The organism is Kribbella sp. NPDC026611 (assembly GCF_040638345.1).
Lineage (GTDB): Bacteria > Actinomycetota > Actinomycetes > Propionibacteriales > Kribbellaceae > Kribbella.
The window spans coordinates 678,206-734,689 of the sequence record NZ_JBEZYC010000004.1 but is presented as its reverse complement, the minus strand read 5'-3'; the positions used below and the strand labels follow the sequence as shown (position 1 = coordinate 734,689).

Below are 56,484 nucleotides of genomic sequence, written 5' to 3'. Positions count from 1 at the left end.
TACACCGTCGATCGCGACACCCGGGCCGTGGCGGCGACCCGCTCGACGCTCACGGGCATGGCCGGTTCGTCGCGCAGTAACTGGTACAGCGCGTCCAGGATGTCGCGCCGGGTCTGCTCGGCAGCGTCCGCACGCAGCCGCTGGTCGTACTTGCGGGTCGCCATGGCCGCCGATCCTACATTTCACTTGACATGTTGTTCTTTCAAACTACAGCATGTCCACTGAAAGACACCGTGTCCGATGAAATAATCACGAGCAAGTGAGGCACCCACCATGGAGCTGCAGCTGGACGGAAAGCGTGCCCTGGTCACCGGCAGCACGAACGGCATCGGTCAGGCGATCGCGATTGCGCTGGCCGGCGAGGGCGCAGCCGTGATCGTGCACGGACGCGACGCCGAACGGGCCCGGTCGACGGCGGGTGCCATCAGCGCGGCGGGCGGTACCGCCGCCGCCGTACTGGGTGAACTGACCGACCAAGCGGGTGTGCGATCGCTCGCCGACGCTGCCGCCGCGGCGTTCGGCGGCGTCGACATCCTGGTCAACAACGCCGCCTCGACCAGCGACTCGGAGGACTGGATGGCGGGCGGGCCGCAGGCCTGGCTCGACCTCTACAACGCCAATGTGGTGTCCGCGGTCCGCCTGATCGGTCTGCTGACCCCGGCGATGCGGACAGCCGGCTGGGGCCGGGTCATCCAGATCGGCAGTGCGGCACAGCCTTACCCACTCCCGAGGCAGGCGGCCTACAGCGCGACCAAGGCCGCGCTGTCCAATCTCACTGTCAGTCTCTCCAAGGAGCTGGCCGGCACCGGCGTCACGGCCAACACGATCAGCCCCGGCCCGACGTCGACTGCGGCGTTCCGCGAGCTCGCGCTGGTCTTCGCCCATGCACACGGCCTGGGCGACGATGTGGACGCCGCCACGCACGCATTGATCACCGGCCCGCTCGCCAATCCCTCCGCCCGGCTCACCGAGCCGCACGAGATCGGCGCGCTGGTTGCGCTGATCGCCAGTCCGCTCGGCGCCTCGATCAACGGTGCCAATCTGCGGATCGACGGCGGATTCACCCCGACCGTCAACTGATGATGCGCGAGGATGGTGGGGTGCCGCTTCGAGCTCCGGCCGCTGCTCGAGCTCTAACCGAAGCCGCGGACGCGGAACTGCTGGACGTGGTATGGCCAGCCGGCGTCGGTGTTCCACTGGCTGACGGACAGGTGCAGGTCGGCGAGCGTCGAGCCGGGGATGATGTAGCCGCCGTACAGCTGGGCGACGTGGTTGTCGTTCTCCTGGCCCCACGCGCCGCCCCAGATCAGCGTTTGGCGGTACGCCGTGTAGAGGTTGGACGTCGGCGTGTCCATGATGATGCCGTCGATCCGGTAGTCACCGGCGTTGAACCAGGTCAGGATCCACTTGCCACCGAGCGGCCGCAGGCACAGTTCGCCGAAGCTGCCGCTGAGGATCGGGGTGGCCGGGTTGCCCCAGGCCCACACGCCGTCCCGGTACCCCCACGGCTCGTACGCCGCCGGGTTCGCGATCTGGTCGCTGCGGACACGCTTCAGGATGATTGGCTTGTTGCGCTGGAAGCCGGTCGAGTACACGTAGACGTAGCCGTCGTTGCCCTCGCCCCACGACAGGAGCTGGAAGAGCCCGCCGTCGAGGTTGGGGTCGAACTTCGCGCCGGTGTGGTACCAGCTCGCGCCGGAGTTGTCCGAGCGCCAGATCTCGGTCCAGACGACGTTGCCGAGACCTTTGTTGACCATGGCATGCAGGTACATCGACCCGCCGATGGTGATCACGTCGGACGGCAGCACGGTCGAGAAGGTCGGGTTGTCGTGCGGGTAGTCCCACAGCTGCTGCGCGGCCGCGCCACCGACGGCCCCGGACCACTGCACTCCCCCGGCGAGGTTGGTCGTCGTCGACCAGAGCGCGACCGGCGAACGCCACCAGCCGCCGCCCACCCGCGCCTCCTCGAAGGTGTCGCCGAACATGAAGAGCAGCCGCCCGTCGGGCGTGCGCGCCGGGATCCCGAGGTCGGTGGCCGCCATCCGGAACCGGTCGGTGAGACCTGGACCGGTCAGGTCGGCGACCTTGGTGGTGAGGATCGCTTGCTGGTTGGCGAGCGCTCGGCCGGGTACGGCGGCGGCCACGACGCCGGCGCCGAGCGCTGCCTTCAGGAACGTGGATCGCTTCATCATGCGGACTCCCAGGGGCGGTTGGAAATCGATTTCTCCCACCCTCCAGGAGCTTCGCCGTTGTGTCAAGAGTCGTGCTTGGTGGCTCAGTCCTTGCCGGTGGCGACCGGGCGAGTCGGGTCGGTGATCCATTCGGACCACGAGCCGATGTAGACCTTCGGCGTGAAGCCGGCGACCTCGAGGGCCAGAGCTTCGTGGGCGGCGGTGACGCCGGAGCCGCAGTAGACCGCGGTGTCCTTGGACTCGGTCACGCCCAGGGTGGAGAACCGGTCGCGGAGGTCGGCGGCGGGGACGAACTGGCCGGTGGGCGTCACGTTGGCCGTGGTGGGCGCGTTCGTGGCGCCGGGGATGTGGCCTGCTACCGGGTCCATGGGTTCGACCTCGCCGGCGAAGCGTTCGGGTGCGCGGGCGTCGAGGAGGATGCCTTTGGCGGCGATCTCGGCGGCGCCCTCGGCGTCCAGGACCGGGATGTGGCCGGGAGTCGCGGTGTAGGTGCCCTGGGCATCGGCCGGGACATCGGTGCTGACCTCTCCCCCGGCCGACCGCCAGGCGGCCAGACCGCCGTCGAGGACGCGGACGTCAGTGAGACCGAAGTACCGGAAGACCCACCAGGCCCGCGCGGCGGCCATCGAGTTCGCCGCGTCGTAGACGACGACCGGGGTGTCCGCGGACGAGATGCCCGCGCGGCGCAGGACCGTGGTCACGACAGTTGCGTCGGGCAACGGATGGCGGCCGGGGCCGGGCGGGCCGGCCAGCTCGGTGTCGAGGTCGACGAAGTACGCGCCGGGCAGGTGGCCGGCGTCGTACGCCTCGCGTCCGGGCGGCCCGGCCAGGTTCCAGGTGACGTCGAACAGCACCGGCGAGCTCGCGCGCAGCTCCTCGACGGTGATCAGGGGGCTCATGACGCGGTTCCTCCGAACGGCAGGACTTCGGGTGACAGGGTGGCGCGGGCTCGGGCCTGGGTCAGGCGGCGGCGGTGATGACGGCGGCAGAGGACTTCGTACGCCGGCTCGTGGTCGCGGGTCTCCATGTCGCCCACCACCAGCTGCTCGCCCTCGGTCACCATCTCCCCACCGATCGTACGGGCGTTGTGGGTGGCCCGTTCACCGCACCAGCACAACGCCTCGACCTGCAGCAGCTCCATCCGGTCCGCGAGCTCGACCAGCCGCGCCGACCCTGGGAACAAGGTGGCCCGGAAGTCCGTCAGGATCCCGAAGCAGAACACGTCGATCTGCAGCTCGTCGACCAGCCGCGCCAGCTGCTCGATCTGCAACGGGCTGTAGAACTGCGCCTCGTCGCACACCACGTAGTCGATCCGCCCGCCCTGGGTCAGCTCGTGCACCACGTAGTCCCAGAAGTCGAACTCCGCGCGGACCTCGACCGCCTCCGCCGCGAGCCCCAACCGCGACGAAAGTACCGACTCCCCCGCCCGGTCGTGACTGGTGAAGATCCGGCCCACGCGCCCCCGCGCCTTGTGGTTGTGATCCATCTGCAGCGCCAGCGTCGACTTGCCGCAGTCCATCGTCCCGGTGAAGTAGAGCAGGTCAGCCACGGGCGCACATCCTGCCAAGTCAACGGGCTGCGCCGCACTCCGGGGTGTGTCGTGGAGCGGTGGCTTGGGTTCTGGGCCCTTGGGCAGCTTGAATGGACCGTGCGCAAAGTCCTGGTCCTCCTTCTCGCGGCCTGCCTGACGGTCGTCACCAACACCGTCCCGGCACAAGCAGGTGTTGCCGCCGGCCTGCGCGCGTACTTCGTGATCACCGAACCGAACCAGACCGGAAAGGTCACCGGCGCCGTCGCCCAGAACGGTGGCACGGTCTACGCGACGTACGACGCGATCGGCGTGATCGTCGCGCACTCGTCGGCGACCGACTTCGCCACCAAGATGCGTGGCGTCGACGGCGTGCAGAAGGCCGGCGCGACCCGGACCAGCGATCTGCCCGCCGATGTCGACAGCCCGAAGCTCCCGGCTCCCGTCGCCGAGTCCCCCACGACCGCACCGGAGACCGAGCGCGGGGACATGACCCTGATCGGGGCCGACCGCGCCTGGCAGCGCAACCAGGGCTCCAAGAGCATCACCGTCGGCGTCCTCGACACCGGTGTCGACGACCAGCACCCGGACCTCAAGGCGAACTTCGACGCGAGCAAGTCGGCGTCCTGCGTCTACGGCAAGGTCGACACCCGCCCCGGTGCCTGGCGTCCGGTAGCCGAGCACGGCACGCACGTGGCCGGCACGATCGCCGCGGCCAAGAACGGCGTCGGCATGATCGGCGTCGCGCCGGGCGTGAAGGTGTCGTCGATCCGCGTCGCCGAGGCCGGCGGCAACAACCTGTTCTTCCCGGAGAGCACCGTCTGCGCGTTCATGTTCGCCGCCGACAAGGGCGTCTCGATCACCAACAACAGCTACTACGTCGACCCGTGGCTGTTCAACTGCCCGGGCGACCAGGACCAGGACGCCATCGCCGAGGCGATCCGGCGCGCTGTGGCGTACTCGGACAGCAAGGGGGTCGTGAACGTCGCCGCGGCCGGCAACGACGACTACAACCTGGCCGAGAAGTCCACCGACATCTCCAGCCCGGACGATTCGACCGCCGAGCCCCGCACCGTGACCACCGACTGCATCAGCCTTCCGACCGAGCTGCCGAGTGTGGTCGTCGTGGCCTCGGTCGACCCCGCGGGCACCAAGTCGCAGTTCTCCAACTTCGGCGAGAACAAGATCAACCTCGCCGCACCCGGCGAGGCCGTCTACTCGACCGTCCCCGGCGGTGGCTACAAGCTGCTCGAGGGTACGTCGATGGCCTCGCCACACGTGGCCGGTGTCGCGGCCCTGCTCCGCAGCGTCGACCCCAAGCTCACCCCGGCACAGGTCCGCGCCAAGCTGGCCCAGCAGGCCAACGACCTGGCGTGCCCGGCCGGCGCGACCGGTGAGTGCATCGGCTCGGCCGGCAACAATTCGTTCTACGGCGAGGGCATTGTCGACGCTGCCGAGGCCGTCGGTGCCGCGTCCGCGCAGCCGCAAGGCGCCATCTCGATCACCCAGCCGACCGAGCAGCTCGGCTTCGGCGGTTCACCGGCCGTCCCGCTGCTGCTCAAGGGCACCGGCGGTACCGGCGACATCAGCTACACCGCGACCGGTCTGCCGCCCGGACTTACCATCGACCGGCAACGCGGCTGGATCACCGGCGTCCTCACGCCCGGCTCGGATCGCTACAAGGTGACTGTCATTGCCCGCGACGGCGAGGCGAAGACGGCCAAGGCCAGCTTCTACTGGGACGTCTGGAGCTTCTAGCGCCCCGGGTCAATGAGCAGCGGGATCGCCATCTCGTCAGTGGTGAGCGAACCGTGCAGGCCGATCAGCCCGGCCTCCTGCGGGTACCGCCGGCTCGCCACCAGCGCCACCGGCCCGAGCGACGCGACGATCACGTCACCCAGCCGCGGCGTCACCCGATCCTCGACGGCTCCGAACCACCCGCGTCCGATCGCATCCGCGCGACTCACGACCAGCGCCTTGTCCCCCAGCCGAGCCTGGTACGCCGCCATCACGTCCGCGGCGGCACCGTCGACGCAGTACAGGTGCCGGAAGCGGGACTCGCCGCCGATGAGCCGCAGGCCGTCCGTCAGCTCAGGCTCGTTGTCCAGGTCGACCCGGTGCTCGGGCGCCACGTCGACCATCCCGTGGTCGGCGACCACCAGCAGTACGGCGTCCCGCGGCAACGCGGACCGCACCTGCTGGGCGAAGGCGTCCGCGGCACCCAACTCCTTCTGCCACTGCCACGAGTCGCAGCCCTGCTGGTGACCGATGTAGTCCAGCTGCGAGTCGTACACGTAGACCAGCGACGACGACCCCTCCCGGCTCGCGAAGCGCGTCGCGTCCAGCCGGTCCTCGACCGTGTCCGCCCCGCGGTGCTTGCTCCCGCGGAACGCGGCGGCCGTCAGCCCGGACGAGTCGAACCGGGCCTTGCTCACGTTGCGCGTGGCAACCCCAGCTGCCGCCATCCGGTCGAAGACGGTCCCGTGCGGCTGCCAGCTGCGCGGGTCGACCGGGGCGTCCCACTGCAGCGCGTTCAGCAGCGCGCCGGTCTCCGGCACGATCGACGTGTAGCCGACAATGCCGTGCGCTCCCGGCGGCAGTCCCGTACCCAGGCTGGTCAGGCTGACTGCGGTCGTCGACGGGACGCCGGCAGTCAGACTCCGCCCGGTCGGGACGAGCGACGACAGGTACGGCGCGGCTTCGGCGTACCGCAGCAGCAGGTTCCACCCCAGGCCGTCGAGCAGCAGCACGGCGTACCGAGAGGCGGGTGGCAGGCCGAGGGTGTTCGACTCCCCCGGCACCGACAAGGCCCCGGCCACCGAGGGCAGCACGTCGGCCAACGACCCACCGCCGTACTGCGGGGCGACCGGCGCGATCACGGCGCTGCCTACTTGTCGCTGCTGGTCGCGAACGACAGCGCCCGGGCGAAGTCAAGCACCTGCTGAATCCCGGCCGGACCGTCCGCGGCGGCGCTGATCCGGAGCGAGATGTCGTCGGCCGCGACCGACCCGGTGTACCCGTGGTCGGCCTCGCAGTTCGGGTCGGCGCAGACCGCGGGCTCGAGGTCGATCCGGTTCACCATGCCCCAGCCGATCGTCAGCACGACCTCGCCGCCGCCGGCGACCGCCGGGTCGGACTTGCCGGAGGCGTAGCCGGCCGGATTGGGAACCACTCGGTTCACCACGACGGCGTTCACCCGGTGCAGCGGGATCGCCTCGGTCGACGTCGACGCGTACGGCGCGCGGATCAGCTCGTCGGCGGCGTGCTCGTCGGTGTGCCCGACGATCAGCCGGGACGGGGTCAGCGCCAGGATCGTGATGTGCCGCCGGACCTCGTCCCGGTCGAAGGTCGGTTCGTGCTGCAGGACGAACGCGCGGATGGGTTCGCTCGCGATCGCCACCTCGAGCGAGTCCGTCACCACGTCGGGGTAGTAGCCGCACCGGTCGATCGCGTCGCGCAGGTCCGCCGAGACGTCCGCGAGCTCCGGAGCATTCAGGTCACGCATGCCCTCATCCTTGCACGATCCGCCGGGTGGCCGTTTCACCCTGTGGACAACCGCGGTCAGTTCGCACTGGCCTTCCGCAGTACCGGCGCGCCCGCGGTGCCCGCGACCGCGACGAGGACGAGTCCGACGACGACCTGGCCGATCAGGAGGAACAGGCCGGAGCTCCCCTCGGTCATGACCTTGCCGCCGCTCAGCGCGAGCCCGCAGAGGGCACCGAAGCCGACCACCGGCAGACCGACCCCGAGGACCGGTACGACGGCCGCTAGCCGGGCAGACCGCTCGATCACCTGCAGCGGTACGCCGGACCGCCGCAGTGCCCGGGCCGGTGCCGCTTGGTCGAGCGCCGTACCCACTGCTCCGGCAGCTGTCGACGCAGCGACGGTCAGGAACACCAGGGACAGCAGGAGCGCGACGCCGATCCGCATGTCGTGGAAGGTCGGGTCGTCCTCTCCTGGCGGCAGGAAGACCGAGATGAAGCCGGTGACGAACCCGCTCAGCACCAGTGCGGCCACTGGCCGGAAGGCGCCCTTCGGGTCGTCGATCAACCGTCGGCCGGCCAGGAGCGCGACTGGTCCGTTCGCTGCGTTGGCCATCATGCGGCCGATCACCTGGACGGCGAACGGTCCGATGATGCGTACGGCAAGGGCTGCGAAGCCGACACCGATGATGAGCGGGATCACGGCCGCCTGCATGCCGTAGTAGCCCAGGACGAGCGGGCCGATGGCCAGGAGTGCGAGCCGGATGACGCTGACGCGCTTGCGGGTCTGGCCGCGGACCACGCCGAGCGGAGTGATGCTGACGCGACCCAATCCGATCATGGCGCTCAGGACGGAGAGCACTGGTACTGCGGCCAGCACGATGAGGACGGTCCACCAGTTGACGGTGATGTCCTGGACGTACCAGCGGCCTCCGCCGAGCGGGATGCGGGCGATGAGCGGGCTCAGGAGCGTGTAGCCGATCAGCCCGGCGACTGCGCCGGCCAGGCCGAGTACTGCTTGTTCTACTGCGCTCAGCCAGAGCACCTGAGATCTGGTGGCGCCTGCTAGTCGTAGTGCGGCAAGGCGGTGTTCGCGGCGCTTGGCGGCGACGCCTGCGGCTTGGCCGACGAGGCTGAGGATCGGGAACAGGACCAGGGTGATGCCGAAGGCCACGGCGATGAGCAGGCCGAGCATGCGAGTGTCCCAGACGTGCTCGTTCCAGCTGTTCACGTACTGCGGCTCGTTGGTGCTGAAGGTGGAGACGCCGCGGATGACGACGAACTCCTCGGGTGAGGACAGGCCCTTGGCGCTGATCACGCCGGTCGGCTTCTCGAGCCCGTACTGCTTGCTCAGGCTGGACCAGTGGTCGGCCACTGCGGGCGAGACGAAGACCTCACCTGGTTTCGGGGTGTGGTCCAGGCCGGGTGGCGGCGGGAGCTGGTTGGGACGCAGCGTCTTGAGATCCAGCTGTGTCATCAGGTGGCCGTCGACCCGCTGGTGGTCATCCATCCGAATCGCACCGATCGCGGTGGCGGGGTCAGCCCGGTCCGCACCGCGCCAGCCGATCCGCTCAGACCGGTGGGACAGTCCGAGCGAACCCGCGATCAGAAAGGTGACCAGCAGCGCGACGATAGCGGTGGCTCCGAATGCCGCGGAGTTGGCAGCACGCCCGCCTGGCCCAGGACGGCGCACGAACCGCAGCCCGAGGTCCGTCATCGGATTCACCGCGCCACCCCCGGCCCAAACACCGGCTGAGGCTGCGAGTTGCTGACTCGGCCGTCGACTATCTGCAGTACGCGATGGCAGCGGGCGGCTACTGCGTTGTCGTGGGTGACGACTACTACGGCGGCGCCTCGGTAGGTGGCGGCGCCTACCAGGAGGTCGATCTGGGAGCCGGTGGTGGCGTCCAGGGCTCCGGTGGGTTCGTCGGCGAAGACGACCTGGGGCTCACCGACCAGTGCGCGGGCGATGGCGACGCGCTGGGCCTGGCCGCCGGACAGTTCACCAGGGCGGCGACCCACCTCCGCGGCCAGCCCGACCTGAGCGAGGGTGTTGCGGGCGCGGCCGATCGCCTCGCGACGGCTGATGCCGTCGACCATCAGCGGTAGCGCCACGTTCTCGTCGGCGGGTAGCTCGGCGAGCAGCTGGTTGTCCTGGAAGACGAAGCCGAGGCGGCGCCGGCGCAGTACCGTGCGGCCGGCGTCGTTCAGCTGGTCGACCCGTTCGCCGCCCAGCCACACCTCGCCCTGGTCGGGGGTGAGGATGCCGGCCAGGACGTGCAGCAGCGTGGTCTTGCCGTTGCCGCTCGGGCCCATCACCGCGAGCGCCTCGCCGGACCTGACCTCGACGTCGACACCGGCCAGGCCGACCACCGGACCGTAGTACTTGACCAGGCCATGACCGCTCAAAACAACCTGTGACTGGGGACTCTGGAAGCTCATACCGCAGAGCCTTCCGCCAAAGCAGCGCGCGATCGTCGGCCCGCGGACCAGTCTTGCCGTCGCCTTACGGCCTCGTTCGGACCTGGTCCGTACGACTCCAGTCGTACGTCAGTCGGTCCGGAACGCCGACGGATAGGCGTCGCGGTAGCTCGGAATCGCGCCGGCGGGCGTGTCCACCGAGGTCGCGTTCAGCATCGCGTGCACGATCGCGCGGGTCAGCGTCCGCGCGCCGGCCGCGTACACCGCCTCGAGCCGGGCGAGCGCGGTTGGGTCGTTGACGCTCAGCCGGTCGCCGTCGCTGCGCGTGGACAGCGCGAAGATGCTGTCGCCGTCGACGAGCGTGTGGATCGGGTCGATCGCGCGGGCCAGCCCGTCGTGCGCGATCATCGCCATCCGCGTGGCCGCTGCCTTGTCCAGCCCGGCGTCCGTCGCCACGACCGCGATCACGGTGTTCATCGACGGCCCGGGAATGAGGTTGCGCCCGGGCGCGCTCGGTGGCGGTGGCTCGACCGGGGTCCGGAGGTGGGTGAACTCGTCACCGAGGCCGAGGCGAGCGCCGTACAGGTTCCCGTCGGCGTCGACCGTCGAGCCGGCCGCGTTCACGATCACCAGCGCGCCGACCGTCGTACCGTCGTCCAGCCGCACGCTCGCCGTCCCGACGCCGCCCTTGAGCGACCGGGCCCGCGCCCCGGCGCCCGCACCATGGTTGCCCATGGCAACAGGTCCGTCGGCGGCGATCGCGATCGCGTCCGCACCCCAGGCCGGCTCCGGCCGGGCTTTGAAGTCACCGCCGCGGGCCAGGTCGAACAGCACCGCGGTCGGCACGATCGGCACGACGTCGTACTCACCCTGGCCGACCCGGACGCCCTCGCCGCGCGCCTCGAGCCAGTGCATCACGCTGCCCGCGGTGTCCAGCCCGAAGGCGCTGCCGCCGGTCAGGACGACCGCGTTCACGCCACCGTTGGAGTTCACCGGCGACAGCAGGTCGGTCTCGCGGGTCCCAGGCGCGCCACCACGCGCATCGACCCCAGCGACGGCGGTGTCCGGCAGGTAGACGACCGTCGTCCCGGTCAGGTACGGGGCGTCCACCCGCTCCACCTGCCCAACGAGGACTCCGGGAACATCGGTGATCGCGTTGAGCGGCCCAGGCTTCATATCCCGATCCTTTCACGCCGAAATCGGGTTGCGGCGACGGTTAGCGTGAAATGCATGAACGTCGATCAGCTCTGTGGTCTGCTGGCCGAACCGTCGAGGCTGCGGACGTACTCCGCCGTCGTCCTCGGCGCCACCACGCCCGAGCAGGTTGCCGGGAGCACCGGACTGCCCGCCGCGGTCGTGGCGAAGGCGCTGCAGCGGCTGACCAAGGGCGGGCTGATCGAAGCGAGCCACCAGGGCTTCACCGCGGACGAGGCGGCGTTCAAGAACGCAGTACGGGAGAGCCGGCCGGAGCGGGTACCGCTGGATCCGGACCCGGCGCGCGACAACGTCCTGCGATCCTTCATCCGGGACGGCCGCCTCACCCACTTCCCGACGTACCCGGACAAGTATCAGGTCGTGCTGGAGCACCTCGTGCAGAGCTTCGAGCCGGGCCGCAGCTACCCGGAGCGCGAGGTCACCGAGATCCTCAACCGCTGGCACCCCGACCACGCAGCGCTGCGCCGCGGCCTCGTCGACGCCCGGCTGCTGGACCGCGAGAACAGCGTCTACGTGAGGCGGCGGGCGGGGGCGTCCTGACGGGGTTTCTCGTTGGGGGCGATTCGGATGCGGGTGTCTAGGACGGTTGCGCCCTGGACGGCGACCAGGACCGAGCGTAGGTCGAGGCGGACGACCTCCTCGAGGTCCAGCGTCAGCCGGGACACGCGGTGCAGCAGGTCCTCGATCGCGGAGATGTCGACCGGGTCCGAGCCGCGGTACCCGTACAGCAGCGGCGCGGCCTTCACCTCGCGGACCATCTCCGCGGCGTCGCGGGTGGACAGCGGCGGCATCCGGTACGACCGGTCGCCGAGCAGGTCCGTCGCGACCCCGGACAGCCCGAACGTCACCACCGGACCGAACGACACGTCCTCGATCGTCGAGATCACCACCGGCACGCCCGGCGGAGCCATCTTCTGCACGACGAACTGCGCCTTCGCCGGATCGGACGCAACCCCGAAGGTCTGCGTCATCTCCGCCCAGGCCGCCCGCATGTCCTCCTCGTCGTGGATGTGCCGCCAGATGTCGGCCAGGTCCGGCCGCATCCGCCACTGGTCGGCCGTTGCCTTCAGGATCACCTCGAAGCCGAGCTCGGCCGCCCGCGCGACCGCCTCGTCCGCGCTCAGCACCGGGAACGCCGGCAACACCTTGATCCCGTAGAAGCTCAGCAGCCGCTGCTTGTCCGCGGCCTCCAGGTCGGCGCCCTGCGGGTGCCGCTGGAGGAACTCCGCGACGAAGTCCTCTCCCGCACCCGTGTCCACGTCCGGCAGGTCCGGGATCCGGCTGTCCGACCGCCGCCGCCACTCCGCGTACTGCGTCGCCTTCGCCAGCGCGCCCACGGCGTACTGCGGGTTGAGGAACGACGGGATCGACCCGCGGGCCGCGCCGCCCTCCCCGTCGTCCACCCGCAGCTCCTCGGGCACTCGGCGGGAGGCGAGGAACGTTGAGACGACCGGCTTGTCGGAGCCCTCGGCGGCGGCGGCCAGCACCTGCGCGACCTCAGGGCCGTGCGCCTGCACTGGCGGGGTGTAGATGACCACGACCGAGTGCGCGCGGTCGTCGGCGAACACCTCCGACAGCGCGGCGCCGAAGTCCGCCGCGGTCGCGTCCGCGCTCAGGTTGCGCGGCTCGCCGGCCGTGTCCAGACCGCAGCCCGCCATCGTGTCCAGCGCCAGCAGTGTCAGCGCGTCCGAGTTGCTCACGATCGCGACCCGGCGGCCCTTCGGCAACGGCTGGTGGGCGAGCAGCTGGGCGACGTCGAACAGCTCACCGGTGGTGTCCACGCCGATCAGGCCGCTCTGCCGGAACAGCGACTCGATGGTTGCTGCGGGCAACTTACTGCGCCGGATCATCTGCCCGACCGGTACGCCCTGGGTGGCCCGGCCCGACTTCAGCGCGACCACCGGCTTGCGACCGGCCAGCCGGCGGGCGACCCGGCTGAACTTGCGCGGGTTGCCGAGCGACTCGAGGTACAGCAGCACGACCTCGGTCGCCTCGTCGGAGTACCAAAACTGCATCAGGTCGTTGCCGGACACATCGGCCCGGTTACCGGCTGAGACGAAGCTCGACAGGCCCAGCCCACGACCGACCATGTCGGCCAGGATCGGCACCCCGAGCGCGCCGGACTGGCAGAAGAACGCGACCCGGCCCTTGCTCGGCATCAGCGGCGAGAGCGTGGCGTTCAGCGACACCCCGGGCGCGGTGTTGATCACGCCGAGCGCGTTCGGGCCGATCACGCGCATCCCGTACGAGCGGGCCAGACCGACCAGGTACCGCTGGCGTTTCCGGCCCTCGTCCCCGATCTCCGCGAACCCGCTCGAGAGGACGACCAGCCCACGCACACCCTTCGCCGCGCAGTCCAGCACCACGTCCGCGACCATGTCCGCCTTCACCGCGACCACGGCCAGGTCGACGGTGTCGTCCACCTCCCGGATCGTCGGGTACGCCGGGACGCCCTCGATCTCGTCCGCTTTCGTGTCCGTGTTGACGGCGTACAGCCGGCCCGGGAACCCGCCGTCGCGGAGATTGCGCAACAGCGCGTTGCCGATCGTGCCCTCGCGGCGGCTGGCGCCGATCACCGCGACTGAGGCAGGTGTCAGCAGCCGGGCGATCGACAGCGCCTCGGAGCGCTGCTCGCGGGCCTGCATCACGCCGAACGAGGTGTCGGTCGGCGCGATGTCGAACTCGACCACGATCACGCCGTCCTCGAACTCCCGGGCCACCTTGTACCCGGCCTCGGTGAAGACCGTGATCATCTTCCGGTTGTCCGGCAGCACCTCGGCGACGAACCGGTGGATGCCGTTCTCCCGGGCCGCCTGGGCCAGGTGCTCGAGCAGCAGCTGCCCGAGGCCGCGGCCCTGGTGCGCGTCCTCGATCAGGAACGCGACCTCCGCCGTCCGGCGCCCGGTGCGTTCGTAGCGGCCGACGCCGATCATCTCGTGACCGACGGTGACGATCAGCGCCAGCCGGTCGTGGTAGTCGACCTGGGTGAACCTCGCCACATCCCGGTCGGACAGTTCCGGGTACGGCGCGAAGAAGCGGTAGTACTTGGAAGTCTCGGAGACCCGGGCGTAGAACTCGACCAGCAAGTGGTCGTCGGACGGCGTGATCGGACGCAGGTGGGCGGTCGCGCCGTCCCGCAGGACGACGTCGGCCTCGAAGTCTGCCGGATAGTCCTCCGGCAGCTGCTGGTCATACTGGTCCGGCACGGGGCCAGCGTACTCAAACAGTCATCGCGGAGGTTGTGAATTTGGTCGAGCGGATCGCGCCCGTCCTGGTGTTCCTGATCGCGGTGACCGTGATCGCGGAGCTGGCGGACCAGGCCAAGGTGTTCGACGTCGCGGCACGCGAGGCTGCCCACCTGGCTCGCGGCCGGGTCTGGCGGCTGTGGCTGCTGGTCGTCGCCTTGGCTACCGGGCTGACGATCGTGCTGTCGCTGGACACCTGCGCGGTGCTGCTGACGCCGGTGGTGCTGTCGATGGCGAGGCAGCTGGACGTGCCGCCGAAGCTGTTCGCGTTCACCACGGTGTGGCTGGCCGGTACGGCGTCGCTGCTGCTGCCGGTGTCGAATCTCACGAACCTGCTCGCGCTGCATCCGTTCCGCCAGTTGGACGTCAACTACCTGTCGGTGAGCTGGCGGCCGGCCATCGCGGCCATCGTCATCACGGTCGCTGTGCTCGCCGCTCTGTTCGCACGGGACCTCACGCGCAGCTACCAGGTGCCGCCGACACCGCCGGTCGAGGACAAGGTCCTGTTCTGGGGCTGCGCGGCGGTCTGCATCCTGCTCGGTCCCGCGTTCGTGTCCGGCATCGAGGTCGCCTACCCCGCCACCGCCGGCGCGCTCATCCTGGTCGCGCTGTTCGCTGTCCGTCGCCGCAGCGCGCTGCGCTGGTCGCTCGTCCCGTACAAGTTGGTCATCACCGTGGTGGTCCTGTTCACGGTGGTCGGCTTCCTGAGCAGCCATGGCCTGGAAGACCTGTTGCGACGGATCGCCGGCACCACCTCGGAACTGCGCCTCAGCGCCACGGCCGCCGTCGGCGCCAACCTGTTCGACAACCTCCCCGCCTACCTGGCGATGGAGCCGGTTGCCTCCAATAGCCCGCACCGCATGCTCGCCCTCCTCATCGGCGTCAACTGCGGCTGCCTCCTGACCCTGTGGGGCTCGCTGGCCACCCTCCTCTGGCGAGCCCGCTGCGACGCCGCCCGCGTAGACATCTCCTGGTGGTCTTTCCTGTGGCGCGGCCTCATCCTGACCCCGCTGGTGGTCACCGGAGCGGCGCTGGCCGTCTAGTCGTCGGGCTCGGAGCACAGGACCATGCGGCCCGCGCCAGGCGTGGAGGTCTCGGTGGCGACGACCTTGCCGTCGACCCGCAGGGTGCAGGTGACGGTGTTCGTCTCGCCCTCCGCGAGGAAGACGGCCACTGTGGCGACCTTCAGCATCGTCTCGGTGTGGAAGCTGACGGACCAGGGCAGCGTCGGCTTCTCGACCGTCACCCGGGAGTGCTGGTCGTCCTTCGGCGCGTAGCTGAGCTGGGTCGGCCGGGCGGTGCCTGTGACCTCGTAGCTGATGTCACGCGAGACCTTGCGCTGAGCCCAGACGACGTACCCGACGAGGCCGCCGACCACGAGGAGGCCGCAGGTCAGGACGCCGACGACCACGATCAGGGTGACACGGGAACGGGGCGACATGGCAACTGTTTACCGTGCGTGAGGGCCAGTCGTTGTTTACCGATTGGTAGTGGCTGGGCAAAGATGCGGTCATGGGTAGCGAGCAGAGCACGTCCGAGGTCACGCGGGAGTTCCGGGCGGCGCGGGACTTCCTGGTTGCGCACCGGGACGACTACGAGACGGCGTACCGGGAGTTCGGCTGGCCGGGGTTCGAGCGGTTCAACTGGGCGCGCGACTGGTTCGACGCGCTCGCGGTCGAGCAGCCGGAGGTTGCCGCGCTGACGATCGTCGAGGAGGACGGCGACGTCACGTCGCGCACCTACGCCGAGATGGCCGAGCGGTCCCGGCAGGTCGCGGGCTGGCTGACCGAAGCGGGACTCGCGCCGGGCGACCGCGTGCTGATTGTGCTCGGCAACCAGGTCGAACTCTGGGAGACGATGCTCGGCTGCATCCGCGCCGGCGCGGTCATGATCCCCGCCACCACCCTGCTCACCGACGCCGACCTCGCCGACCGCATCTCCCGCGGCAACGTCCGCGCAGTCGTCACCAGCGGCGCCGACGCAGCGCGGTACGCCGGAATCGCGGACCACTGCATCCGCGTCGCGGTCGGCGAGCCGGCTGAGGGCTGGCTCAGCTACACCGACTCGATGCAGTACTACGGACCGGTTCCGGAGGTCGACACCGCCGCCGGCGACCCGCTGCTCCTCTACTTCACCTCGGGGACGACGAGCCAGCCGAAGCTGGTCGAGCACACGCAGGTGAGCTACCCGGTTGGCCACCTTTCGACCATGTACTGGATCGGCCTGCAGCCTGGCGACGTACACCTCAACGTCTCCTCCCCCGGCTGGGCGAAGCACTCCTGGAGCAACGTCTTCGCACCCTGGAACGCCGGCGCGACCGTCTTCCTCTACAACTACACACGCTTCGACGCGGCCAAGATGCTGGACGTCCTGCAGACCTACGGCGTGACCACGTTCTGCGCGCCGCCGACGGTGTGGCGGATGCTGATCCAGGCCGACCTGTCCGCGGTCGACGTGAGCATCCGCGAGTGCATCTCGGCGGGTGAGCCGCTCAATCCCGAGGTCATCGAGCAGGTCCGGAATGCCTGGGGCATCACCATCCGGGACGGGTACGGGCAGACCGAGACGACCGCGCAGATCGGCAACACCCCCGGCCAGACGGTCAAGCTCGGCTCGATGGGCCGCCCACTGCCCGGGTACCGGATCGCGCTGATCGACCCGGCCACGGACGAGATCGGCGACGACGGCGAGATCTGCATCGAGCTCGCGCCGCCGCCGGTCCCGCTGATGAGCGGGTACCGCGACACCGACGAGCTCACGGCTGAGGTGATGCGGAACGGCTACTACCACACCGGCGACGTCGCGAGCCGCGACGAGGACGGCTACATCACGTACGTCGGCCGTTCGGACGACGTGTTCAAGGCCAGCGACTACCGGATCTCGCCGTTCGAGCTGGAGTCGGTCCTGATCGAGCACCCGGCCGTCGCCGAGGCCGCCGTCGTACCGTCACCGGACCCGGTCCGGCTCGCCGTACCCAAGGCGTACGTCGTACTCGCGGCCGGGCACGAGCCGTCGCGGGAGCTCGCCGGGGAGATCCTGGCGTTCTGCCGGGAGCACCTGGCGCCGTACAAGCGGATCCGGCGGATCGAGTTCGCCGAGCTGCCGAAGACAATCTCGGGCAAGATCCGCCGGGTCGAGCTGCGCACCGACGAGGCGGCCAAGGTGACCCGCGGCGAGCACGCCTACGACGAAGCCGACTTCAAGTAATCGTGTCGTTCCACACCGGGCTGGGGTGGGCGGCGATCGCGGTCCTGCCGCTGCTCATCGTGATCGCGGTCGCGGCCTCGCGGTACGCCGCGCTCCGGCATGACAAGGGCATCGTCACCGCGGCCCTGCGCGCGGTCGTCCAGCTCGCGGCGGTCGGGGCGGTCGTCGGGATCGCGCTGCAGCACATCGTCGGTGCGATCGCGTTCGTCCTGCTGATGTTCGTCGTCGCGACCGTCACCAGCACCCGCCGCCTCCATCGCGTCGCGGTCATCCCGGGGCAGTGGAGGTACTGCGCGGCCGCGATCGGGGGCAGCTCCCTCGTCGTACTGCTGCTGCTGATCGTGCCGGGCGTCGTACCGCGGAACCCGGCGAGCATCCTGCCGATGGGCGGCATCATCGTCGGCGGCGCGATGACCGCCACCACGCTGGCCGGGCGGCGGATGCTCAGCGAGTACAGGACGCGGTTCGGCGAGTTCGAGGCCGGGCTGTCGATCGGGCTGCTGCAACCGGACGCGTTCAAGCTCGTCGTCGAGCCGGTCGTCGGTGACGCGTTGCTGCCGGCCTTGGATCAGACCCGCACGGTCGGGCTCGTCACCCTGCCCGGCGCGTTCGTCGGCATGGTGCTCGGCGGCGCCTCGCCGGTCCAGGCCGCCGCGCTGCAGCTCGTCGTACTGATCGGGCTGATCGCGGCCGAGGCGCTCGCCATCCTGGTGCTGACCGAGCTCCTGTCCCGGTCCGCACTTCCGGACGGGCGTACCGTTTCCTCATGACCGATGACAAGAGCCTCCTCAGCCGCATCGACGAGCTGGTCGCGGAAGAGCACCAACTGCGCACCAAGCACGCCTCCGGGGAGATCAACGACACCGACGAGCACGCCCGCCTCCAGGCCCTCGAGGTCGAGCTGGACCAGTGCTGGGACCTCCTCCGCCAACGCCGCGCCAAGCGCGAGTACGGCGAAAACCCCGACGAGGCCCAACCCCGCTCCCCCGACACCGTCGAGGGCTACCTGAACTAGCCCTCCTCGCCCAACGCCACCAGCGCCATCCCGCTCGAGGGGATAACCCCTCGAGTTGAGCCTTCTCCCCTGGTGTACGAGGGGAGAAGCCTCACCTGGCGGGGATAACCCCTCAAATACTCCGAGGGAGAGGGCGAGGTGAGCGGCTGCGGGTGAGGTGGGGTGGCGTGGAGTGCGGGGTGAGGTCGGGTACGGCGGGTGCGGGGGTCAGAAGCCGCGGAGTTTGTCGGGGGTGATTCGGATTACCACGGAGTAGTCGGCGTGGAACTGGGGCGGGGTCAGGCCGAGGGCCTTGATTGGGGCGGCGTACTTTGCGGTGTATGCGGCCAGTGTGTCGCCGGAGAGGGGCTGGGCGTCGATGACCGCCGTGCCTGTGATGACGCCGACCTCGCCGCCGTTGTGGGTGGCGTTGAAGTTGAGTGTGACCCGCGGGTTCGCGGCGAGGTTGTGCAGTTTGGCCTTGCCGCGCTGGCTGGCGACGATGATCTCGCCGTCGTGCCAGAGGAACCACACGGGATTCGGAGCCGGCGTCCCCGACTTCCCGACAGTGGTCAGCCAGATCACGATTTCGTCGTCGAGCTGCCGGGCGATCCGCCGGCCGAAGGTGGTGGAGGTGTCGATCGTGAACATCACAGCCCTTTCGGTCCGAGACGGCTCCACTCGATCGCCGGGCAGTGGTCCATCACCATGGTGAGACCAGCCGCCGTCGTCCGGGCGTAGGCGTCCGCATCCACTACGTCCAGCTGGAACCACACCGCTTTCGCATTGATTCCGACCGCCTGGTCCGCGATGTCACCGGCCAGCTCGGACCGGACGAACACGTCCACGCAGTCCACCGGGAACGGGATGTCGGCCAGCGACTTGTAGCCCTGCTCGCCGTGCACGGTCTCCGCCGACGGGTGCACCGGCACGATCCGCTTCCCGTGGCTCTGCAGGAACCGTGCCACGCCGTACGCCGCCCGGCTGGTGTTGTTCGACAGCCCCACGACCGCCCACGTCTCACACTCGGCCAGGATCTTCCGGATGTCCTCGTCCATGCTCAGCCTCTCAGGTAGGTCAGTACCGCGGAAACGCGCCGGTCCAACCCATCGTCCAACTGAAGTTTGGCGAAAATGTTTCCCACATGCTTGCGGACGGCAGCCTCGCTGACCACCAGCTGCTCCGCAATCGACGCATTCACCCGGCCCTCGGCCATCAGCGCGAGTACTTCGAGCTCCCGCGGCGTCAGCGCGGCCAGCGGACCGTCGTTGCGGCGCCGGGCGAGCAGCTGCCGGACGACCTCGGGGTCGACCACGGTCCCGCCGTCCGCGACCCGGTCGAGCGACTCGAGGAACTCCGCGACGTGCCCGACCCGGTCCTTCAGCAGGTACCCGATCCCGCCGGTCGTTGTCTCGAGCAACGACGACAGGTACGCGTCGGCGACGTACTGCGACAGCACGAGGATCCCGATGGCCGGCAGCTCGGCCCGGATCGCCGCGGCCGCCTGCAGTCCTTCGTCGCTGTGCCCGGGCGGCATCCGGACATCGGTGATCACCACGTCCGGCGGGTCCTTCCGGACCACGGCCAGGAGCGTGTCCGCGTCCCCGACGGTGTCCCGTACCTCGTGCCCGGCGCGGTCCAGGATGCTGGCCAGCCCCTCGCGCAGCAGCAGCGAGTCTTCGGCCAGCACGATGCTCAGTCGTCGAGTCGGCACGGGCACTCCATCCGCAGTCGGGTCGGCCCACCGGGTGGGCTGTCGACGACGAGTGTGCCTCCCAACGCGTCCAACCGGGTCACCAGGCCGGTGAGCCCGGTACCCGCACCGAGCTCGGCGCCGCCGACGCCGTTGTCCTGGATGGTGATGACGAGCAGATCCTTGGTCAGCCGGCCGGTGACCTCGCATCGGGTCGCCTGGGCGTGCTTGGCGACGTTGGCGAGCGCCTCGCTGACCACGAAGTACGCCGCGGCCTCGATCGGCGGCGGCAACCGGTACGGCAGGGACAGTTGCACGGCCATCGGCAACGGCATCCGGTCCGCCACCTCCCGTACGGCGGCCTCCAGCCCGTGGTCGACCAGCACTCGCGGGTGGATGCCCCGCACCGCGGCCCGCAGGTCGGCCAGCGCGGCCTCCGCCTCGGCGTGGGCCTTGACCACCAGCCGGCGCCCCTCCCCCTCCGGCAGGTCGAGCTCGGCCAGCCCGAGCGTCATGGTGAGCCCGACCAGCCGCTGCTGTACGCCGTCGTGCAGGTGGCGCTCGATCCGCACCCGCTCGGTCTCGAATGCGTCGACCAGGTCGAGCCGGGACCGCCGGAGCTCGGCGACGTTGCGCTGCAGCTCCTCCTGCCGCGGTCCGAGCATCGCCTTCGCCAGCGACGCCTCGGCACCGGCCAGCACCCCGACCAGGTACGAGCTGACCACGTAGAACACCGGACCGAACAGGACCAAGAAGATCAGGCCGTCACGTGCCGAGTCGAGCGTCCACGGCCCCATGCCCATCGTGTCCCGATCGGCGATGACCGGTGCGGCGATCGTGATCCCCAGCGTGGTCGCACAGATCCCGGCGACCAGGACACTCAACGGCCAGACGAGGACCCCGAGGACGAAGCCGTAGCCCAGCGCCCGCACTGACGCCTGCTCCCGGCGGCGGTACTTCAGCTTCGCCCGCCACGGGAGCTGCCGCGGCAGCGTCGCGTGCGGACTGCTGATCCCGTCGGTCAGGACCAGCCGGGCCCGCCACCGGTCGACACGCCCGATCACCGCTCCGATGAGCGGGAACATCATGATCACCAGGATCCCGACCAGGACCGGGCTGAGCACCGCGCCGAGTCCGGCGAGCGCGACCAGGACCACGATCGAGATCGCGCCCATCGGCACCGAGGTGAACAGGTACGCGTAGCTGCGCCAAGGCCACGACGACACCAGGTAGCGCGGCGATGCCAGCGCTTCCCAGGCTGTCCGAGGTCTCTGCACGTCCTCAACCCTAGGTGTGGGACCGGTACGTGGACGGTAGCGCGCACGCTACTTGCGGTGTGGTCCCAGGACCAGGGCGGAAACCGCCGTACGCCGGTTGGCTGGGACCATGACCGCTACCGCGCCCTCGTACCCGTCCGTCGTACCTGTCCAGCCGCCGGCGCTGGTGCTCGACGGCATCACCAAGACGTACCGCTCCAAGGCGGGCGCCGTGGACGCGCTGCGCGGGGTCACGTACCACTTCGCGCCGGCCTCGTTCACCGCTGTCATGGGACCGTCCGGCTCCGGCAAGTCCACGCTGCTGCAGTGCGCCGCCGGACTCGACCAGCCCACCACCGGGTCCGTCGTACTGAACGGCGTGACCCTCAACGGGCTCAACGAAGTCGCGCTGACCAAGCTGCGCCGGGCCGAGATGGGCTTCGTCTTCCAGGCCTACAACCTGCTGCCCTCGCTGACGGTGTACGACAACGTGGCTCTCCCCCTGCGCCTCACCGGCCGGCGGCCGAGCCGGAGCGACGTACACCGCGTGCTGGAGCAGGTCGGGCTCGAGGGAAAGGCCAAGCGGCGGCCGGCCGAGCTGTCCGGTGGTCAGCAGCAGCGGGTCGCGATCGCCCGAGCGCTGATCACCCGGCCGTCGGTCTTCTTCGCGGACGAGCCAACCGGTGCGCTGGACAGCACGACCAGCAAGCAGATCCTCGGGCTGTTGCGCGAAGCAACCGACCGCGCCGGTCAGACGGTCGTAATGGTCACCCACGACCCGGTCGCCGCGGCGTACGCCGAACGCGTGCTGTTCCTCTCCGACGGTCTGCTCGTCGGACACCTCGACCACGCGACGCCGACCCAGATCGCGAACGCGATGAGCGAGCTGGAGAAGTGATGTTCTTCCTGAGCCGTCAAACGGTCAGCCGGCACCGATCCCTGTACGCCGGTTCGTTCGTCGCCCTCGCCGTCGGCGTCTTCCTGCTCGGGCTCGCCGCGACGGCGACCGCGGCCACCGTCGCGTACCACGGGTCGGCCGCGTCGACGATCGCCGTGCGGACGCTTGGGGGTGACGACGCGGCGCCACGGACCATCCGGGTGCCGCTGGCCGGCGCCGACGTCTCCGGGCTGCAGGTCGTCCTCAGCATGGTCGGGACGATCAGCGGGTTCATCACGATCTTCGTCATCGCCAGCACGTTCGCCTTCGCGGTCGCGTCCCGGCGGCAGGAGCTCGGGCTGCTGCGGCTGATCGGTGCGACGCCCCGCCAGCTCGGCCGGATGATCCTTGGCGAGGCGCTCCTGGTCGCGTTGGCCGCATCGCTGACCGGTGCGCTCGCCGCCTGGCTCGCCACGCCGCTCCTGCTGAGCAAGGCGTCGTACACCGAGCTCGCGCCGGTGAGGCTGCAGCCGGCGTCGCCGTGGCTGCCGCTGGGCATCGCGATGGCGGCTGGTCTGCTGGTGGCGATGCTCGGCGCACGGTCGGCGGCCCGGCGCGCCGGCCGGGTCGGGCCGATCGACGCGTTGCGCGAGGCCTCGGTGGAGTCGGGACGGATCGGGCCGGTCCGGATCGTCTTCGGCGTACTGTTCCTGGCCGGGGCGATCGTGATGCTGGCGCTCATCCGGCCGTCGACGGGCGACGGCGTCGTACCGCTGTCGATGTTCACGCCGATGGTGCTGGTGATCGGGCTGACGCTGATCGCGCCACTCCTGGTCCCGGTCCTCGGGCGGCTGTGGGCCATCCCGCTGGTCGCGTGGACGCGGGTGTCCGGCCGGCTCGCCCGGAGCAACGTCGTCGCATCGCCTCGACGGAGCGCGTCGTTGGCCGCACCCATCCTGGCCATCTCGGCCATCGCTGGGTCGATGGTGCTCAGCCTGAGCTTCGCCGCGGACAGTGCCGGGGCAGAGATTCGTGATGCTGTTCGCGCGCCGATCGTCGTCACCGGTGCGTCACCCCTCACGGGCCCAGGACTGGGTTCGGTGGATGCGGGGTTGCCGTCCCAGGTGGTGCGGATCGATCGGGATGATGCGGAGCTCCAGGACGTCGAGGGGATCGACCCGGCGATCGCGCGCCGGACCCGCGACCTCACGACGCTCGCCGGTGACCTCGGGGGCCTCACCGGCAATACTGTTGCCGTCGGCAAAGAAATCGCCGGGTTCGAGAACTATCACGTCGGCGACGAGATACCAGTGGTGTTCCTGGACCGGAAGCCGGTGCGGCTCCGGGTGGTCGCGATCGTGAAGGACGCCTTCGGGGTCAACCCGGACTTCCTGCTGCCGCGGGACCTGGTCCGCACGCACGCCCCGGACGCGCAGCCCGAGCGGCAGTTCGTGCTGCCGGCGCCCGGCGCTGACCCGGCCGACCTGGTTCGGCGACTGCCGCACGCGCAGCTTGCCGCCGACTGGGAGGACGACCAGGCCGACGGTGTCCGGAAGGGCAACCAGCTCGGGCTGGTCCTGCTGCTCGGTCCGGCCGCGCTCTACAGCGCGATCGCGATCGCCAACACGCTGCTGATGGGCAGCCTGCAGCGGCGGCACGAGTTCGTCACCTCCCGGCTGCTCGGAGCGACGCCGGCCCAGATCCGCCGGATGGTGCTGTGGGAGTCGTCGCTGGTCGGCGCGGTCGCTCTCAGTCTCGGAACGGCCATCACGGTCACTGTCGGTGTTCTCATCCGGCACGCGATGACGTCCGGGTTCACCGACGTACCGATGACCGTGCCGTGGGGCGTGCTGCTGGGCATCGGCGGACTTTGTCTGATCCTGGCGGTAGGGTCCGCTCTGGCCCCGACCGCGTACATCCTGCGGGTCGTGGGCCGGGAAACGATGGTTCACCAGGGACAATAGGAGCGGCGCCGACCGTCGAGGCGCCGGACCGCTTGATCGAGGAGTTCGCTGACCCGCATGGCACGCCGTACCAGCACCGCCGAACCCGAGGACTTCGAGGAGCGCATCCTCGACGTCGACGTCTCCGACGAGATGCGCACCAGCTACCTGGAGTACGCCTACTCGGTGATCTACGCCCGGGCGCTCCCGGACGCCCGGGACGGGCTGAAACCGGTCCAGCGGCGGATCCTGTTCTCGATGGCGGAGAACAACATCCGCCCCGACCGCGGCCACGTGAAGTCGGCCCGCGTCGTCGGTGAGGTCATGGGTAAGTACCACCCGCACGGCGACGGCGCGATCTACGACGCGCTGGTCCGGATCGAGCAGCCCTGGTCGATGCGGGTCCCGCTGATCGACGGCCACGGGAACTTCGGCTCGCTCGACGACGGCCCGGCCGCGATGCGGTACACCGAGTGCCGGATGGCGCCGTCCGCGATGGCGATGACCAACGGCCTGGACGAGAACGTCGTCGACTTCCGGCCGAACTACGACGGCCAGGAGCAGGAGCCGTCCGTCCTGCCGGCCGCCTTCCCGAACCTGGTGGTCAACGGAGCCTCCGGCATCGCGGTCGGCATGGCCACCAATATGGCCCCGCACAACCTGATCGAGGTCATCCAGGCGCTCCGGCACCTGATCAAGACCCCGGGCGCCGACCTCGACGACCTGATGCGGTTCATCCCCGGGCCGGACCTGCCGACCGGTGGCAAGATCGTCGGCCTGGAGGGCATCAAGGACGCCTACGCGACCGGCCGCGGCAGCTTCAAGATGCGCGCCACCGCTCGGGTCGAGAACGTCACCCCGCGCCGCAAGGGCATCGTGGTCACCGAACTGCCGTACTCCGTCGGTCCGGAGAAGGTGATCGAGAAGATCAAGACCCTGGTGCAGAGCAAGAAGCTGCAGGGCATCGCCGACGTCAAGGACCTGACCGACCGCACCCACGGCACCCAGCTGGTGATCGAGGTCAAGAACGGCTTCGTCCCGGAGGCGCTGCTCGAGCAGCTCTACAAGCTGACCCCGCTCGAGGACGCCTTCCACGTCAACAACGTCTGCCTGGTCGACGGCCAGCCGCGGACGCTGGGGCTGAAGGAGCTGCTCGAGGTCTACCTCGACCACCGGTACGACGTCACCCGCCGGCGCAGCGAGTTCCGCCGGAAGAAGGCGCAGGACCGGCTGCACATCGTCGACGGCCTGCTGATCGCGATCCTGGACATCGACGAGGTCATCCAGATCATCCGCAGCAGCGACGACTCGGCCGCGGCCCGGACCCGGCTGATCGACATCTACGACCTGTCCGAGATCCAGGCGAACTACATCCTGGACATGCCGCTGCGCCGGCTGACGAAGTTCTCGAAGCTCGAGCTGGAGACCGAGAAGGGCGAGCTGGAGCGCGACATCGAGGCGCTGACCGCGATCATCGAGGACCAGAACCTGCTCCGCAAGACGGTGTCGGACGAGCTGGCCGAGATCGCCAAGACGTACGGGACGCCGCGGCGGACCGTGCTGCTGGAGTCGTCCGGCGCGACCAAGACGGCCGCCGTACCGCTCGAGGTCAGCGACGACCCGTGCTGGATCCTGATGAGCTCCACCGGCCTACTGGCCCGGACCAACGGCGTCGAGCCGTTCGGTGGCGGGGAGTCGCGGGCCAAGCACGACGCAATCGTGTCCGCGGTGAAGAGCACGGCCCGCGGGCAGTACGGGCTGATCACGAGCACCGGACGGCTGATCCGGCTCGAGTCGCTCGACCTGCCCGCCGTACCGACGACCGCCGCCGCACCGAACCTGCAGGGTGGCGCGCCGATCGCGGAGTTCGTCTCGCTCGACCCAGGCGAGAAAGCGCTGGCACTCACCACCATGGATCCGGACTCGGTCGGCGTCGCGCTCGGCACAATCGGCGGTGTGGTGAAGCGAGTCGTGCCGGACCACCTGAGCAACCGCGACTCGTGGGAGATCATCGCGCTGAAGGACGGCGACGAGGTCGTCGGCGCGGTCGAGCTGACGTCCGGCGACGAGGAGCTGTGCTTCATCACGTCCGACGCCCAGCTGCTGCACTTCGGTGCGTCCGCCGTACGGCCGCAGGGCCGGACGGCCGGAGGGATGGCCGGCGTCCGGCTCGCCGCCGGGGCGAAGGTCGTGTTCTTCGGGGCTGTCGACAGCGCTCGCGAGTCGCACGTGGTGACGATCGCCGGGTCGTCGTCGGCGCTTCCGGGGACCGAGGTCGGTGCGGTGAAGGTGACGCCCTTCGCGGAGTACCCGGGCAAGGGCCGCGGGACCGGCGGCGTCCGGTGCCAGCGCTTGCTGAAGGGCGAGGACGGGCTGCTGCTCGGGTTCATCGGGACGGCTCCGGTGAAGGCGAGCGCCAGCAGCGGTGCACCGGTCGACCTGCCGCCGATCGACCCGCGGCGCGACGGCTCCGGCGTACCGGTGGCGCAACCGATCGCGGCATGCGCTTCCGATCTGGCAGGCTGACCCCGTGAAGAGACTGCTCGCGCTCGGCGCGGTGCTTGTGCTGGCGGTATCCGGGTGCAGCGGCAAGAAGGACTCCGGGGGTGACGGCGGTCAGTCGGGTGACGCGGTCGCGTTGCTGACCGACGCGAAGAAGACGGTCGACGAGGCAGCCAGCGTGCACATCGTGCTGGCCGGGCGGGACCTGCCGGACAACGCGCAGACGCTCGCCAGCGGCGACGGCGTCGCGACGCACGCGCCCGCTTTCAAGGGCAAGCTGACCGTGCGGGCGGGCGGGTCACCGATCGACGCCCAGGTGGTGGCGGTCGGCAGCAAGGTGTACGCCAAGCTGCCGTTCACCCCGAGCTTCATCGAGCTGCCGCCGTCGCAGCTCGCCGGTCTCGGCGCGCCGGACCCGGCGATCCTGCTCGACCCGGCCAAGGGACTGACGTCGGTGCTGCCGACATTGAAGGACCCGAAGATCAAGGGCGAGACGCGGCAGGGCTCCAAGGTCCTGACCGAGGTCACCGGCTCCGTCCAGGGCAAGTCGCTGCAGGGCATCTTCCCGAAGGCCCCGGCCGACCAGGACTTCCCGAGCAGCTTCAAGATCGACAAGGACGCCAAGCAGTTGGTCTCGGCAACCATCACCGGCCCGTTCTACGACGGCGCCACCAGCAGCTACGACGTCACCCTGGACAAGTACGGCGAGAAGGTCGAGATCACCAAGCCGTGACCGACCATCCGCCCGGCACCCCGGCACCCGTCGGGCCGGCTGTCAGCCCGGGCGCGAGGCGGCGGTTGACGCTTGCCTCCATCGCGGTGGCTTTTGCGGCGGCTGACACCTACGTGGTCGTGCTGGCGCTGCCGGACATGATGGCCGGGGTCGGGTTGTCGGCGGACGAGCTGCAGCGGGCGGCGCCGATCATCTCCGGGTTCCTGCTCGGCTACATCGCGGTACTGCCGTTGATCGGCCGCATCGCCGACGTCGTCGGACGGACGCCGGTGCTGGTCGGGGCGCTGATGGTGTTCGCCGTGGGATCGCTGATCACAGCAAGTGCTTATGACCTTCCGTTGGTGGTAACCGGTCGGTTTCTTCAGGGTGTGGGCGGTGGCGGGCTCGTACCGGCGACCCTCGCCCTCGTGGCCGACCTGTGGCCGTCCAACCGTCGCGGTCTCCCCCTTGGCGTAGTCGGCGCGGTTCAGGAGCTCGGCTCGGTCCTCGGCCCACTCCTGGGCGCACTCGTGCTCGCCATCGCCGACTGGCGCTACATCTTCTGGCTCAACCTGACAGTCGCCGTCGTTCTCGCCGTGCTGCTCCGCGGCGTCCGCCTCCCGCGCTGGTCAGCTGTCGTCGGCGTACTCGCCTGCATCGCCCTCGGTCTCACCCTCACCGCACCCGACCGACTCGCCTCCGGCGTGACCCTCGGCCTGCCGTTCGTCCCCTTCACCGGCACCTCCCGCCTGCTCACACCGATCGGCGTAGCCGCCCTGGTACTCGCCCTGGCCTGGCTCGGCCTCGTCCTGTGGCAGACCCGTGGTCGCCTGACCGGTGTGCTGCGGCAGGTCGACCTCGTCGGTGCTCTGCTGCTGGCACTGGCGCTCGCCGGCGTCGTACTCGCCTTCGCTACCGCCGACCCGGAGCGCGAGCTCATGTCTCCGGCCGGCCCGTGGCTCCTGGTAGGGGCGGCAGTCTTCGCCGTCGCCTTCGTGCTCTGGCAGCGCCGTACGTCGGCTGCCATCATCCCCCGCGGCCTCCTCGCCGCAGCACCGGCCTGGGGCTCGCTCCTGGTCAGCTTCCTCATCGGCTGCGCCCTCATCGCCGCCCTGGTCGACGTCCCCGTCTTCGCCCGCACCACGCAAGGCGGCGGGCAGCTCGCCGCCGCTCTCGTCCTGCTGCGTTTCCTCATCGCCCTGCCGATCGGTGCGGTCGTCGGCGGCTGGCTCACCCGCCGCTACGGCCTCGGTCTCATCACCGGCGCCGGTCTCGCCCTCTCCGGCGCGATGTTCCTCGCGATGACCTTCTGGAGCCGTACGGCGCTCGACCACTGGCCGGCCACCGTCGTACTCCTCGTCTGTGGCTTCGGCTTCGGCCTGGCCCTCTCCCCGGTGAACACCGCGATGCTCGGCGCCACCCCCGCCGACAGCCACGGCCTGGTCAGCGCCCTCGTAGTCGTCGCCCGCATGGTCGGCATGCTCGTCGGCGTCTCCGCCCTGACCGCGATCGGCCTCCGCCGGTACTTCGCCATCGCCGACGGCATCAAGTCCCCGAACGAGCTGTGCCCGTCCACTCCCGGCAACTGTCGCCCGTTCCTCGACGCGCTCCGCGACGCGGCCGTTTCACAAGTTCACGCGATCTTCGCCGGGGCCGCTGTCTGCGCGATTCTGGCCGCCGTGCTGGCCGTGGTGCTGCTCGGCCGACGTGGCCAGCGTGTCATTGTGCACACATCCTGATCATCATGAGGGACCGCCGTCTCGCCTCGCGTACGGTGAGGGTGTGACCCCCACCCTCGACGCCCCAGGCCGCCCCGGCCTGTGCTCGACCTTCTGCCGGGCGCTCGAGGAGCCGTTCCCGGGGACGGCCGTCGTCGCGGCCGGCTGGGTCGTCGTCGAGCAGCCCGGACCGTGGGGCGCGAAGGCGCCGACGCAGAGTCACCTCGACCCGGCCTTCGGCGAGGCGTTCGACACCGAGTGCAAGAAGGTCGACGTCCGCTTCGGCCTGATCCGCTCCCCCGGGCGGCATGCCGATACTGTCGAGCGGTCGCACCAGGTCTTCGTCGCGTCGACGCTGCCAGGCCGGAGCTGGCTGCTGGGCGGTCGGGTCGCGGATCCGTCCGAGCTCAACGACCTCGACCTCGATGCCGTCAGCCGAGGTGACCGAGCGGCAGCGATCGCGTCGCTGCCGAACCTGCTTCCGGTCGACCAGCCGGTCGTCCTGGTGTGCACCAACGGCAAGCGCGACGAGTGCTGCGCGATTCTCGGCCGGCCGCTGGTGTCAGCGCTGGCGGAGCGGGCACCTGGCCGGGTGTGGGAAGCCAATCACCTCGGCGGGCACCGGTTTGCACCGACCGCGACGTACCTGCCGGCCGGCACCATGCACGGTCATCTCACCCCGGACACTGCCGTGGCCGTGCTTGAGGCCGCGGATCGTGGCGAGACCGTGCTGACCGGACTCCGCGGCCGGTCCACCTGGACCAAGCGCGGTCAGGTCGCGGAGATCGCCGTCCGCCGTCTCCTCGGCGAGCTGTCGCTGGACGCCCTCAGCGTGGTGGGCGAAGACCTCGACACCGTCACCGTGCGGCACGTCGACGGCCGGTCCTGGACCGTGCCGGTGACCAGCGCGGTCGCAGCCCCACCCCGTCCCGACTCGTGTGGAAAGGAACCGTTCGCGATGTCGATCCTGCAAGCCGGTACCCCGGTGTTCCTGTCAGGTGCTGCCCGATGAGCGGCGGCTTCGACGACGTACTCGCGGCCAACGCGGAGTACGCGGCCGACTTCCACTACGGCGGGTTCGACGGGCTCGCCCACGCCGGCATCGGCGTGGTCACCTGTATGGACTCGCGGATCCCGCCGCTCGAGATGCTCGGCCTCAAGCCCGGCGACGCCAAGGTGCTGCGCGCCGCCGGCGGTCGCGTCACCGAGGTGACGATGACCGGGCTGGTGCTCGGCGTCCAGCTGCTCGGCGTGAAGCGGATCATGATCATCCCGCACACCCGCTGCGCGATGGCCGCGATGTCCGAGGACGAACTGCGCGCGAAGGTCGAGCTCGCCGCCGGCAAACCGGCCGGCTACCTGCCCATCTCCGTCATCCCCGACCAGCTCGAAGCGCTGCACCGCGACGTTGCCGCCGTCCGCGAACACCCCTTGATCGGCGAGGACATCATCGTCGGCGGCTTCATGTACGACGTCGACACCGGCAGGCTCACCCAGCACGACTGAGGGTCTCAGGGCTGGAGGACGACGCGGCCGGTGTCGAGCTCGTAGTACGCGCCGACCAGTGTGAGTTTGCCCGCGGCTTCCAGCGGTTTGATGACTGGGGAGTTGCGGAGTTTGCCGAGCGTGAGGGCGACGTTGGTCTGAATGGCGTTGGTGAGGCGGTCGCCGGGTTTGGTGGCTGACTGGCGTACGGCCGGGGCGAGGGCGTCGACCAGGTAGCCGATCTCGCCGTGGTCGGCGGTGCGTTGGCCGGCGTCCAGGGCCTTGATGGTGGCGTCGAGGGCGCCGCAGCGTTGATGGCCGAGGACCATCAGGAGCGGGGTGTGCAGCTCGGCGACGCCGAACTCGAGGCTGCCCGTGACCGAGTGGTCGAGCGCTTCGCCGGCGCTGCGGACCACGACGAGATCGCCGAGACCCTGGTCGAAGACGAGCTCGATCGGGACGCGGGAGTCCACGCAGCCGATGATCGTGGCGAACGGGTGCTGCCCTTTGCTCACCGCGACCCGGCGGGCGATCCCTTCGTCCAGGTCCTGTTCCTGGGCGGCGACGAACCGCGCGTTGCCGGCCATCAGCCGAGCCAGCGCTTCGTTGCCGTCTGCAACTACAGAGGCGGTGGGGGTTGGTTCCCGGGGCTCGGGTGGCCGGCTGCCGGTCGCAGTCGGCGCGGTTGTGCCGCTGTCCGCGCAAGCACCGAGCGCACCTGCGGCGAGGGCTGCTCCCAACGCACCGACGAGAAAGCGCCGTCGATCGGGCTCGCGGGGTGGAGTGGTCAACGGAATGCTCCTCACGAAGGCGGCGGGGCGGTCGCCGTGCTTCGAACGTAGCGCATTGCATACAGTCTTCAGTACTCCAGCTTCAGTCGATCTCTCGGTTTTGGGCCGGAAATCTGATAGATCTCCCGTATGAGACTCCGCCCCAGCTCATTCCACCGCTCCCTACTCGCCGGCGCCCTCGCGCTGACCACCGTCCTGACCGGAGCTCCCGTCGTCTACGCGGCTCCGATCGACCACACCGCTCCCACCGACCAAGCCGGACCGGTCACCGGCTGCCTGGACACGACGATCGCCGGCACGGTCGAGGAGCAGCGGCTCACCCGAGGCATCGCCGGCGGACCCTCGGTCCCGGCGGAGATCCTGCAGCGCACCGGATTCGACCGCCAGGTGGAGGTGTTCAGCCGTCTCCTCTGCCGGGTTCCGAACCAGCGAGCCGCCGCGGCTCTCGTCCGCGCGCAGGGCGAGATCATGTGGCGCACAGCGACGTACCGCGCTCAGCACCCGACCCGCGGCGAGACAGCCCTCCCCTCCACCGACGACCGCGGGCTGTACTGGGCGCGTCTGTCGATGGCCTTGACGCTGCGCCAATGGCAGCCGCGCTTCGACCTCGGTACGACGGAGCGCGCCGGGCTGATCCGCTCGCTCGAGTACGCGTCCCGCGGCATCACGAGTACAGAATTCTCGCCACAGGTGAACAGAATTCTGATCACCGGCTTCGATCCGTTCACGCTCGACGCCGACATCCGGATCGGTAATCCGTCCGGAGCCAACGCACTCACCCTCGACGGCCAGCGATGGACGATCAACGGCAAGACCTACGAGATCCAGACCGTGGTGTTCCCGGTCCGCTACACCGACTTCGACGAGAACATGGTCGAGAACGCGCTCGTCCCGCACTACCGCCCAGGTCCGCAGCACGCCGATCTGGTGATGACGGCAAGCCAAGGACGCGTCGGCATCTTCGACCTCGAGGCCACCAACGGGCGGCGGCGCTCGGTCAGCTCGATCGGTGACAACAACAACCTCTGGGGCGGTGGCACGATCTCAGCCCCGGTCGTCTCCCCCAGCATGCCGCCCGGCCCGGAGTGGATCACGTCCAGCCTGCCGCTCGCCCGGATGGCGCAGACCGACGTCACGCCGTTCCGCACCCGCGTGAACACCTCGGTCCTGGAGATCCCGGCGGGTGAGACCACGCCCGTACGCCGTCCCGACGGCCCGACTCCCGGCTCGATCGCCTCCGAGGGCACCGGCGGCGGCTACCTGTCGAACGAGGTCGCCTACCGCAACACCCTCCAACGCGACCTCCTCGACCCATCCATGCCGGCCGGCCACCTGCACGTCCCGGTCCTGTCCTTCGACCCCACCAACAAGACCGCCGTCACCGACCCGACCTACGAGGCCAACCGCAACGCCATCATCACCGGCGCCCACGCCATCCTGAAGTCCGCCCTCCGCTGAACAAATGTCGACACTTCGACACAAGTGATCACTATTCTGACCGCGGTGATCAGTTAAGTGATCACCGCGACAAGATCAGCGGGAAGACATCCAGCACCGAGTCGAACCGGTGGTCCGCTGCCGGTTCCTCGGTGCGTCCGCCGATCAGAATTGTGTGCAGACCCGCGTTGATGCCACCGGCGATGTCGTAGGCCGGGTGGTCCCCCACCATCCAGCCACCGTCGAGACCGGCACCGGCACCCGCCGCCGCGAGCTCGAAGATCCGGCGGTCGGGCTTGCGGACGCCGACCGTGCCGGAGACGCAGACGTGATCGACCGCGTCGACGAGCTGTGTGTACTCCAGCTTCAGGTCCTGCTGGGCCGTCTCGCCGTTCGTGACCACCGCAACCCGCCAACCGGCTGCCCGCAGCTCGGCGAGCCCGTCGAGCACGGCTGGCTCGACCCAGGTGAACAGGGGATGCTCCTCGTTGTACGACGCAACCAGCTCCTCCACCGGAGCCGCCAGGACGAACCGCTTCCGAGCCAGCGCGAACAGCTCCGTCCGGGGCCGGAAGCCACCGTTGTCGTGAGCAACCAACCAGTCGACCGCGGACTCGTCGAGCCCACTCACCCCGGCCCACCACCGCGCCCACTTCAGAAACGCGGCGTCGCGATCGATCAGCGTATTGTCGAGATCGAAGCAGACCAGGCGAGGGGTCACACGTCGATGCGGTTCTCGTCGAGTTCGTAGGCGCCTTGGACCAGGAATTCCTTGCGGGGGGCTACGTCGTTGCCCATCAGGAGGTCGAAGACGGTGGCTGCGGCCTCGCCGTCGTCGACGGTGATGCGGCGGAGGGTGCGGTGCCGCGGGTCCATGGTGGTTTCGGCCAGCTGGTCCGCGTCCATCTCACCGAGACCCTTGTAGCGCTGCGGTGGCTCCTTCCACCGCACGCCCTTCTTCATCAGCTCCGCGGTCTTCCGCTGGTACTCCGCGTCGCTGTAGGTGTACAGGAACTTGTCCTGCCCCTTCTTCGGGTTCGTCAGCTCGAACCGATGCAGCGGCGGTACGGCGGTGTAGACCCGCCCGGCGTCCACCAGCGGCCGCATGTACCGGAAGAACAGCGTCGCGAGCAGGCAACGGATGTGCGCGCCGTCCGAGTCGGCGTCCGCCATGAAGATGATCTTGCCGTAGCGGACCTGCTCGAGGTCGAAGCTGCGACCCGACCCGGCACCCACGACCTGGATGATCGACGCGCACTCGGCGTTCTTCAGCATGTCGCCGACGGACGCCTTCTGCACGTTCAGGATCTTGCCGCGGATCGGCAGCAGCGCCTGGAACTCCGAGCTGCGTGCGAGCTTCGCCGTACCGAGAGCCGAATCACCCTCGACGATGAAGAGCTCCGAGCGGTCGACGTCGTTGCTGCGGCAGTCGGCCAGCTTGGCCGGCAGTGCGGAGGACTCCAGCGCCGTCTTCCGCCGCTGCAGCTCGCGGTGCTGCCGAGCGGCCACGCGGGTGCGTGATGCGGCAACGACCTTCTCCAGCACGGCCCGCGCCTGGGCCTTGTGCTCGCGTTTGGTCGACGTCAGGAACGCCTCGAGCTCGGTCTGCACGACCTTCGCGACGATCCGCGACGCGGCCGGGGTGCCGAGCACCTCCTTGGTCTGCCCGTCGAACTGCGGCTCGGCGAGCCGGACCGTGACGACCGCGGTCAGACCCTCCATCACGTCGTCCTTGATGATCTCCTCGCCGCTCTTCAGCAACCGGGTGCCGTCAAGTGCGTTCGTGAAACTCTTTGACAGCGCGCGCTCGAAACCGGCGACGTGCGTGCCGCCCTTCGGCGTGGCCACGATGTTCACGAAGGAGCGCAGCTCGGTCTCGTACCCGTCGCCCCAGCGGACCGCGATGTCGACCTCCAGGTCGCGGTCGACGTCGGTCGGCGTCATGTGCCCGGCGTCGTCGAGCATCGGCACCGTCTCGGTGAAGTGCCCGGTGCCGGCCAGCCGCACCACGTCGGTGACCTTCTGGTCGGTGGCCAGGAACTCGCAGAACTCGCTGATGCCGCCGTCGTGCTTGAAGTGCTCCTCGGTGGGCTCGTCACCGCGCTCGTCGCGGATCACCAGCAGCAGACCAGGCACCAGGAACGAGGTCTGCCGGGCACGGGTGACCAGCTCGTCGTAGTTGAAGGTCGCGTCCTTGGTGAAGATCTGCCGGTCCGCCCAGTACCGGATGCGGGTGCCGGTCACGCCCTTCTTGGCGCGGCCTGCCTTCCGCAGGCCCTTCACAGCCGTGAACGAAGCGTTTGCCCCGTCGCCGTCGAACTCACCGGAGACGCCACGGCGGAACGACGTCGTCCAGACCGTCCCGCCGCGGTCGACCTCGACGTCGAGCCGCGCGGAGAGCGCGTTCACCACCGAGGCGCCGACGCCGTGCAGACCACCGGACGCGTTGTACGACCCGCCGCCGAACTTGCCGCCGGCGTGCAGCTTGGTGAAGACGACCTCGACACCGCTCAGCTTGGTCTTCGGCTCGATGTCGACGGGGATGCCGCGGGCGCGGTCCCGGACCTCGACCGAGCCGTCCTGGTGCAGCACGACATCGATCCGGTCACCGTGCCCGGCCAGGGCCTCGTCGACGGAGTTGTCGATGATCTCCCACAGGCAGTGCATCAGGCCGCGGCTGTCGGTGCTCCCGATGTACATCCCCGGCCGTTTGCGGACCGCCTCGAGACCCTCGAGGACGAGCAGATGGCGGGCGTTGTACGCCGGGTCGATCTCGGTACTGCGAGGCGTCGGGGCGGCCACTGGGCTCCTTCACTGGTTCACACACTTACGACAGACAGCCTATGCGGCCGCTCCCCCAAAACGGCGCCGACAGGCCCTGCGCTGGGCATGCCTGCGGGTACAAGAGATACATGCCGCAACAGGTATCGATCCGGACTCGATTCGGGAGTGGTGCACGACACTCCGAACCGGCGCACACCGTGACGATGCCATGGCGCACAGTGAGAGTAGACCCACTGGCTGCCGCTGCTCACCAGAAAAACCGCCGGGATCGAAACGATTCCCTGTCAACAAGCGTCATACGAAAACAGGTGGTTCGTCTCACATACGGACACGTTGTCCGCACCGGGAAGCGATCCGCGTGTCAGGATGTTGCTATCTGGTGAGTACGGAACTAGATGAGATGAGGCCTCAATGACTACAGCACTCGCCCCGAGTTCGGCGCTGTCGGCCGCGGATCGTTGTGACCGCTGCGGTGCGCAGGCCTACGTCCGCGTCACCTTGACCAGCGGTGGGGAGCTGCTCTTCTGCGCCCACCACGGCCGGGAGCACTCGGAGAAACTGCGCGACATCGCGATCACGATCCACGACGAGACGGGCCGGCTCGAAGCCACTCCCGCGATCGCCACGGAAGACGAGCGGTAAGCACCAGGCAGTTTCAAACGCGCCAACGACGGCGCCAAAGTCAGACAGGCTTCGATGGCGGCTCACCCCAGGGTGACCGCCATCCTTCATTTACACGACAGGTACTTCGGGACCCGGGCCGTGCCGGCGCAGCTCCTCCCAGGCCCGCGCCAACCGCGTCACCGCATCGTCAAGCGTTTGCTCGGAGTAAGCGAACGGCACCCGCAGGTAGTCGTCGTGCTCGCCGGTCGGGTCCATCGCATGACCGGCCACCACCTCGACCCCGTGCCGCAGAGCGACCTGGCCGAAGACCCGCGCATCGGTGTCCGGCAACCGGATCCACAACGCCGACCCGCCGACAGGCGACGACCATTCCCACTCCGGTAGTCGCTCCGTCAGCAACTCCCCCATCAGCTTCTTCCGCGCAGTCGCGACCCGCGCACGCGCGGCCGTCAGCTCAGGCAACCGCGGCAGCAGTCGTGCGGTCAGCGCCTGATCGATCACCGGACTCCCGAGGTCCGCCAGCGCCTTGTGCCGAGCCAGCCGCTCGGCCAGCGGGCGTGAGGCCCGGATCCAGCCGATCCGCAGCCCGCCCCACACCGCCTTCGACACCGACCCGATGGTCAGCACCTCGGCCGCGTCCGGCGCGTAGGCGGCGAGCGGCGGCGGGATCTCCGGCCCGGCCGGATCCCACGCCGAGTACGCGTTGTCCTCCACCACCACGACGCCATGCCTCGCCGCGAGCTCGGCCACCTGCCGACGGCGGCTCGCCGACATCAACTGCCCGGTCGGGTTGTGGAACGTCGGCATCACGAACAACATCGCCGGCTGGTGCCCCGCGAACGCCGCAGCCAGCAGGTCGGGCCGGATCCCCGCATCGTCCAGCGGTACGCCGACCACCCGCCCGCCGGCCGCTCCGAACAGGTCGAAGCATCCCGGCCAGCTCGGCTGCTCGATCACGACCGCGGCACCGTTCCGCAGGTACATCTGTGTGACCAGCGCGATCGCTTGATGCGCGCCGGTCGTCACCACGATCTCCTGGGCCGACGTCGGCAGCCCGGACTCGGTGAAGTGCTCGGCGATGCGTTCACGCAGTACCGGGAGACCGCGTGGGTGGTAGCCGACGTCGTCGAGGAGCAGCGGGAGATCGGTGGCGGCAAGGTCGATCAGCTCCTCCGACAGCTCGGGCAGCCCAGGGTCGACGGCGTACGTCAGCGAGATGACCTCGTCCGGGCGGACGGTGATCCGGTGGAAGAGCGAATCGCCGTACCCGTTCGGCATCCGCTTGTCCGCTCGTGAACGGCCTCGGCTCGCACCGCGGGCGACCGTCGTACCGCTGCCGCGCCGGCTCTCGACCAGGCCGCGGGCGCGGAGCTCGTCGTACGCCGCGACGACCGTCGAGCGGCTGATCGCGAACGACTCGGCCAGCCGACGCTCCGCCGGGAGACGGGCGCCGACCGGTAGGTCGTCCGAGCCGATCAGCGCAGCGATCTCGTCGGCAAGGCGCCGGTACAGGCCACCGGCACGACCGCTCAGCCGGTTACCTATCAACTCCGCCAGCGCGGCCGGATCCGCAGAACGGTCCACTTCACCCCTCATTGGCTCGGGTGGACTGCTTGTCTCGCCGCCAGGCTAGTACCGGCAGGCAGTCCAGTTCGAGAGGGAGACAGACCAGATGGGGATCGGTCAGCTGTTCGGGTTCGCGGGTGCGACGGTGGTGCTGGTGGGGATGCCCGGCCCGAACAACCTGTACATCTCGCTCCGCAGCCTCACCCAGGGCCGCCGCGCCGGAGTGGTCTCGGCACTCGCCATCGAGACCGGCACCCTCGTCTACATCGCCGTCACCACGCTCGGCCTGGCTGCGCTGGTCAAGGCCTCCCCCGCGCTGTTCACAGCCATCACCGTCACCGGCGCGCTCTACCTGGCCTTCCTCGGCGTGAAGACGCTGCGTGCCAAGACCTCGGAGCTCAACGCGGTCGCGGCGGCGTCGCTCGGCCGGGTCTTCCGGGATGGCGTACTGGTGAATCTGCTGAACCCCAAGGCCGCGTTGTTCTTCCTCGCGTTCCTTCCGCAGTTCACCACGCGCGGTGCCGGACCCGACCAGCTGCGGACCGAGATGCTGCTGCTCGGCATCGGCACGCTGCTGATCGGACTGCTCCTCGACCTCAGCTACGCGATGGGCGCGGACGCCGTCGGCCGTCGCTTCCGCTCCGCACGCACTGGCAGTCGCGGCCGCAACCTGGTCGTGGCAACGATCTACCTCGGGCTCTCCGCGTTCGCCTTGGTCACCGCGTTCTGAGGCGCCTCCAGCACCGTCAGCTCCTCACCGTCCAGCCGCAGCGACAGCACCTCCTCGCCCAACCGGAGCCCGCTCACCTCGAGCCGCTGCCACGGGCCAGGCGCCGGATTGATCACCAACGTCCCACCCGGGACGTCTGGCTCGATCCCTAGCACTGCAACGATCACCGCGACCGCAGAGGCAGCCGCCCATGCCTGTGGCCGGCAGGAGGGCGGGTACGGCGTCGGCGAGTCCTCCGAGCCCCTCCCTCGACCGCCGTACAGCTCCGGCAGCCGGTAGCCGAACGCTTTCGCGGCACGGATCAGGCCGGCGACGTACGAGGATGCCACGCCGGCTTGGCCGGTCGCGTACAGGCCCTGGATCGCCATGGCGGTGTCGTGCGGCCACACGCTACCTGTGTGGTAGCCGAGGGGGTTGAACCCGTCCATGGTCGTGGACAGGGTCCGCAGCCCGAACCCGCTGTCCAGATCGGCACCGGCGAGCACGTCGGCGACTGTCTGCTCCTCGTCCGCGTCCAGCAGACCTGTGCCGAGCAGGTGGCCCATGTTGGAGGCGTGGCCGGCGACTGGGTTCTTGGCACCGTCCAGTGCGATCGCTGGGTAGCCGTCCACCCAGAATGCGCTGCGGAACCGCTCCTGCAGCGCAACGGCCCACGCCCTCCATGCATCGCCGGACTCCCCGTGCGCCTCGAGCAGCTCCGCGCCCTGCACAGCCGCTGCGTACGCGTAGCCCTGTACCTCGCACAGCGCAATCGGTGCGGTAGCGAACGTCCCGTCGGGCCACTGCACGGACTCGGCCGAGTCCTTCCACCCCTGGTTGGCCAGCCCGTGACCGGACTCGTCGATGTACTCGAGGAAGCCGTCGCCGTCCGGGTCGCCGTACTCCGTCATCCAGCTGAGCGCAGCCTTGACGTTCGGGATGAGCTCCCGCACCTCGTCCGCCGGCATGCCCCAGCGCCAGGCCTTGTGCAGCGTCATGATCCAGAGCTGGGTCGCGTCGTGCGTGCCGTAGTACACCGGCGGCAGTATCAGGCCGCCGCCGTAGTCGGACGCCTCGGCCCGGAGCTCGTGCGGGATCTTGCCCGGCTGTTCGGCGGTCTCCACATCGACCTTGGTCCCTTGGCGCGCGGCCAGGGCACGCAGCGTGCCGGCGGCGAGACCAGGGTCGACCGGGATCAGCATGCCGGCCGAGATCAGCGAATCGCGCCCGAACAGCGTCAGGTACCACGGCGGCCCGGCACCCAGGTACCGATCGTTGCCGAGAGCAAGTTGCAGGGCGCGAACGTCGTCCAGCGAACGCTCGAGCCAGCGCTCGACCCGGTGGTCGTCGCAGCTCACGCGCAGCGAGTACGGCGCCCGTTCCGCCGGCGGCTCGATCGAGAATCCGGTCGTGGACCGCGGGAAGTCGGCGGTCACGCGCAAGGTGACGTTGAACGATTCGCCCGGAGCGATGCGAGGGGTCGTGGTCAGGCCTGGATCCGCGGTGACGACGGTCCGCGCGTCCCCGCTCTCCCAGCGCATCCGGGTCGGCCCGTCCGGCAGCGGCGCGAGCTCCGGGTGGCCGGCGACCGCGCCGCTGCGGATCGCCGGGATACTCGCCAAATCGGTGCCTAGGGCAACATCCAGCCGGCACTCGACGGTGCTGCGGGAGTGGTTGGTCAGCGTCAGCACCTCGGTCACCCCGGAGCTGTCGACGGTGCGGGTCCGGTACAGCATCAGGGCCGGGTCGTGCCGGGTGTCCGCCGGGCCTTGGACCATGGCGACGTACTGGTGGGTGGCCGCGTCGCGTTCGTCGACCTGGATCGGGACCGGTTCGCGGCCGTCGACGGTGACGCTCAACCGGGACAGGATCCGCCGGTCGCGGGCATACACCCCCTCCGCGCCGGAGGCGGTGAGCTGCCCGGATCGCGGCGAGAGGGCCACCCAGGGAGCAGCGAGCGCGGTAACCAGTTCGTGCAGCTGGGACATGTCACCACCCTAAAGGGCCCGCGGTGCGGCACAGTGGGGGTGTGGACAGCGCAGTGACGATCCTGGTCGGAGTGGCGATCTTCGTCGGCATCATCGGCATCGTGGTGCCGGTCCTGCCCGGTGCGATCCTGAGCCTGGCCGCGATCCTGGTCTGGGCGATCGTGGAACGCAGCGCGACCGGCTGGGTCGTGTTCGCGATCGCCGCGGGCCTCATCGGTGTCAGCCAGGTGGTGAAGTACGTCGTACCGGAGCGCCGGCTCCGCGAGGCCGGGGTGCCCCGGCGGTCGATGTTCTTCGGCGTACTGCTGGGCATCGTCGGGTTCTTCGTGATCCCCGTGATCGGGATGTTCGTCGGGTTCCCGGTCGGCGTGTACCTGTCCGAGCTGCAGCGGCAGCGGAACAACGCGGCCGCGTGGACGTCGACCAAGCACGCGCTCCGGGAGACCGGTGTGTCGATGCTGATCGAGCTGGCCGGTACGGCGCTCGCCGCCGCGGTCTGGCTGATCGCGGTGCTCTTCATCGTCTGAAGTCTCGGTTTGCCAGGGTTTTGCCAGGTCCGGCGCAGGCTGGTCTCAGATCTGTCCGGCAGCGTGAGAAGAACCAGTGTCAGGTGTACGCCCTGGCACGCAGTTCGGAAGGCGCAGCAGGATGAAGCTTTCAGAGAAGCGGTGGCGGGTCCTCGGAACGGTGGCCGCGGTCGCCGTGACCACCACTGCCGGCGGTGTCGCCTGGGCGGCGACCAACGCTGACCCGACGCCGTCGGTCTCCCCGTCCACCAGCCCCTCGAACCCAAATCAGCAGCAGCCCGGTTGGCCCGGCCGCGGCGGCCCGCGTGGCGAGTTCGGCTTCGGCGGCGCGCTGCACGGCGAGTTCGTCGTACCCAAGGACGGCGGTGGGTACCAGACCATCGCGACGCAGCGTGGTGAGGTCACCGCGGTCAGCAGGGACTCGATCACGGTGAAGAGCGAGGACGGCTACAGCCGGACTTACAAGATCGCCGCGGAGACCCTGGTGAACTCCGCGCGGGACGGGATCTCGTCGGTCAAGACCGGGAGCACGGTGACCGTCAACGCCGTGGTGGCGAACAACGAGGCGACCGCGACCTCCGTCAACGACGGTTCGGCGCGCGACGCGGCCGGCCAGAAGTGGGGGTTCAAGCACGGCCCGCGCTGAGCCAGGATCGAGCGGTCCAGCAGAGGACTCACAGCTGATTGCCAGGAATCTTCCAGGCTTCGCATGGGTTCCGGCGCCAGACTGAGAGTATGAGTCCGCATCTGCTGGTGGTCGACGACGAGCCGAACATCGTCGAGCTGCTGTCCGCGAGCCTGCGGTTCGCCGGGTACGACGTGACCACGGCGACCCACGGCGCCGAGGCGCTCCGGAAGGCCCGCGACGTGGAGCCCGACCTGGTCGTGCTCGACGTGATGATGCCCGGCCTGGACGGGTTCGAGGTGGTCCGCCGGCTGCGCGGTGAGGACCGGCATGTGCCGGTGCTGTTCCTCACCGCCCGCGATGCCGTCGAGGACAAGGTGCTCGGGCTGCAGACCGGCGGCGACGACTACGTGACCAAGCCGTTCAGCCTGGACGAGCTGGTTGCCCGGGTGCGTGCGCTGCTGCGCAGGTCGGGTCACCGCGAGCAGACGCCGACGGAGGCCGCCGTACTGCGCTATGCCGACCTGGAGCTGAACGAGGACAGCTATGAGGTGTTCAAGGCGGGTGAGGCCGTGCAGCTGTCGCTGACCGAGTTCAAGCTGCTGCGGTGCCTGCTGGAGAACTCCGAGCGGGTCATGTCGAAGGGACAGATCCTGTCGGCCGTGTGGAACTACGACTTCGCCGGTGACGCCGGTGTGGTCGAGTCGTACATGTCCTACCTGCGTCGTAAGGTCGACACCGGCGACCAGAAGCTGCTCCACACCGTCCGCGGGGTCGGCTACGTCCTGCGCACCCCGCGAGGCCCCAACTGATGCAACTGACCCACCGGCGGCTCGCCGACCGGTACCCGCTGCGCATCACCATCGTCGTCGTCCTGCTGACGCTGGTAGCGCTTGCGCTGGTCGCGTCCGGCGTGCTGGCGACCACGATCATGCGCGGCTACCTGACCGACCGGGTCGACGAGCAGCTCCAGCAGGCCGGGACCCAGCTCCGCCACCTGCCCACGGACCGCCGCCCGCCGCCGCCCGGTGCTCCTGGTTTCCGGCGGGGTCTGCCGAGCCAGTTCGTCGTGCAGTTCAACCAGGCGGACGGGACCAGCGACGACGGCGCTTACGGCGAGCGGCTGGCCGACACTGAACCGCTCCCGAAGCTGCCCGTGCTCAACCTCAACCAGGTCCGTGCGCTCAACGGGCGCTCGTTCGACGTGGACGCGGTGACCGGCGGCGCTCGGTGGCGGGTGTTAGCCATCGAGACCGAAAAGGGCGACGGGTCGATCATGGTCGCCCAGAGCCTGAAGGACATGGACCACACCATCCAGCGGCTCGTCGGGATCCAGGTGGCGGCCGGAGTGATCCTGCTGGTGCTGCTGGCCGGCGTCGGCACCTACGTCGTACGGCGAAGCCTGCGTGGTCTCGAGGACGTCGAGCACACCGCCGTGGCGATCGCGGGTGGTGACCTGAGCCGGCGGGTGCCGCAGCGGGACCCACGGACCGAGGTGGGCCGGTTGTCGCTGGCGCTGAACCAGATGCTCGGACAGATCGAGACTGCCTTCGCGCAGCGGACCGCCTCCGAGTTCGCTGCCCGTCGCTCCGAGGACGCGGCGCGGCGGTCGGAGGAGGCGGCCCGCCAGTCGGAGGAGCGGATGCGCCGGTTCGTTGCCGATGCGTCGCACGAGCTGCGTACGCCGTTGACGTCGATCCGCGGCTTCGCCGAGCTGTCTCGTCAGCGCGGGGACACCGACCCGGACACGATGCGGCGGATCGAGGACGAGGCGAAGCGGATGGGTCTCCTGGTCGATGACCTGCTCCTGCTTGCCCGCCTCGACCAGCAACGGCCGCTCCGGATGGAGTCCGTCGACCTGCTCCCGATCGCCGCCGACGCCCTGCACAACGCGCGGGCTGTTCAGCCCGATCGCGACATCTCCCTCACGATCCTGCCCGACTCCGAGGCTCCCGTCGTACAAGGCGACGAGGCACGCCTCCGTCAGGTCCTGGGCAACCTCGTCAGCAACGCCCTCCACCACACGCCGGTCGACGCGCCCATCACCGTGGCCGTCGGCACCCGCGGCACCGAGGCCATCCTGGAAGTCAGCGACACCGGCCCAGGCCTCTCCGACGAACAGAAGGCCCGGGTCTTCGAACGCTTCTACCGAGTGGACACCGCGCGAACCCGCTCCACCGGCGGCTCCGGCCTCGGCCTCTCCATCGTCGCCGCCCTCATCGCGGCCCACCGAGGCCGGGTCACCGTCGCCGACTCAACTCCGACCGGCGTGACCTTCACGGTCTGGCTACCGCTGGAGTCATAGCGCCGGGAAGACGCGGTTGGCGGTCTCGCCGTGTTCGAGGACCTGGGCGGCAGGGCCGAGGATCTTGGGGTCGGGGTTGCCGACGAGCTCGATGTCCTTGTCGGTGTAGTCGTAGAGGCTGAGGACGTGGCGCATCGCTTCCAGGCGGGCGCGCTTCTTGTCGTTGCTCTTGACTACGGTCCAGGGCGCGTGGGGCGTGTCCGTGTAGTGGAACATCGCCTCCTTGGCCTCGGTGTACGCATCCCACTTGTCCAGCGACGCCAGGTCGGTAGGCGAGAGCTTCCACTGCCGGACCGGGTCGATCTGGCGGATGGTGAAGCGGGTCTGCTGCTCGGCCTGGGAGACGGAGAACCACAGCTTCACCAGCAGGATGCCGGAGCGGACCAGCATCCGCTCGAACTCGGGCGCCTGCCGCATGAACTCCTCGTACTGTTCCTGGTCGCAATAGCCCATCACGTGCTCGACGCAGGCCCGGTTGTACCAGGACCGGTCGAACAGCGTCATCTCCCCCGCTGCCGGCAGATGGCTGATGTACCGCTGGAAGTACCACTGCGTCTGCTCGCGGTCGGTCGGCTTCTCCAGCGCGACGATGCTCGCACCACGCGGGTTGAGGTGCTCCATGAACCGCTTGATCGTGCCGCCCTTGCCGGCCGCGTCCCGGCCCTCGAACACGATCACCAGCTTCTGCTTCGACCGCTTCACCCAGTACTGCAGCTTCAGCAGCTCGATCTGCAGCAGCCGCTTGTCCCGGTCGTAGACCTCCCGCGGCAGGCGTTCGGCGTACGGGAAACCCTCCCGCCAGGTGTCCACCGGCGTACCGTCGGCGCGCAGCAGCACCGGGTCGTCGTCCTCCTCGTCGAGGACACGGAAGCCAAGCTCTTGGACCAGATCGGGCGCATTCATAGCCACAGCCTCAGCTGTCTTGGTAACGGCCAGGTGAACAGCCCACTCGGCCGCCTAGGATCTTCGGGTGATCGAGGACGGTGAAGAGAATCCGCTGGTCGGTGGGGACGTGACGGAGGGGCTGGTGCGGGTCGGCGACACGGTACGGCGGCCGCCGTGTGAGCGCGACGAGCTCGTCCGCGAGGTGCTGCTGCACCTGGAGAAGGTGGGGTTCGAGGGCGCGCCACGGTTCCTCGGCGTCGATGCCAAGGGCCGCCAGGTGTTGTCGTACATCGACGGCGAGGTCGCCGGGCGGCCGCGCCCGTCGTGGATCGGTGACGAGTCGCGGATGCTGTCGGTGGCGCGGCTGCTCCGGGCGTACCACGACGCCATCGCGAGCTTCGGCGTACCGGAGAACGTCCCCACGCTGATCGAGGCGCCGGGTCTGCCCGCGCTCGACGACCCGCCGGAGCTCGTCGGCCACCAGGACATCACCCCCGAGAACGTCGTCTTCCGGGACGGCGCCGCCTATGCGTTGATCGACTTCGACCTGGTCCGTCCGGTGAGCCGGGCCCGGGAAGCGGTCAACCTGATGCTGTGGTGGTGCCCGTACGGCGCCGACGAGGATCTCGACCCCAGGTACCACGGACTCGACCGGCTGCGCCGCTGCCGGATGCTCGCGGACGCCTACGGCCTCTCCCAAGCCGACCGGCGGCGGTTGCTGCCGCTCTCGATCGCCCTCAACGAGCGCGCCTGGCACAACATGAAGTACCGCGCCGACACGCTCGGCGGCGGCTGGCAGCGGATGTGGGCCGAGGGCGTCGGCGACCAGATCACGTCGAGGCAGCGGTGGCTCGAGACGAACGCCGACGCGCTCACCAAGGCTCTGGTCGAGTGAACCGCGGCTGAACCTGGTCCGCCCAGAGCAGGTTCAGCCACGGCGCCGGCTCAGCGGGTAATCTTCACCTCGGAGCCGGTCCTCGCGGACTCGTAGATCGCGGACAGCATTCGCGCCATCTCCAGACCGTGCTCGGCGGTCGCATCCGCCGAGATCTCCCGGCGGCAGATCCGCAGGAAGTGGTCGATCTGGTTCGCGAACCCGACCGTGAAGTCGAAGCCCAGCGAGTCGATCTGCGGCTGGACGTGCAGCAGCGTGTCGTGCCGCTCGGTGATCATCAGCAGCTCGGGCTCGATCTCCGCGCCGCCCTTGTCACCGTGGATCTTCACGCTGGTCGAGTTCCGCGCGTGCAGCGAGTACGACGTGTCCACGTCGAGAACCGCCCCGTTCGCGAACCGGATCTGCGCCGTCGCGTAGTCCTCGACGTTGTTCACCCGGGTCGCCGAGACCGCGCGGTACCGGGTCAGGTGCTGGATGTTGTCCCGGGCACCGAGCGGCGAGAACGTGGCCCCGGACACCGAGACCGCTTCCGGCATACCCATCAGGTACCAGCACAGGTCGATGATGTGCACGCCCAGGTCGATCAGCGGGCCACCGCCGGAGACGTCGACGTCGCTGAACCAGCCGCCCGGGTTGCCGGCGGCCCGGATGATCGTGGCGCGCGCGGCGTAGATGTCGCCGAACTCGCCCTCGTCCAGGAACCGCTTCGTCACCAGCGCATTCGGCGCGAACCGTCGGACGTACCCAATCTGCAGCGCCTGCCCGGTCTCCTTCACTGCCCGGACCAGGGCCTCGGCCTCGGCCACGGTCACGGACATCGGCTTCTCGACGAGCACGTCCTTACCGGCCCGCAGCGCCGCCTCCGCGATCTTGGCGTGCAGCAGGTTCGGCACGCAGATGCTGACCGCGTCGACCCCCGGGTCGTTGAGGACGTCGTCCACGACATCGGTCGCTCGCGGTACGCCGAACTCCGCCGCCCGGGCCTTGGCCCGCGCGCCGTCGATGTCGGCGACCGCGACGAGCTCGGCCTGCGGGTTGTTCTGGTACGAGATCAGGTGCTGGGTGGCGATCGCACCCACCCCGATGACCGCGATTCGGGTCGTCATGTCAGGCAGCTCCAGCCAGTCGGAGGATGTTGTTGAGCGAGCGCTCGATCGCGTCCGGGGTCGACTCGAGCCCCTCGAACTCGAGGCTCACCGGTACGTCGGGCTTCGTGGCGGCCAGCGCCAGCAGCCCGGCCAGGTCCAGGTCGCCGTGACCCGAGATCGTGCCGAGCAGGTAGTCACCGGCCAGCGTCTTCAGCCAGCCGTCGCCGGCGGACCGGCGGATGTGGAAGTCCTTGACGCCGATCGACGCGGCGACGTCGATCAGGCCCGCGGCGGTCTTGCCCGGCACCTCGCCGACGCACAGGCCGTTACCGAGGTCGAGGGTGACCTTGAAGTTCGGCCGGTCCACGAAGTGCACGAGCCGGGCGACCCGCTCGGCACCGTTCATGAAGAAGCCGTGGTTCTCGACCGTCGAGGTGATGCCGAGCTCAGCCGCGTGGTCGGCGACCGCCTGGCAGCCCTCCACCACCTTCTCGAACACCGACTCGAACTCACCCGGGTCGTTCTCGCGCCAGGACCAGGGCGCGACGTCGTGCCGGAAGATCGTGGCACCGAACGCCTTCGCGATGTCGAGCTGTTGCCGGAGCCGGTCGATCTCCTTCTTGTCCGCGGTCCGCAGGTCGCCGCTGACCAGGTAGTTCACGATCGATACGCCGACGTCGGCGGAGTGCTTGGCCGCGGCGGCGACGACGTCCGGGTGGTCGAGGTACTCACCGCCGTCCATGCCGGCGACCTCGATGTGCCCGGCCGGCGAGGCCGCGACCCAGTCCAGAACCCCGTTCAGGTCCAGCTGGCCGCTCATCATCAGCGAGCGGAAGCAGTAAGTGCTGACTCCTAGCTTCACTTGGTGGTCCTCTCCACATGAGTGATGCGGCTCCAGGGACTGGGGTATCCCTGGATGCCGTAGATGTCAGATCCGAACCGGTCGAACGCTGTGCCGACCGCCCCGAGCACCACCGCCTCGCGTCCGAGTGCCGACGCGACGAACGGTGGGTGCTCGGGGAAAACCAATTCCTTCTCGACCGCGGCCTCGAGCGGCTGCAGCAACGCGTCGAGCTCCAGGGCCCGGCCGCCGCGCACGACCACGACCTCTGGGTCGACGACGAGCAGTACGGTCGCGATGCGGGCGGCGATCTGCGCGCAGAAGTCCTCGAGCTCGACCTGCGCGGCGCTGTCTCCGGCGGCCGCGGCCCGCAGTACCTCCTCGCCGGTGGGGCGGGAGGTCCAGACCAGTTGGCCGCGTTGGGCGTTGCGGGTCCAGCGCATGCCGCGCTGGGCTCCGAGCTCGCCGGCGAGGCGGTGGCGGCCCTGACGGATCACGCCGTTCAGCACGATCGAGACGGAGAGGCGGTGGCCGATCTGGAGGTAGACGACGTCGTCGTACCCACGGCCGGCGCCGCCGCGTTGCTCGGCCAGGGCGGCGAGCTTGATGTCGTTGTCGACGGCAACGGGGCAGCCGAGCTCGTCCGCGATCGTCTCGGCGATCGGGAGGCTGACGAGGTGCGGTAGCGCGAGGCTGGCGCGCAGCCGGCCGTCGGTCTCGACCACACCGGCGAGCGCGAGACCGAGCGCGCGGAGGCGGGTGAGATCGAGGTCGTTCTCGTCGGCGGCGGTGCGGACGGCGTGCAGGATCAGCGATACGTCGGGGTCCTTCTGGAGCTCGGTGTAGGCGAGGCGTCGGCCGGAGAGGTCGCAGATGACCGCACGTACGCCGCGAGGGCCGAGGTCGACGCCGGCGACCAGCCCGCCTTCCCGGACGAATCGGAATGCTCTCGCGGGCCGACCTGGGCCGGCCGTCGAGGGTTCGGTCGCCTCGACCACGCCGGCGTCCACCAGATCGTCCAGCACCGCATGCACGGTCGGCCGCGACAGGCCGGTCCCGGCGCTGATCACACCGACCGTCTGTGCCTCGTCGTCCTCGGCGAGGAACTGCAGACAGGCGACCTGATTGGCCGACCGCTCGGTCTGAGCACCCGCCCGCACGCCATCCATCGAACCTCGCAGCTGTTTTGCAACCGGCTTTATTAAAGACCGTAGCAGGACTCACACGCCATCCACAACGGCCGAACCGGTCTGGACCACGGGCGGTCTACAGTGGTTCGCAAACGATCGACTGAAAGGTCCAACGGATGGCGATCGACCGGCCCCGCGGCGACGACCGCCCCAACGAGGTCCCCACCCGCGACATCCCGCCCCGCTACGACGGCCCAATGATGGACGACTCGGAACTCGAGGACGAAGAACCTCTGCCGGCCCCCGAGCGACGCTCAGTCGAGTGGTACCAGTCCCAAGCGCCGCAGTACCGCACCTGGTCCCCAGAGGTGCAGCGCTACCCCACCGAAGTCCAGCCGCACGCCGAGGCGCAGGAGGAGCCGCCGGTCCCCCGGCCCGAGCGCACCGAGCCCAGGCTCGCGACCCAGCTCGACGTGCAGGCCGAAGCCCAGGCCGGGGGTCCGACAGACCTGCCGGCCGGGGTGCGGGCTGAGCGGCGGTCTGTTGAGGTGCAGGTTGCGGATCCCGACGGCGCGGTGGCTGATGCCCAGCGGGCGAGGCTGGCGGGCCTGGATCCTACTCTCACGCAGCAGGTTGCGGCAGGACCTGGCGTCAGCGCAGGCTCCTCCTCCGCCCCGCAGTACCAGGAGCCGACGCGAGCTGGCGAGACACAGGAGGCAGGGCCCGCTGTCCAGCAGCCGGCTCGCCACGATCCGACGTTCGGTGGGTATGTGAATCCGGCGCGGGCTGCCGCTCGGATGGCTGCGTGGATGCAGACCGCGGAGGAGACAAACGCTCGCCTCACGCAGGCCCACGAGGCGATGCAGACCGCGACCCCCCCAGGCATGCCGCCTGCAGGAACCGGCGGCCGCCCGGCGTCACCCGAGCTGCCGTCGGTCGCAGGCAGGCCAGCGGGCCGGGCACAATCCAGAATGCAGCCACCACAAGCAGGTCAGCACGGCCCTCGCAACCCGGAGCGGTGATGGCCCCACCCGGTACCGGACCGGGTGGGGGCCTTGGGCAACTAACGCTGGAGGATGCTGCGTTCTACGACAGTCCACGTGGTCGTGGTCAGGAGGTAGAGGCCTGCGGCCAGGGGGACGAAGGCTGCTGTCAGGAGCGTGCCGAACGGGAGGAGCCGGGCGAGGCCGCGGGTGAGGCGGGTGGCTGAGTCATCGAGCTGGCCCAGGGCTCGGCGAGCGGAGAAGTAGGCGACTACGGACAGCAAGACCGCCAGGACCAGGAATGCGGGTGTCCCGGCGAAGATCGGCCAGTGGACGCCCAGCGGCGCGCCGAGGAGCGTTCCGCTGATCAGCTGGTTCGACTCCCCCGCCACGACCGTGCGTGAGAACAACGTGTACATCAGCCAGAAGAACGGCATCTGCGCGAGCAGCGGCAGGAAGCCGGCGAAGAGCGTCGTACCGGAGTCGGCCTGCAGTTTGGTGATCTCGCGTTGCAGGCGCTCCGGGTTGCCCCGGTGCTTGTCGGTCAGCTTCTTCAGTTCGGGCACGAGCAGGGCACGCGCCTGCAGACCACGCTGGGCGCGCACACTCAGCGGGACCAGGCACAGCCGGACGAGCAGCGTGCAGAGGATGATCGCGACGGCCGCGGCGTACGACCCCGCGAACGGGTGGATCGAGGTGACCAGAGACGTGAGCAAGTGATAGGCACCGGCAACCGGTGCCTCCAGGAACGAAGGCATGACAGAACTCCACGAGTGAGAAGGAACGAGTAGCTGAGGAGGAGCGCTACTGTCCCGGTGCTCGTGGGCGGGGGCGGCCGGCCGCGTCCGGATCGCGGAGGCGGAGGAAGACGCTACGCGCGGCGCGGTGCCGGACCGAGGTGGTGCGGGCCACCAGCGGCGTCGCGGTCGGCGCGGAGGCGCGCGCGACGAGAAGCAGAGTGAACAGCAAGGCCGCCGCCGTGAGCACGGCGGCGGCCAGTAAAGCCGTGTCCTGGACAGGGATCAGCAGCGCGAGCACGCCGCCGATCCACTGCGTCATGACATCAGTCCAGGTAGTCCCGGAGGACCTGCGAGCGCGACGGGTGGCGCAGCTTCGACATCGTCTTCGACTCGATCTGGCGGATCCGCTCGCGGGTCACGCCGTACACCTTGCCGATCTCGTCGAGGGTCTTCGGCTGGCCGTCGGTCAGGCCGAAGCGCATCGAGACGACGCCGGCCTCGCGCTCGGACAGCGTGTCGAGGACCGCGTGCAGCTGCTCCTGCAGCAGCGTGAACGAGACCGCCTCGGCGGGCACGATCGCCTCGGAGTCCTCGATCAGGTCGCCGAACTCGGAGTCGCCGTCCTCACCGAGCGGGGTGTGCAGGGAGATCGGCTCGCGGCCGTACTTCTGCACCTCGATGACCTTCTCCGGGGTCATGTCGAGCTCCTTGGCGAGCTCCTCCGGAGTGGGCTCCCGGCCGAGGTCCTGCAGCATCTGCCGCTGGACCCGGGCCAGCTTGTTGATGACCTCGACCATGTGTACCGGGATCCGGATGGTGCGGGCCTGGTCGGCCATCGCCCGGGTGATCGCCTGCCGGATCCACCAGGTGGCGTACGTCGAGAACTTGTAGCCCTTGGTGTAGTCGAACTTCTCGACCGCACGGATCAGACCGAGGTTGCCCTCCTGGATCAGGTCCAGGAACAGCATGCCGCGGCCGGTGTAACGCTTGGCCAACGACACCACCAGGCGCAGGTTGGCCTCGAGCAGGTGGTTCTTGGCGCGCCGGCCGTCCTCGGAGATCCAGTCGTACTCGTCGCGGACCTTCTCCTTGAGCTTGGCGGCCTCGTCGCTGATCTGTTCCTCGGCGAACAGGCCGGCCTCGATCCGCTTCGCGAGCTCGACCTCCTGCTCGGCGTTCAGCAGCGGGACCTTGCCGATCTGCTTCAGGTAGTCCTTGACCGGGTCCGCAGTGGCACCGGCGACCATCACCTGCTGCTCGGGCTCGTCGGTCTCGTCGGCCTCGGAGACGATGAAGCCCTGGTCCTCGGTGAGCTCCTTCTCCAGGCCCTGAACCGCTTCCGGCTTGAAGTCCGACTCGTCCGCGTCGTCGAGCGACCGCGGCTTCCCGGTGGCCGGGTCGATCGAGAGACCCGCCTCGGACACTGCCTTCTTCGCCGGAGCCTTCTTGGCAGCGGCCTTCTTCGCGGGGATACCGTCCTCCTTGGTGCCGGCGGCCTTCACCGCCGCCTTCTTCGCGGCCACCTTCTTGGCGGCCGGATCGGTCACACGGGCGCTGGTCCTCGGAGCCGTGCTACGGGCGGTGGCGGCCACGGCCCGGGCCGGCTCGGCGGGAAGGTTCTCGGACGAGCTGGACGACACGAATTACCTCTCGTCTGACGCAGGGTTTGTACGACGGTACGGCGGTTTGTTGCTGAGTCTGGGGGTACTGCTTTTCGGAGCTGCTCGCTGGTCAGGCGGCGGCAACAGTCCATTGTAATCCGCGAACCAAGGCGAGCCGTCGCGCGACCCCCCGGAAGAACGCGTCCAGACCCCCACCGACCGGCTGTTCCCGGTCCGGCGGAGGCCTGCTCGCGCAGCGTTCGGAGGGTTCCTCGGTGCCGTCGAAGTACCGCCTCACCCGTTCCGTGTCTGCCGCAACGGCCGGGCCGCCACCACGCGCTGACGGACCAGCTGCTGCTCCTGCTTGAACTGCCGCACCTTGACCAGCGATGCCACGTCGATCACGTCCGCGACGGACTTGAACGCGCCGTCCTCGCCGTACGGCTCGGACGCCTCGCGCCACCCACGCGGCCGGACCTTCAACTGCTTGCCGAGCAGCGCGACGAAGATCTTCGCCTTCTGCGCGCCGAAGCCCGGCAGGGCCGACAGCCTGGCCAGCAGGTCGTCCCCGGACTTCACATCGGACCAGAGGGCCGAAGCGTTACCGGCGTACTGCTCGTCCAGGTGCTTGGCCAGGGTCTGGATCCGGGCCGCCATCGCGGTCGGGAACCGGTGCACGGCCGGCGGGCCGGCCACGATCTCGACGAACGCGTCCGGGTCGTAGTGCGCGACCGTGGGCGGGTCGAACGGGCCGGCCATCCGCTTCGAGATCGCCACCGGGCCCGCGAACGCGCGCTCCATCGGAATCTGCTGGTCCAGCAACATCCCGACCAGCAGGGCGAACGGATCTCTGCTCAGCATCTCGTCGGCGTCGGGCTGCTGCGCCAGGCACAGCTTCCTGCTGCGAGTCGAAGTCACCTCAGTCCTCCCCTTCGTCGGCCTTCACGGCCAGCACCGGACACGGCGCGTCGAGCAGCACCCGCTGCGCGTTGCTGCCGAGAATCAGCTTGCCGACCGGGGAGCGGCGCCGTAGACCGATCACGATGAACTCCGCGTGCACCTGCTCGGCGACGGCCACCAGGTCCTCCGCCGGGTCGAGCCCACGCACCAGCTGCCGCACCTCGTACGGCACACCGGTCGAGTCCAGCTGCTCCCGAACCTCTGTCAACGCGGCGTCACTCGCCTCAGCCTCGTCACTGTCGAAGCTGCGTCCACCCCGGTGCGAGTTCACCACCACCAGCTTCGCGTCGCGGAGCTTTGCTTCCTCCGCTGCCCGCCGAAGGGCCGCCCGGCCTTCCGCCTTCGGCACGTAACCCACGACGATGGTCGTCATCGCCCTGCCTCACCTCCGGGTGTCGTGTCGACCCGTCTCGAACGATACTGCCCCCGACCGTGGTCGGCATCCGCTGCCTTTGCACCTGTTGTGTCGCGGCGGTCACTGTCAGGTGTGACCGACTACTACCCCCAGTCGTCCGGTCTAACCTTTCGGTGGCCACACCTTTGCAGGGCTGTCACCCGACGCGCCACCCTTGTAGACCGGGTCGTTATCGAACTCGTCCTCCCCGTTGCCCAAGGCAAGTTCGCTTGGTTCCGTCGAGGGGACCCCGGTTCCACTCCGCACTGTCCAACGTTGTCGGTCGTTGTTCGTCGTTGTTGGAGTCGCCGGTGGTTGCCGGATCAGTCCACCGGCCACTGATGCACGGGCGTGTTGTCGTGCATATGGTCGGAGTACCGCCGGAGCATTCCGCGCAACGCGTCCCGCCGGCCGTGCGATCCCTTTGTATACAGTCGATGAAACTCGTCGGCCTGCCAGGACGCACCGTTGCGGTTGGTGAGGCAACGCTGCTCGATGATGCCCAGCAGACGGTCCCGCACGGCGGCGTCCACGCCCCATGCGTCCAGACCGCGAACCGCCAACGGCAGCAGGCGTCTGAGCACCAGCTCGGTCGCCCGTGCAGTCCCCACACCGGGCCAGAACACCTCGGCGTCGATGCCGTTGCGGGCGGCGTTGTGGAAGTTCTCCTCGGCGGCGCTGAACGACATCTGCGACCAGATCGGCCGCTCGTCGTCGGCGAGCGCGCGGACCAGACCGAAGTAGAACGCGCCGTTGGCGATCGTGTCGACGACCGTCGGACCGGCCGGCAGCACCCGGTTCTCCACGCGGAGGTGCGGCTTCTCCCGGACAACGTCGTACACGGGCCGGTTCCAGCGATAGATCGTCCCGTTGTGCAGCCGCAATTCCGAAAGAGCCGGCGTGTCGCCGCGGTCCAGCACCGCGATCGGATCCTCGGCCGACGTCACCGGCAGCAACGCCGGGTAGTACCGCGAGTTCTCCTCGAACAGGTCGAAGATCGAGGTGATCCACCGTTCACCGAACCACACCCGCGGCCGCACGCCCTGCGTCTTCAGCTCGTGCGTCCGCGTGTCGGCGGCCTGCTCGAACAACGCGATCCGGGTCTCCCGCAGCAGTTCCTTGCCGAACAGGAACGGCGAGTTCGCCCCGACCGCGAGCTGTACGCCGGAGATCGCCTGCGCGGCGTTCCAGTACCGCGGGAACGCCTCGGGCGTGACCTGGAGGTGGAACTGCGTCGACGTGCACGCCGCCTCCGGGACGATGCTGTCCGCGGTCACCTGCAGCCGCTCGACGCCGTCGATCGAGATCTGCACGTCCTCACCGCGGGCGGCGAAGATCTGGTCGTTGAGCAACGCGTACCGCGGATTGGTGCTGAGCGCTTCGCGGCGGATGTGCTCGGTCAGCAGCGTCGGCAGGATGCCGACCACCACCATCGACGAGCCGGTCCGGGCCGCCTTCTCCTCGGCCGCGTTCAGGCTGTCGCGGATGTTGGACTCCATCGTGTCCAGCCCGATGCCGTCGATCTGCCCGGGCGGCACGTTGATCTCGATGTTGAACTGGCCGAGCTCGGTCTGGAACGCGTCGTCCTCGATCGCGCTCAGCACCTCGGAGTTCTTGAACGCCGGGTCGTACCGCTCGTCGACCAGGTTCAGCTCGATCTCGATTCCGGTCATCGGGCGGTCCGGTGCGAACCTCGCCTCGCGCAGCATCCGCGCGAAGGCGTCGAGGTTGCGATGCACCTGCTCGCGGAACGCTGTCCGGTCCGCCCGGGTGAACTCGACCCGGTCGACTTCCTCACCCATTCGCGCCTCCCTGCGTGGCTCCTTCGCTCAGTGTGCCCGAAGGTGCCCGTCCGTGTGGTCCGCAATCGCGTGGTGGTCGGCAACGGATCTTTCCGCGACGGCTCAGGAACTGTCGGCGGCGCTTGGGACACTAGGGCTGTGCGTACGGATCCTTCGGTGCTGCATGTCGATCTGGACGCGTTCTTCGCGGCCGTCGAGCAGCGGGACAAGCCGTCGCTGCGGGGCAAGCCCGTGGTCGTCGGCGGGATCGGCCTGCGCGGAGTCGTCTCGACCGCGTCGTACGAGGCGCGCAAGTACGGCGTGCGCTCGGCGATGTCGACCGCGGAGGCGCGCTCGCGGTGCCCGCATGCGGCGTACCTGAGTCCCCGCTTCGAGGTGTACCGGAAGAGCAGCCAGGCGGTGATGGCCGAGATGCGGGCGCTGTCCCCGCTGGTCGAGCCGCTGTCCCTGGACGAGGCGTTCATCGATCTGGCCGCGAGCGGCCTGACCGGGCTGACCGTCGATGACGTGCAGGCGATCGCCGAGGACCTGAAGGACGCGATCCGGAAGGTGTCCGGCGGCCTGACCGCCTCGGTCGGTGCCGGTACGTCGAAGCTGATCGCCAAGATCGCTAGCGACCTGGACAAGCCCGACGGCGTGGTCGTCGTACCGGCGGGGACCGAGGCGGAATTCCTCGCGCCGATGCAGGTGACCGTGATCCCAGGTGTCGGGCCGGCGACCGCACAGCGACTCAGCATGGCCGGCGTGCGCACGGTGGCCGACCTGCAGCAGCTCGACGAGGACGAGCTGGTCCGCCAGATCGGATCGGCGCACGGCACCAGCCTGCATCGGCTGGCGATCGCGGCCGACGACCGTCCGGTGGTGAGCGACCGCGAGACCAAGTCGGTCAGCGTCGAGGACACCTTCGAGACGGACCTCATCGACCGCTCGCTGCTCGCCGCGATCAGCGACCGGATGGCCCACCGGGTCTCGGAGCGCCTGCAGAAGGCGCAGCTCTCCGGCCGGACGGTCACGGTGAAGACCCGGATGCACGACTTCACCACCCACACCCGCTCGTCGACGCTGGCCGGTCCGACCGACGACGCGCGGGTGATCGCGCGGGTTGCCCGCCGGCTGCTCGAGGACAGCGAGATCGGTGGCGGGATCCGGTTGCTCGGCGTCGGCGTGTCGTCCCTCGCCGACTGGATCCAGGACGACCTGTTCACCGACAGCGAGTCCGGCGACGCGCCCGTCGAGGTCGTCGAGCTGCCGTCCCGGCCGCGCGACCTGATCGGGTTCCACCCGGGCCAGGACGTCGTCCACCCCGACCACGGCCGCGGCTGGGTCTGGGGTTCCGGCC

Annotated in this window: 54 protein-coding genes (2 of these 54 only partly in view); 24 read left to right on the top strand and 30 right to left on the bottom strand. The window is 69.4% G+C overall.

Going from position 1 to position 56,484, the window contains the following annotated elements; translation table 11 throughout:
• Positions 1 to 164, bottom strand: the 5' end (the start) of a protein-coding gene (locus tag AB0E69_RS20700; protein ID WP_360148010.1) for a helix-turn-helix domain-containing protein. It extends 457 nt beyond the left edge of the window; only the first 164 of its 621 coding nucleotides appear in the window; it begins with the start codon at positions 162 to 164; its stop codon lies beyond the left edge, outside the window.
• Positions 165 to 273: 109 nt separating this feature from the next.
• On the opposite strand from AB0E69_RS20700, the gene AB0E69_RS20695 reads away from it, so the two are divergent.
• Entirely contained in the window at positions 274 to 1,080 is an 807-nt protein-coding gene (locus AB0E69_RS20695) for an SDR family NAD(P)-dependent oxidoreductase (RefSeq protein WP_360148007.1), read from the top strand.
• A gap of 53 nt (positions 1,081 to 1,133) precedes the next feature.
• On the opposite strand, the gene AB0E69_RS20690 is transcribed toward AB0E69_RS20695, so the two are convergent.
• From AB0E69_RS20690 to AB0E69_RS20680, 3 genes are all read right to left on the bottom strand, one after another.
• Positions 1,134 to 2,192, bottom strand: a complete 1,059-nt coding sequence (locus AB0E69_RS20690; protein ID WP_360148004.1) for a DUF4185 domain-containing protein — start codon at positions 2,190 to 2,192, stop codon at positions 1,134 to 1,136.
• Positions 2,193 to 2,275: 83 nt separating this feature from the next.
• On the bottom strand, positions 2,276 to 3,091 hold the full coding sequence (locus tag AB0E69_RS20685) for a sulfurtransferase (RefSeq protein WP_360148002.1): 816 nt from the start codon (positions 3,089 to 3,091) through the stop codon (positions 2,276 to 2,278).
• Positions 3,088 to 3,741: a thymidine kinase gene (locus tag AB0E69_RS20680; protein ID WP_360147999.1), complete on the bottom strand. Its 654-nt coding sequence runs from the start codon at positions 3,739 to 3,741 to the stop codon at positions 3,088 to 3,090. Before AB0E69_RS20680 ends, AB0E69_RS20685 begins: the two co-directional genes overlap by 4 nt.
• Before the next feature lie 99 nt (positions 3,742 to 3,840).
• Here AB0E69_RS20680 and AB0E69_RS20675 point away from each other — a divergent pair, with 99 nt between their 5' ends.
• Positions 3,841 to 5,478, top strand: a complete 1,638-nt coding sequence (locus AB0E69_RS20675; RefSeq protein ID WP_360147996.1) for a S8 family serine peptidase — start codon at positions 3,841 to 3,843, stop codon at positions 5,476 to 5,478.
• On the opposite strand, the gene AB0E69_RS20670 is transcribed toward AB0E69_RS20675, so the two are convergent.
• The 5 genes from AB0E69_RS20670 to AB0E69_RS20650 form a co-directional block, all read right to left on the bottom strand.
• Positions 5,475 to 6,599, bottom strand: a complete 1,125-nt coding sequence (locus AB0E69_RS20670; protein WP_360147993.1) for a nucleotide pyrophosphatase/phosphodiesterase family protein — start codon at positions 6,597 to 6,599, stop codon at positions 5,475 to 5,477. The two genes, AB0E69_RS20675 and AB0E69_RS20670, sit on opposite strands and share 4 nt — an antisense overlap.
• 8 nt (positions 6,600 to 6,607) lie before the next feature.
• Positions 6,608 to 7,225, bottom strand: a complete 618-nt coding sequence (locus AB0E69_RS20665; RefSeq protein ID WP_360147990.1) for a DUF5998 family protein — start codon at positions 7,223 to 7,225, stop codon at positions 6,608 to 6,610.
• Positions 7,226 to 7,281: 56 nt separating this feature from the next.
• Positions 7,282 to 8,919, bottom strand: coding sequence for an FtsX-like permease family protein (locus AB0E69_RS20660; protein ID WP_360148531.1), 1,638 nt, complete (start codon positions 8,917 to 8,919; stop codon positions 7,282 to 7,284).
• A 5-nt stretch (positions 8,920 to 8,924) separates the two neighbouring features.
• Complete coding sequence (locus AB0E69_RS20655) at positions 8,925 to 9,644, bottom strand: ABC transporter ATP-binding protein (RefSeq protein WP_360147987.1); 720 nt, start codon at positions 9,642 to 9,644, stop codon at positions 8,925 to 8,927.
• A 108-nt stretch (positions 9,645 to 9,752) separates the two neighbouring features.
• The gene (locus AB0E69_RS20650) at positions 9,753 to 10,799 is read right to left on the bottom strand and encodes a P1 family peptidase (protein ID WP_360147984.1); all 1,047 of its coding nucleotides are present in this window, start codon (positions 10,797 to 10,799) and stop codon (positions 9,753 to 9,755) included.
• Positions 10,800 to 10,853: 54 nt separating this feature from the next.
• Between AB0E69_RS20650 and AB0E69_RS20645 the strand changes: the two genes are divergently transcribed.
• Positions 10,854 to 11,378 (top strand): DUF2087 domain-containing protein, encoded by a 525-nt coding sequence (locus tag AB0E69_RS20645; RefSeq protein WP_360147981.1) that lies wholly within the window; start codon positions 10,854 to 10,856, stop codon positions 11,376 to 11,378.
• On the opposite strand, the gene AB0E69_RS20640 is transcribed toward AB0E69_RS20645, so the two are convergent.
• Positions 11,348 to 14,044 carry a GNAT family N-acetyltransferase gene (locus tag AB0E69_RS20640; RefSeq protein WP_360147978.1) on the bottom strand — a complete coding sequence of 899 codons (2,697 nt, stop codon included), beginning with the start codon at positions 14,042 to 14,044 and terminating at the stop codon, positions 11,348 to 11,350. The genes AB0E69_RS20645 and AB0E69_RS20640 overlap by 31 nt on opposite strands.
• Before the next feature lie 41 nt (positions 14,045 to 14,085).
• Here AB0E69_RS20640 and AB0E69_RS20635 point away from each other — a divergent pair, with 41 nt between their 5' ends.
• Positions 14,086 to 15,126, top strand: a complete 1,041-nt coding sequence (locus tag AB0E69_RS20635; protein WP_360147975.1) for an SLC13 family permease — start codon at positions 14,086 to 14,088, stop codon at positions 15,124 to 15,126.
• Here the strand turns inward: AB0E69_RS20635 and AB0E69_RS20630 are convergent.
• Positions 15,123 to 15,524, bottom strand: a complete 402-nt coding sequence (locus AB0E69_RS20630) for an MmpS family transport accessory protein (protein ID WP_360147972.1) — start codon at positions 15,522 to 15,524, stop codon at positions 15,123 to 15,125. The two genes, AB0E69_RS20635 and AB0E69_RS20630, sit on opposite strands and share 4 nt — an antisense overlap.
• 71 nt (positions 15,525 to 15,595) lie before the next feature.
• Here AB0E69_RS20630 and AB0E69_RS20625 point away from each other — a divergent pair, with 71 nt between their 5' ends.
• The 3 genes from AB0E69_RS20625 to AB0E69_RS20615 are packed head-to-tail and all read left to right on the top strand — an operon-like array spanning position 15,596 to position 18,305.
• A complete protein-coding gene (locus tag AB0E69_RS20625) occupies positions 15,596 to 17,290 on the top strand; it encodes an AMP-binding protein (RefSeq protein ID WP_360147969.1) in 1,695 nt (564 codons plus the stop codon).
• Between the two features lie 2 nt (positions 17,291 to 17,292).
• Positions 17,293 to 18,060: an ABC transporter permease gene (locus AB0E69_RS20620; RefSeq protein WP_360147966.1), complete on the top strand. Its 768-nt coding sequence runs from the start codon at positions 17,293 to 17,295 to the stop codon at positions 18,058 to 18,060.
• On the top strand, positions 18,057 to 18,305 hold the full coding sequence (locus tag AB0E69_RS20615; RefSeq protein WP_360147963.1) for a DUF2630 family protein: 249 nt from the start codon (positions 18,057 to 18,059) through the stop codon (positions 18,303 to 18,305). The genes AB0E69_RS20620 and AB0E69_RS20615 overlap by 4 nt, the downstream gene beginning before the upstream one ends.
• Before the next feature lie 207 nt (positions 18,306 to 18,512).
• Here the strand turns inward: AB0E69_RS20615 and AB0E69_RS20610 are convergent, their stop codons facing one another.
• Genes AB0E69_RS20610 through AB0E69_RS20595 form a run of 4 tightly spaced genes read right to left on the bottom strand, consistent with a single transcriptional unit; the run spans position 18,513 to position 21,254 of the window.
• Complete coding sequence (locus AB0E69_RS20610; RefSeq protein ID WP_360147960.1) at positions 18,513 to 18,935, bottom strand: TIGR03667 family PPOX class F420-dependent oxidoreductase; 423 nt, start codon at positions 18,933 to 18,935, stop codon at positions 18,513 to 18,515.
• Entirely contained in the window at positions 18,935 to 19,342 is a 408-nt protein-coding gene (locus AB0E69_RS20605; RefSeq protein ID WP_360147957.1) for a CoA-binding protein, read from the bottom strand. The genes AB0E69_RS20610 and AB0E69_RS20605 overlap by 1 nt, the downstream gene beginning before the upstream one ends.
• Before the next feature lie 2 nt (positions 19,343 to 19,344).
• Positions 19,345 to 19,998 carry a response regulator transcription factor gene (locus tag AB0E69_RS20600; RefSeq protein ID WP_360147954.1) on the bottom strand — a complete coding sequence of 218 codons (654 nt, stop codon included), beginning with the start codon at positions 19,996 to 19,998 and terminating at the stop codon, positions 19,345 to 19,347.
• Positions 19,980 to 21,254, bottom strand: a complete 1,275-nt coding sequence (locus tag AB0E69_RS20595) for a sensor domain-containing protein (protein ID WP_360147951.1) — start codon at positions 21,252 to 21,254, stop codon at positions 19,980 to 19,982. The genes AB0E69_RS20600 and AB0E69_RS20595 overlap by 19 nt, the downstream gene beginning before the upstream one ends.
• 109 nt (positions 21,255 to 21,363) lie before the next feature.
• Between AB0E69_RS20595 and AB0E69_RS20590 the strand changes: the two genes are divergently transcribed.
• The 7 genes from AB0E69_RS20590 to AB0E69_RS20560 are packed head-to-tail and all read left to right on the top strand — an operon-like array spanning position 21,364 to position 30,491.
• Positions 21,364 to 22,131, top strand: a complete 768-nt coding sequence (locus tag AB0E69_RS20590; protein ID WP_360147948.1) for an ABC transporter ATP-binding protein — start codon at positions 21,364 to 21,366, stop codon at positions 22,129 to 22,131.
• The gene (locus tag AB0E69_RS20585) at positions 22,131 to 24,074 is read left to right on the top strand and encodes an FtsX-like permease family protein (RefSeq protein WP_360147945.1); all 1,944 of its coding nucleotides are present in this window, start codon (positions 22,131 to 22,133) and stop codon (positions 24,072 to 24,074) included. Before AB0E69_RS20590 ends, AB0E69_RS20585 begins: the two co-directional genes overlap by 1 nt.
• A gap of 57 nt (positions 24,075 to 24,131) precedes the next feature.
• A complete protein-coding gene (locus AB0E69_RS20580) occupies positions 24,132 to 26,579 on the top strand; it encodes a DNA topoisomerase IV subunit A (RefSeq protein ID WP_360147942.1) in 2,448 nt (815 codons plus the stop codon).
• 4 nt (positions 26,580 to 26,583) lie between these two features.
• Positions 26,584 to 27,288, top strand: a complete 705-nt coding sequence (locus AB0E69_RS20575; protein ID WP_360147939.1) for an LppX_LprAFG lipoprotein — start codon at positions 26,584 to 26,586, stop codon at positions 27,286 to 27,288.
• A complete protein-coding gene (locus AB0E69_RS20570; RefSeq protein ID WP_360147936.1) occupies positions 27,285 to 29,006 on the top strand; it encodes an MFS transporter in 1,722 nt (573 codons plus the stop codon). The genes AB0E69_RS20575 and AB0E69_RS20570 overlap by 4 nt, the downstream gene beginning before the upstream one ends.
• A gap of 43 nt (positions 29,007 to 29,049) precedes the next feature.
• On the top strand, positions 29,050 to 29,997 hold the full coding sequence (locus AB0E69_RS20565) for a sucrase ferredoxin (protein ID WP_360147933.1): 948 nt from the start codon (positions 29,050 to 29,052) through the stop codon (positions 29,995 to 29,997).
• Positions 29,994 to 30,491, top strand: coding sequence for a carbonic anhydrase (locus tag AB0E69_RS20560; protein ID WP_360147930.1), 498 nt, complete (start codon positions 29,994 to 29,996; stop codon positions 30,489 to 30,491). Before AB0E69_RS20565 ends, AB0E69_RS20560 begins: the two co-directional genes overlap by 4 nt.
• A gap of 5 nt (positions 30,492 to 30,496) precedes the next feature.
• Here AB0E69_RS20560 and AB0E69_RS20555 read toward each other — a convergent pair whose 3' ends face one another.
• The gene (locus AB0E69_RS20555; protein ID WP_360147927.1) at positions 30,497 to 31,261 is read right to left on the bottom strand and encodes a carbonic anhydrase; all 765 of its coding nucleotides are present in this window, start codon (positions 31,259 to 31,261) and stop codon (positions 30,497 to 30,499) included.
• A gap of 129 nt (positions 31,262 to 31,390) precedes the next feature.
• Here AB0E69_RS20555 and AB0E69_RS20550 point away from each other — a divergent pair, with 129 nt between their 5' ends.
• Positions 31,391 to 32,719, top strand: a complete 1,329-nt coding sequence (locus AB0E69_RS20550; protein ID WP_360147924.1) for a hypothetical protein — start codon at positions 31,391 to 31,393, stop codon at positions 32,717 to 32,719.
• Positions 32,720 to 32,780: 61 nt separating this feature from the next.
• Here the strand turns inward: AB0E69_RS20550 and AB0E69_RS20545 are convergent, their stop codons facing one another.
• Entirely contained in the window at positions 32,781 to 33,419 is a 639-nt protein-coding gene (locus tag AB0E69_RS20545) for an HAD family hydrolase (RefSeq protein ID WP_360147921.1), read from the bottom strand.
• Positions 33,416 to 35,500, bottom strand: a complete 2,085-nt coding sequence (locus AB0E69_RS20540; RefSeq protein WP_360147918.1) for a DNA topoisomerase IV subunit B — start codon at positions 35,498 to 35,500, stop codon at positions 33,416 to 33,418. The genes AB0E69_RS20545 and AB0E69_RS20540 overlap by 4 nt, the downstream gene beginning before the upstream one ends.
• Positions 35,501 to 35,893: 393 nt before the next feature.
• Between AB0E69_RS20540 and AB0E69_RS20535 the strand changes: the two genes are divergently transcribed.
• Entirely contained in the window at positions 35,894 to 36,124 is a 231-nt protein-coding gene (locus AB0E69_RS20535) for a hypothetical protein (protein ID WP_360147915.1), read from the top strand.
• Between the two features lie 90 nt (positions 36,125 to 36,214).
• On the opposite strand, the gene AB0E69_RS20530 is transcribed toward AB0E69_RS20535, so the two are convergent.
• Entirely contained in the window at positions 36,215 to 37,690 is a 1,476-nt protein-coding gene (locus AB0E69_RS20530; RefSeq protein WP_360147912.1) for a PLP-dependent aminotransferase family protein, read from the bottom strand.
• 88 nt (positions 37,691 to 37,778) lie between these two features.
• Between AB0E69_RS20530 and AB0E69_RS20525 the strand changes: the two genes are divergently transcribed.
• The gene (locus AB0E69_RS20525) at positions 37,779 to 38,402 is read left to right on the top strand and encodes a LysE family translocator (protein WP_360147909.1); all 624 of its coding nucleotides are present in this window, start codon (positions 37,779 to 37,781) and stop codon (positions 38,400 to 38,402) included.
• Here AB0E69_RS20525 and AB0E69_RS20520 read toward each other — a convergent pair.
• On the bottom strand, positions 38,360 to 40,369 hold the full coding sequence (locus AB0E69_RS20520; RefSeq protein WP_360147906.1) for a glycogen debranching N-terminal domain-containing protein: 2,010 nt from the start codon (positions 40,367 to 40,369) through the stop codon (positions 38,360 to 38,362). The genes AB0E69_RS20525 and AB0E69_RS20520 overlap by 43 nt on opposite strands.
• 41 nt (positions 40,370 to 40,410) lie before the next feature.
• Here AB0E69_RS20520 and AB0E69_RS20515 point away from each other — a divergent pair, with 41 nt between their 5' ends.
• The 4 genes from AB0E69_RS20515 (at position 40,411) to AB0E69_RS20500 (ending at position 43,826) form a co-directional block, all read left to right on the top strand.
• Positions 40,411 to 40,896 (top strand): DUF456 domain-containing protein, encoded by a 486-nt coding sequence (locus AB0E69_RS20515; protein ID WP_360147903.1) that lies wholly within the window; start codon positions 40,411 to 40,413, stop codon positions 40,894 to 40,896.
• A 121-nt stretch (positions 40,897 to 41,017) separates the two neighbouring features.
• Entirely contained in the window at positions 41,018 to 41,542 is a 525-nt protein-coding gene (locus AB0E69_RS20510; RefSeq protein WP_360147900.1) for a hypothetical protein, read from the top strand.
• Positions 41,543 to 41,631: 89 nt separating this feature from the next.
• Positions 41,632 to 42,333 (top strand): response regulator transcription factor, encoded by a 702-nt coding sequence (locus AB0E69_RS20505; protein WP_360147897.1) that lies wholly within the window; start codon positions 41,632 to 41,634, stop codon positions 42,331 to 42,333.
• Complete coding sequence (locus AB0E69_RS20500) at positions 42,333 to 43,826, top strand: HAMP domain-containing sensor histidine kinase (RefSeq protein ID WP_360147894.1); 1,494 nt, start codon at positions 42,333 to 42,335, stop codon at positions 43,824 to 43,826. The genes AB0E69_RS20505 and AB0E69_RS20500 overlap by 1 nt, the downstream gene beginning before the upstream one ends.
• Here the strand turns inward: AB0E69_RS20500 and ppk2 are convergent.
• Positions 43,821 to 44,729: a polyphosphate kinase 2 gene (ppk2, locus tag AB0E69_RS20495; RefSeq protein WP_360147891.1), complete on the bottom strand. Its 909-nt coding sequence runs from the start codon at positions 44,727 to 44,729 to the stop codon at positions 43,821 to 43,823. The two genes, AB0E69_RS20500 and ppk2, sit on opposite strands and share 6 nt — an antisense overlap.
• Before the next feature lie 67 nt (positions 44,730 to 44,796).
• Between ppk2 and AB0E69_RS20490 the strand changes: the two genes are divergently transcribed.
• Positions 44,797 to 45,606, top strand: coding sequence for an aminoglycoside phosphotransferase (locus AB0E69_RS20490; protein ID WP_360147888.1), 810 nt, complete (start codon positions 44,797 to 44,799; stop codon positions 45,604 to 45,606).
• A 50-nt stretch (positions 45,607 to 45,656) separates the two neighbouring features.
• Here the strand turns inward: AB0E69_RS20490 and AB0E69_RS20485 are convergent, their stop codons facing one another.
• Genes AB0E69_RS20485 through AB0E69_RS20475 form a run of 3 tightly spaced genes read right to left on the bottom strand, consistent with a single transcriptional unit; the run spans position 45,657 to position 48,704 of the window.
• Positions 45,657 to 46,712: a Gfo/Idh/MocA family oxidoreductase gene (locus AB0E69_RS20485; RefSeq protein ID WP_360147885.1), complete on the bottom strand. Its 1,056-nt coding sequence runs from the start codon at positions 46,710 to 46,712 to the stop codon at positions 45,657 to 45,659.
• 1 nt (position 46,713) lies between these two features.
• Positions 46,714 to 47,556: a TIM barrel protein gene (locus AB0E69_RS20480; protein WP_360147882.1), complete on the bottom strand. Its 843-nt coding sequence runs from the start codon at positions 47,554 to 47,556 to the stop codon at positions 46,714 to 46,716.
• Entirely contained in the window at positions 47,553 to 48,704 is a 1,152-nt protein-coding gene (locus AB0E69_RS20475; protein WP_360147879.1) for an ROK family transcriptional regulator, read from the bottom strand. The genes AB0E69_RS20480 and AB0E69_RS20475 overlap by 4 nt, the downstream gene beginning before the upstream one ends.
• A 137-nt stretch (positions 48,705 to 48,841) precedes the next feature.
• On the opposite strand from AB0E69_RS20475, the gene AB0E69_RS20470 reads away from it, so the two are divergent.
• On the top strand, positions 48,842 to 49,687 hold the full coding sequence (locus AB0E69_RS20470) for a hypothetical protein (RefSeq protein WP_360147876.1): 846 nt from the start codon (positions 48,842 to 48,844) through the stop codon (positions 49,685 to 49,687).
• A 41-nt stretch (positions 49,688 to 49,728) separates the two neighbouring features.
• Here AB0E69_RS20470 and yidC read toward each other — a convergent pair whose 3' ends face one another.
• The 6 genes from yidC to AB0E69_RS20440 all read right to left on the bottom strand — a co-directional run bounded on the left by yidC (position 49,729) and on the right by AB0E69_RS20440 (position 55,145).
• Entirely contained in the window at positions 49,729 to 50,406 is a 678-nt protein-coding gene (gene yidC / locus AB0E69_RS20465) for a membrane protein insertase YidC (protein ID WP_360147873.1), read from the bottom strand.
• Positions 50,407 to 50,452: 46 nt separating this feature from the next.
• Positions 50,453 to 50,707: a DUF6412 domain-containing protein gene (locus AB0E69_RS20460; protein WP_360147870.1), complete on the bottom strand. Its 255-nt coding sequence runs from the start codon at positions 50,705 to 50,707 to the stop codon at positions 50,453 to 50,455.
• A 4-nt stretch (positions 50,708 to 50,711) separates the two neighbouring features.
• On the bottom strand, positions 50,712 to 51,980 hold the full coding sequence (locus AB0E69_RS20455; protein ID WP_360148528.1) for an RNA polymerase sigma factor: 1,269 nt from the start codon (positions 51,978 to 51,980) through the stop codon (positions 50,712 to 50,714).
• A gap of 303 nt (positions 51,981 to 52,283) precedes the next feature.
• Positions 52,284 to 52,907, bottom strand: a complete 624-nt coding sequence (locus tag AB0E69_RS20450) for an HhH-GPD-type base excision DNA repair protein (protein ID WP_360147867.1) — start codon at positions 52,905 to 52,907, stop codon at positions 52,284 to 52,286.
• A 1-nt stretch (position 52,908) separates the two neighbouring features.
• Positions 52,909 to 53,322: a universal stress protein gene (locus AB0E69_RS20445; RefSeq protein ID WP_360147864.1), complete on the bottom strand. Its 414-nt coding sequence runs from the start codon at positions 53,320 to 53,322 to the stop codon at positions 52,909 to 52,911.
• 344 nt (positions 53,323 to 53,666) lie between these two features.
• Positions 53,667 to 55,145 carry a glutamate--cysteine ligase gene (locus tag AB0E69_RS20440; RefSeq protein ID WP_360147861.1) on the bottom strand — a complete coding sequence of 493 codons (1,479 nt, stop codon included), beginning with the start codon at positions 55,143 to 55,145 and terminating at the stop codon, positions 53,667 to 53,669.
• Positions 55,146 to 55,283: 138 nt separating this feature from the next.
• Between AB0E69_RS20440 and AB0E69_RS20435 the strand changes: the two genes are divergently transcribed.
• A protein-coding gene (locus AB0E69_RS20435) for a DNA polymerase IV (protein WP_360147858.1) crosses the window boundary here: on the top strand, positions 55,284 to 56,484 show its 5' portion. 155 nt of this gene lie beyond the right edge of the window; the window shows 1,201 of its 1,356 coding nt (coding positions 1-1,201); the start codon lies at positions 55,284 to 55,286; the stop codon falls past the right edge of the window.

Bases quoted from the DNA above. Each gene is read 5' to 3' on its own strand.
- AB0E69_RS20645 (WP_360147981.1), top strand. From the start codon at position 10,854: ATGAACGTCGATCAGCTCTGTGGTCTGCTGGCCGAACCGTCGAGGCTG.
- AB0E69_RS20665 (WP_360147990.1), bottom strand. From the start codon at position 7,225: ATGCGTGACCTGAATGCTCCGGAGCTCGCGGACGTCTCGGCGGACCTG.
- AB0E69_RS20460 (WP_360147870.1), bottom strand. From the start codon at position 50,707: ATGACGCAGTGGATCGGCGGCGTGCTCGCGCTGCTGATCCCTGTCCAG.
- AB0E69_RS20610 (WP_360147960.1), bottom strand. From the start codon at position 18,935: ATGTTCACGATCGACACCTCCACCACCTTCGGCCGGCGGATCGCCCGG.
- AB0E69_RS20625 (WP_360147969.1), top strand. From the start codon at position 15,596: ATGGGTAGCGAGCAGAGCACGTCCGAGGTCACGCGGGAGTTCCGGGCG.
- AB0E69_RS20470 (WP_360147876.1), top strand. From the start codon at position 48,842: ATGGCGATCGACCGGCCCCGCGGCGACGACCGCCCCAACGAGGTCCCC.
- AB0E69_RS20690 (WP_360148004.1), bottom strand. From the start codon at position 2,192: ATGATGAAGCGATCCACGTTCCTGAAGGCAGCGCTCGGCGCCGGCGTC.
- AB0E69_RS20505 (WP_360147897.1), top strand. From the start codon at position 41,632: ATGAGTCCGCATCTGCTGGTGGTCGACGACGAGCCGAACATCGTCGAG.
- AB0E69_RS20500 (WP_360147894.1), top strand. From the start codon at position 42,333: ATGCAACTGACCCACCGGCGGCTCGCCGACCGGTACCCGCTGCGCATC.
- AB0E69_RS20590 (WP_360147948.1), top strand. From the start codon at position 21,364: ATGACCGCTACCGCGCCCTCGTACCCGTCCGTCGTACCTGTCCAGCCG.
- AB0E69_RS20550 (WP_360147924.1), top strand. From the start codon at position 31,391: ATGAGACTCCGCCCCAGCTCATTCCACCGCTCCCTACTCGCCGGCGCC.
- AB0E69_RS20615 (WP_360147963.1), top strand. From the start codon at position 18,057: ATGACCGATGACAAGAGCCTCCTCAGCCGCATCGACGAGCTGGTCGCG.
- AB0E69_RS20445 (WP_360147864.1), bottom strand. From the start codon at position 53,322: ATGACGACCATCGTCGTGGGTTACGTGCCGAAGGCGGAAGGCCGGGCG.
- AB0E69_RS20685 (WP_360148002.1), bottom strand. From the start codon at position 3,091: ATGAGCCCCCTGATCACCGTCGAGGAGCTGCGCGCGAGCTCGCCGGTG.
- AB0E69_RS20695 (WP_360148007.1), top strand. From the start codon at position 274: ATGGAGCTGCAGCTGGACGGAAAGCGTGCCCTGGTCACCGGCAGCACG.
- ppk2 (WP_360147891.1), bottom strand. From the start codon at position 44,729: ATGAATGCGCCCGATCTGGTCCAAGAGCTTGGCTTCCGTGTCCTCGAC.
- AB0E69_RS20510 (WP_360147900.1), top strand. From the start codon at position 41,018: ATGAAGCTTTCAGAGAAGCGGTGGCGGGTCCTCGGAACGGTGGCCGCG.
- AB0E69_RS20485 (WP_360147885.1), bottom strand. From the start codon at position 46,712: ATGACGACCCGAATCGCGGTCATCGGGGTGGGTGCGATCGCCACCCAG.
- AB0E69_RS20660 (WP_360148531.1), bottom strand. From the start codon at position 8,919: ATGACGGACCTCGGGCTGCGGTTCGTGCGCCGTCCTGGGCCAGGCGGG.
- AB0E69_RS20520 (WP_360147906.1), bottom strand. From the start codon at position 40,369: ATGTCCCAGCTGCACGAACTGGTTACCGCGCTCGCTGCTCCCTGGGTG.
- AB0E69_RS20440 (WP_360147861.1), bottom strand. From the start codon at position 55,145: ATGGGTGAGGAAGTCGACCGGGTCGAGTTCACCCGGGCGGACCGGACA.
- AB0E69_RS20535 (WP_360147915.1), top strand. From the start codon at position 35,894: ATGACTACAGCACTCGCCCCGAGTTCGGCGCTGTCGGCCGCGGATCGT.
- AB0E69_RS20655 (WP_360147987.1), bottom strand. From the start codon at position 9,644: ATGAGCTTCCAGAGTCCCCAGTCACAGGTTGTTTTGAGCGGTCATGGC.
- AB0E69_RS20605 (WP_360147957.1), bottom strand. From the start codon at position 19,342: ATGGACGAGGACATCCGGAAGATCCTGGCCGAGTGTGAGACGTGGGCG.
- AB0E69_RS20525 (WP_360147909.1), top strand. From the start codon at position 37,779: ATGGGGATCGGTCAGCTGTTCGGGTTCGCGGGTGCGACGGTGGTGCTG.
- AB0E69_RS20630 (WP_360147972.1), bottom strand. From the start codon at position 15,524: ATGTCGCCCCGTTCCCGTGTCACCCTGATCGTGGTCGTCGGCGTCCTG.
- yidC (WP_360147873.1), bottom strand. From the start codon at position 50,406: ATGCCTTCGTTCCTGGAGGCACCGGTTGCCGGTGCCTATCACTTGCTC.
- AB0E69_RS20580 (WP_360147942.1), top strand. From the start codon at position 24,132: ATGGCACGCCGTACCAGCACCGCCGAACCCGAGGACTTCGAGGAGCGC.
- AB0E69_RS20560 (WP_360147930.1), top strand. From the start codon at position 29,994: ATGAGCGGCGGCTTCGACGACGTACTCGCGGCCAACGCGGAGTACGCG.
- AB0E69_RS20650 (WP_360147984.1), bottom strand. From the start codon at position 10,799: ATGAAGCCTGGGCCGCTCAACGCGATCACCGATGTTCCCGGAGTCCTC.
- AB0E69_RS20585 (WP_360147945.1), top strand. From the start codon at position 22,131: ATGTTCTTCCTGAGCCGTCAAACGGTCAGCCGGCACCGATCCCTGTAC.
- AB0E69_RS20475 (WP_360147879.1), bottom strand. From the start codon at position 48,704: ATGGATGGCGTGCGGGCGGGTGCTCAGACCGAGCGGTCGGCCAATCAG.